This is a genomic window from Paenibacillus sp. J22R232, assembly GCF_056269165.1.
The window spans coordinates 402,715-460,385 of sequence record NZ_JBWDNK010000004.1; the positions used below are offsets into that span (position 1 = coordinate 402,715).

The 57,671-nt window shown below is 48.2% G+C and carries 60 protein-coding genes and 1 riboswitch (2 of these 61 only partly in view); of the genes, 58 read left to right on the forward strand and 2 right to left on the reverse strand.

Going from position 1 to position 57,671, the window contains the following annotated elements; genetic code table 11:
• The 24 genes from AC0YN3_RS15650 to prmC all read left to right on the forward strand — a co-directional run.
• Positions 1-227 carry the 3' end of a hypothetical protein gene (locus AC0YN3_RS15650; RefSeq protein ID WP_475775954.1) on the forward strand. Its footprint begins 337 nt before the window's first position, so 227 of the gene's 564 nt are visible here — the last part of the coding sequence; the start codon falls outside the window, past its left edge; its stop codon occupies positions 225-227.
• Positions 224-805, forward strand: coding sequence for a hypothetical protein (locus AC0YN3_RS15655; protein WP_475775955.1), 582 nt, complete (start codon positions 224-226; stop codon positions 803-805). Before AC0YN3_RS15650 ends, AC0YN3_RS15655 begins: the two co-directional genes overlap by 4 nt.
• Positions 806-809: 4 nt before the next feature.
• Positions 810-1,241 (forward strand): hypothetical protein, encoded by a 432-nt coding sequence (locus AC0YN3_RS15660; protein WP_475775956.1) that lies wholly within the window; start codon positions 810-812, stop codon positions 1,239-1,241.
• 9 nt (positions 1,242-1,250) lie between these two features.
• Positions 1,251-1,439 carry a hypothetical protein gene (locus AC0YN3_RS15665; protein WP_475775957.1) on the forward strand — a complete coding sequence of 63 codons (189 nt, stop codon included), beginning with the start codon at positions 1,251-1,253 and terminating at the stop codon, positions 1,437-1,439.
• Positions 1,440-1,480: 41 nt separating this feature from the next.
• The gene (locus tag AC0YN3_RS15670) at positions 1,481-2,266 is read left to right on the forward strand and encodes a hypothetical protein (RefSeq protein WP_475775958.1); all 786 of its coding nucleotides are present in this window, start codon (positions 1,481-1,483) and stop codon (positions 2,264-2,266) included.
• A 57-nt stretch (positions 2,267-2,323) separates the two neighbouring features.
• Positions 2,324-2,659: a hypothetical protein gene (locus AC0YN3_RS15675; RefSeq protein ID WP_475775959.1), complete on the forward strand. Its 336-nt coding sequence runs from the start codon at positions 2,324-2,326 to the stop codon at positions 2,657-2,659.
• A complete protein-coding gene (locus AC0YN3_RS15680) occupies positions 2,610-2,933 on the forward strand; it encodes a hypothetical protein (RefSeq protein ID WP_475775960.1) in 324 nt (107 codons plus the stop codon). The genes AC0YN3_RS15675 and AC0YN3_RS15680 overlap by 50 nt, the downstream gene beginning before the upstream one ends.
• 90 nt (positions 2,934-3,023) lie before the next feature.
• A complete protein-coding gene (locus AC0YN3_RS15685; RefSeq protein WP_475775961.1) occupies positions 3,024-7,790 on the forward strand; it encodes a phage tail tape measure protein in 4,767 nt (1,588 codons plus the stop codon).
• A complete protein-coding gene (locus tag AC0YN3_RS15690) occupies positions 7,787-8,341 on the forward strand; it encodes a phage tail domain-containing protein (RefSeq protein WP_475775962.1) in 555 nt (184 codons plus the stop codon). Before AC0YN3_RS15685 ends, AC0YN3_RS15690 begins: the two co-directional genes overlap by 4 nt.
• 13 nt (positions 8,342-8,354) lie before the next feature.
• A complete protein-coding gene (locus AC0YN3_RS15695) occupies positions 8,355-8,747 on the forward strand; it encodes a phage tail fiber protein (RefSeq protein WP_475775963.1) in 393 nt (130 codons plus the stop codon).
• 16 nt (positions 8,748-8,763) lie between these two features.
• A complete protein-coding gene (locus AC0YN3_RS15700; RefSeq protein WP_475775964.1) occupies positions 8,764-12,396 on the forward strand; it encodes a pyocin knob domain-containing protein in 3,633 nt (1,210 codons plus the stop codon).
• 11 nt (positions 12,397-12,407) lie between these two features.
• Positions 12,408-12,845: a hypothetical protein gene (locus AC0YN3_RS15705; protein WP_475775965.1), complete on the forward strand. Its 438-nt coding sequence runs from the start codon at positions 12,408-12,410 to the stop codon at positions 12,843-12,845.
• On the forward strand, positions 12,838-12,969 hold the full coding sequence (locus tag AC0YN3_RS15710) for an XkdX family protein (protein ID WP_475775966.1): 132 nt from the start codon (positions 12,838-12,840) through the stop codon (positions 12,967-12,969). The genes AC0YN3_RS15705 and AC0YN3_RS15710 overlap by 8 nt, the downstream gene beginning before the upstream one ends.
• A gap of 11 nt (positions 12,970-12,980) precedes the next feature.
• On the forward strand, positions 12,981-13,496 hold the full coding sequence (locus AC0YN3_RS15715) for a phage distal tail protein (protein WP_475775967.1): 516 nt from the start codon (positions 12,981-12,983) through the stop codon (positions 13,494-13,496).
• Between the two features lie 24 nt (positions 13,497-13,520).
• Complete coding sequence (locus AC0YN3_RS15720) at positions 13,521-15,596, forward strand: phage tail spike protein (protein ID WP_475775968.1); 2,076 nt, start codon at positions 13,521-13,523, stop codon at positions 15,594-15,596.
• Between the two features lie 58 nt (positions 15,597-15,654).
• Entirely contained in the window at positions 15,655-16,185 is a 531-nt protein-coding gene (locus AC0YN3_RS15725; RefSeq protein WP_475775969.1) for a hypothetical protein, read from the forward strand.
• Between the two features lie 60 nt (positions 16,186-16,245).
• Positions 16,246-16,455, forward strand: coding sequence for a hypothetical protein (locus AC0YN3_RS15730; RefSeq protein ID WP_475775970.1), 210 nt, complete (start codon positions 16,246-16,248; stop codon positions 16,453-16,455).
• Between the two features lie 51 nt (positions 16,456-16,506).
• Positions 16,507-16,989: a phage holin family protein gene (locus AC0YN3_RS15735; RefSeq protein WP_475775971.1), complete on the forward strand. Its 483-nt coding sequence runs from the start codon at positions 16,507-16,509 to the stop codon at positions 16,987-16,989.
• Positions 16,982-17,713 (forward strand): peptidoglycan recognition protein family protein, encoded by a 732-nt coding sequence (locus tag AC0YN3_RS15740; protein ID WP_475775972.1) that lies wholly within the window; start codon positions 16,982-16,984, stop codon positions 17,711-17,713. The genes AC0YN3_RS15735 and AC0YN3_RS15740 overlap by 8 nt, the downstream gene beginning before the upstream one ends.
• 587 nt (positions 17,714-18,300) lie before the next feature.
• On the forward strand, positions 18,301-18,519 hold the full coding sequence (locus tag AC0YN3_RS15745; protein ID WP_475775973.1) for a helix-turn-helix domain-containing protein: 219 nt from the start codon (positions 18,301-18,303) through the stop codon (positions 18,517-18,519).
• 570 nt (positions 18,520-19,089) lie between these two features.
• Positions 19,090-19,398, forward strand: a complete 309-nt coding sequence (locus AC0YN3_RS15750) for a YolD-like family protein (protein ID WP_475776091.1) — start codon at positions 19,090-19,092, stop codon at positions 19,396-19,398.
• A 74-nt stretch (positions 19,399-19,472) separates the two neighbouring features.
• Positions 19,473-20,573 carry a redox-regulated ATPase YchF gene (gene ychF, locus AC0YN3_RS15755; protein WP_475776092.1) on the forward strand — a complete coding sequence of 367 codons (1,101 nt, stop codon included), beginning with the start codon at positions 19,473-19,475 and terminating at the stop codon, positions 20,571-20,573.
• A 167-nt stretch (positions 20,574-20,740) separates the two neighbouring features.
• Complete coding sequence (gene prfA, locus AC0YN3_RS15760; RefSeq protein WP_475775974.1) at positions 20,741-21,811, forward strand: peptide chain release factor 1; 1,071 nt, start codon at positions 20,741-20,743, stop codon at positions 21,809-21,811.
• 148 nt (positions 21,812-21,959) lie between these two features.
• Complete coding sequence (gene prmC, locus AC0YN3_RS15765; protein ID WP_475776093.1) at positions 21,960-22,913, forward strand: peptide chain release factor N(5)-glutamine methyltransferase; 954 nt, start codon at positions 21,960-21,962, stop codon at positions 22,911-22,913.
• Between the two features lie 181 nt (positions 22,914-23,094).
• Here the strand turns inward: prmC and AC0YN3_RS15770 are convergent, their stop codons facing one another.
• Positions 23,095-23,532: a carboxymuconolactone decarboxylase family protein gene (locus tag AC0YN3_RS15770; RefSeq protein WP_475775975.1), complete on the reverse strand. Its 438-nt coding sequence runs from the start codon at positions 23,530-23,532 to the stop codon at positions 23,095-23,097.
• A gap of 111 nt (positions 23,533-23,643) precedes the next feature.
• Positions 23,644-24,552, reverse strand: a complete 909-nt coding sequence (locus AC0YN3_RS15775) for an RNA polymerase sigma-70 factor (RefSeq protein WP_475775976.1) — start codon at positions 24,550-24,552, stop codon at positions 23,644-23,646.
• Positions 24,553-24,795: 243 nt separating this feature from the next.
• On the opposite strand from AC0YN3_RS15775, the gene spoIIR reads away from it, so the two are divergent.
• The 34 genes from spoIIR to AC0YN3_RS15945 all read left to right on the forward strand — a co-directional run.
• Positions 24,796-25,563, forward strand: a complete 768-nt coding sequence (gene spoIIR / locus AC0YN3_RS15780) for a stage II sporulation protein R (protein WP_475775977.1) — start codon at positions 24,796-24,798, stop codon at positions 25,561-25,563.
• 123 nt (positions 25,564-25,686) lie between these two features.
• A complete protein-coding gene (locus AC0YN3_RS15785) occupies positions 25,687-26,748 on the forward strand; it encodes an L-threonylcarbamoyladenylate synthase (protein ID WP_475775978.1) in 1,062 nt (353 codons plus the stop codon).
• Between the two features lie 97 nt (positions 26,749-26,845).
• Positions 26,846-27,406, forward strand: a complete 561-nt coding sequence (locus AC0YN3_RS15790; RefSeq protein WP_246431905.1) for a manganese efflux pump MntP — start codon at positions 26,846-26,848, stop codon at positions 27,404-27,406.
• 42 nt (positions 27,407-27,448) lie between these two features.
• Complete coding sequence (locus AC0YN3_RS15795) at positions 27,449-28,027, forward strand: low molecular weight protein arginine phosphatase (protein WP_475775979.1); 579 nt, start codon at positions 27,449-27,451, stop codon at positions 28,025-28,027.
• Between the two features lie 71 nt (positions 28,028-28,098).
• Positions 28,099-28,180, forward strand: a riboswitch (ZMP/ZTP riboswitch).
• A 98-nt stretch (positions 28,181-28,278) separates the two neighbouring features.
• Positions 28,279-28,737, forward strand: coding sequence for a ribose 5-phosphate isomerase B (rpiB, locus tag AC0YN3_RS15800; protein ID WP_183568207.1), 459 nt, complete (start codon positions 28,279-28,281; stop codon positions 28,735-28,737).
• 15 nt (positions 28,738-28,752) lie between these two features.
• Positions 28,753-29,358, forward strand: a complete 606-nt coding sequence (locus AC0YN3_RS15805) for a TIGR01440 family protein (protein WP_475775980.1) — start codon at positions 28,753-28,755, stop codon at positions 29,356-29,358.
• 76 nt (positions 29,359-29,434) lie between these two features.
• Positions 29,435-30,682, forward strand: coding sequence for a serine hydroxymethyltransferase (locus AC0YN3_RS15810; RefSeq protein ID WP_475775981.1), 1,248 nt, complete (start codon positions 29,435-29,437; stop codon positions 30,680-30,682).
• Between the two features lie 757 nt (positions 30,683-31,439).
• Positions 31,440-33,113 (forward strand): peptide ABC transporter substrate-binding protein, encoded by a 1,674-nt coding sequence (locus AC0YN3_RS15815; protein WP_475775982.1) that lies wholly within the window; start codon positions 31,440-31,442, stop codon positions 33,111-33,113.
• A gap of 124 nt (positions 33,114-33,237) precedes the next feature.
• On the forward strand, positions 33,238-34,173 hold the full coding sequence (locus AC0YN3_RS15820; RefSeq protein WP_475775983.1) for an ABC transporter permease: 936 nt from the start codon (positions 33,238-33,240) through the stop codon (positions 34,171-34,173).
• Between the two features lie 3 nt (positions 34,174-34,176).
• Positions 34,177-35,121: an ABC transporter permease gene (locus tag AC0YN3_RS15825; RefSeq protein ID WP_475775984.1), complete on the forward strand. Its 945-nt coding sequence runs from the start codon at positions 34,177-34,179 to the stop codon at positions 35,119-35,121.
• A gap of 32 nt (positions 35,122-35,153) precedes the next feature.
• The gene (locus AC0YN3_RS15830; RefSeq protein ID WP_475775985.1) at positions 35,154-36,155 is read left to right on the forward strand and encodes an ABC transporter ATP-binding protein; all 1,002 of its coding nucleotides are present in this window, start codon (positions 35,154-35,156) and stop codon (positions 36,153-36,155) included.
• Complete coding sequence (locus AC0YN3_RS15835) at positions 36,152-37,114, forward strand: ABC transporter ATP-binding protein (protein ID WP_475775986.1); 963 nt, start codon at positions 36,152-36,154, stop codon at positions 37,112-37,114. The genes AC0YN3_RS15830 and AC0YN3_RS15835 overlap by 4 nt, the downstream gene beginning before the upstream one ends.
• A gap of 400 nt (positions 37,115-37,514) precedes the next feature.
• Complete coding sequence (locus AC0YN3_RS15840; RefSeq protein WP_475775987.1) at positions 37,515-38,603, forward strand: glycine-rich domain-containing protein; 1,089 nt, start codon at positions 37,515-37,517, stop codon at positions 38,601-38,603.
• Between the two features lie 184 nt (positions 38,604-38,787).
• Entirely contained in the window at positions 38,788-39,417 is a 630-nt protein-coding gene (gene upp / locus AC0YN3_RS15845) for a uracil phosphoribosyltransferase (RefSeq protein WP_183568231.1), read from the forward strand.
• A 38-nt stretch (positions 39,418-39,455) separates the two neighbouring features.
• A complete protein-coding gene (gene wecB / locus AC0YN3_RS15850) occupies positions 39,456-40,604 on the forward strand; it encodes a non-hydrolyzing UDP-N-acetylglucosamine 2-epimerase (protein ID WP_475775988.1) in 1,149 nt (382 codons plus the stop codon).
• 190 nt (positions 40,605-40,794) lie between these two features.
• Complete coding sequence (locus AC0YN3_RS15855) at positions 40,795-41,028, forward strand: AtpZ/AtpI family protein (protein ID WP_183568234.1); 234 nt, start codon at positions 40,795-40,797, stop codon at positions 41,026-41,028.
• Positions 41,021-41,389, forward strand: coding sequence for an ATP synthase subunit I (locus AC0YN3_RS15860; RefSeq protein WP_475775989.1), 369 nt, complete (start codon positions 41,021-41,023; stop codon positions 41,387-41,389). The genes AC0YN3_RS15855 and AC0YN3_RS15860 overlap by 8 nt, the downstream gene beginning before the upstream one ends.
• Positions 41,390-41,411: 22 nt before the next feature.
• Entirely contained in the window at positions 41,412-42,170 is a 759-nt protein-coding gene (gene atpB, locus AC0YN3_RS15865; protein WP_475775990.1) for a F0F1 ATP synthase subunit A, read from the forward strand.
• 86 nt (positions 42,171-42,256) lie between these two features.
• Positions 42,257-42,472, forward strand: coding sequence for a F0F1 ATP synthase subunit C (atpE, locus tag AC0YN3_RS15870; protein ID WP_053373757.1), 216 nt, complete (start codon positions 42,257-42,259; stop codon positions 42,470-42,472).
• An 85-nt stretch (positions 42,473-42,557) separates the two neighbouring features.
• On the forward strand, positions 42,558-43,040 hold the full coding sequence (gene atpF, locus AC0YN3_RS15875; RefSeq protein WP_475775991.1) for a F0F1 ATP synthase subunit B: 483 nt from the start codon (positions 42,558-42,560) through the stop codon (positions 43,038-43,040).
• On the forward strand, positions 43,037-43,576 hold the full coding sequence (locus AC0YN3_RS15880) for a F0F1 ATP synthase subunit delta (protein ID WP_475775992.1): 540 nt from the start codon (positions 43,037-43,039) through the stop codon (positions 43,574-43,576). Before atpF ends, AC0YN3_RS15880 begins: the two co-directional genes overlap by 4 nt.
• A gap of 25 nt (positions 43,577-43,601) precedes the next feature.
• A complete protein-coding gene (atpA, locus tag AC0YN3_RS15885) occupies positions 43,602-45,116 on the forward strand; it encodes a F0F1 ATP synthase subunit alpha (RefSeq protein WP_183568249.1) in 1,515 nt (504 codons plus the stop codon).
• A 109-nt stretch (positions 45,117-45,225) separates the two neighbouring features.
• Entirely contained in the window at positions 45,226-46,086 is an 861-nt protein-coding gene (gene atpG / locus AC0YN3_RS15890; protein ID WP_183568252.1) for an ATP synthase F1 subunit gamma, read from the forward strand.
• 78 nt (positions 46,087-46,164) lie between these two features.
• Complete coding sequence (atpD, locus tag AC0YN3_RS15895) at positions 46,165-47,571, forward strand: F0F1 ATP synthase subunit beta (RefSeq protein ID WP_183568255.1); 1,407 nt, start codon at positions 46,165-46,167, stop codon at positions 47,569-47,571.
• Positions 47,572-47,592: 21 nt separating this feature from the next.
• Entirely contained in the window at positions 47,593-47,994 is a 402-nt protein-coding gene (locus AC0YN3_RS15900; protein ID WP_183568258.1) for a F0F1 ATP synthase subunit epsilon, read from the forward strand.
• Positions 47,995-48,250: 256 nt separating this feature from the next.
• Positions 48,251-50,473 (forward strand): methyl-accepting chemotaxis protein, encoded by a 2,223-nt coding sequence (locus AC0YN3_RS15905; protein WP_475775993.1) that lies wholly within the window; start codon positions 48,251-48,253, stop codon positions 50,471-50,473.
• A 174-nt stretch (positions 50,474-50,647) separates the two neighbouring features.
• Positions 50,648-52,261 (forward strand): spore germination protein, encoded by a 1,614-nt coding sequence (locus AC0YN3_RS15910; RefSeq protein WP_475775994.1) that lies wholly within the window; start codon positions 50,648-50,650, stop codon positions 52,259-52,261.
• On the forward strand, positions 52,258-53,508 hold the full coding sequence (locus tag AC0YN3_RS15915) for a Ger(x)C family spore germination protein (protein WP_475775995.1): 1,251 nt from the start codon (positions 52,258-52,260) through the stop codon (positions 53,506-53,508). The genes AC0YN3_RS15910 and AC0YN3_RS15915 overlap by 4 nt, the downstream gene beginning before the upstream one ends.
• 9 nt (positions 53,509-53,517) lie before the next feature.
• Entirely contained in the window at positions 53,518-53,760 is a 243-nt protein-coding gene (locus AC0YN3_RS15920; RefSeq protein WP_475775996.1) for a hypothetical protein, read from the forward strand.
• Between the two features lie 5 nt (positions 53,761-53,765).
• The gene (locus tag AC0YN3_RS15925) at positions 53,766-54,989 is read left to right on the forward strand and encodes a GerAB/ArcD/ProY family transporter (protein WP_475775997.1); all 1,224 of its coding nucleotides are present in this window, start codon (positions 53,766-53,768) and stop codon (positions 54,987-54,989) included.
• 98 nt (positions 54,990-55,087) lie between these two features.
• Positions 55,088-55,459: an NADH-quinone oxidoreductase subunit A gene (locus AC0YN3_RS15930; RefSeq protein WP_183568270.1), complete on the forward strand. Its 372-nt coding sequence runs from the start codon at positions 55,088-55,090 to the stop codon at positions 55,457-55,459.
• Positions 55,444-55,962 (forward strand): NuoB/complex I 20 kDa subunit family protein, encoded by a 519-nt coding sequence (locus tag AC0YN3_RS15935; RefSeq protein WP_169084508.1) that lies wholly within the window; start codon positions 55,444-55,446, stop codon positions 55,960-55,962. The genes AC0YN3_RS15930 and AC0YN3_RS15935 overlap by 16 nt, the downstream gene beginning before the upstream one ends.
• Positions 55,959-56,597, forward strand: a complete 639-nt coding sequence (locus tag AC0YN3_RS15940) for an NADH-quinone oxidoreductase subunit C (protein WP_475775998.1) — start codon at positions 55,959-55,961, stop codon at positions 56,595-56,597. The genes AC0YN3_RS15935 and AC0YN3_RS15940 overlap by 4 nt, the downstream gene beginning before the upstream one ends.
• Positions 56,598-56,603: 6 nt before the next feature.
• Positions 56,604-57,671, forward strand: partial view of an NADH-quinone oxidoreductase subunit D gene (locus AC0YN3_RS15945; protein WP_475775999.1) — the 5' portion only. 33 nt of this gene lie beyond the right edge of the window; 1,068 of the gene's 1,101 nt are visible here — the first part of the coding sequence; the start codon lies at positions 56,604-56,606; the stop codon falls past the right edge of the window.

Below are 57,671 nucleotides of genomic sequence, written 5' to 3' on the forward strand. Positions count from 1 at the left end.
AGTGCTTCGCACAATATGTGACGGCTGCCTTGAGACAGGACGAGCCGGGGCTGCTTGAAACAACAAAGTATGTACTTGTCATGCAAACGAGCGTGGATATTGAACGACCACAAAACAACACACCGGATAGGATATTGCTAGACGGTAGGCCCTATCGAGTGGACGTGGTTGACGGAACGAAATATCCGAATCTCTTACATGTCCAGCTGTCGGAGGATACACGATGATAAATGGCATCAGAGGTTACAATCACGCTGCAGCTGAGCGGGATTTGCGAAACGAGCTCTTGTCGGAGATCATCAAGCTTGCAGATCTAGTTACGGAGACAGCCAAAGGAAACATTCGCTATTATCCTGAAGTGCGTAATCATGTTAGGCAGCAGTTGGAAGTTCTTGCATCCGATATGTACAGCATGGAGATTACAGCCGATTACTGGCAAGCGTGGTTAGAGCAGTTTGGTAAGGGCTCGTTAATGGCGGGGCCATCACAAAACCCCGGACTTACAAAATATATGAATTCGGAGCTATGGAATGATTTGCGCTCTCGGTCAAGCAAGGCGGTTGCCGGTCGTGGTGAGGGGCGATACAAATCGATTGACGGCACGATGAAATTTTCCGAAGGCGGCATGGCGGGCGTTGATTTGGAGGAATTGGCGCAGCGTGGTGAGATTGATAAGAAGTTCGGCCCCACGCCGCCGACCTTCTTCTTGCGCATTGCATTGCAAGCAAACCGCCAGCGGATACTCCAAGGGTTACAACGCATCATGACTGACTTCCCTTATCATAAATACTTTATAACGAGGTGAGGATTTGAGCCAAAAGCTAATCGATGCAGTTGCAAACGTCTTGATACAAGACAGTTCATTCATGGAGCTGCTCGCATTAACGCCATCCTCTCCCGATGAGAGTATTGTGGAGCGGATTGTCAAAGGCGTTGAGCCAGAGAAGGTTCTGACAGGTGATAGCGTGCCGATGATACTCCTTTACATCATGCCGGGACGCTTCAGCAAGAATCATCTAGTCTATGAGGGTAAGTTCTGTTTAGATATATTTGCACCGAGCAGCGCGGACGCGCGGCAGATAGCAGAACGAGCTTTCGATTTATTCCATGATGAAAATGTAAGGCAACCGGCACTAAATACCTTTCGATGCACATTGGCTTATGATACGGACATGGCTACTGGCATTACAGGCGTAAAAGGATACAAAGCCATATACGATGTGGATTATATTCGAAATTGAGGTGAAGGGATGTCAAACACGAATCCAGATAGTGAAGAATCTTCTGAATTTGAGAAGCTTGTGAAAGAAAAAGTATTGCTGGCCACAAAGCTCGGCATTATGGGGCGGGACGCGGTACCAAAGAAAAATTACGAACAAACAAAAGAAAATCAGCGCATCAAAGAAATCGATGCACGTCTATGGGAACTTGTAAAATAATCTTACAGGTTCCTTTTTCTATTTGAAGGAGGACATTTATCATGGCTGAACCGTTAGTTTTTGATGGCGTAGGAAGAGTTTGGACGCGGGGCATGGACGGCTCGCTTAAATGGATTGACGAGAAAGTGAATAGCGTCATGTTTGCACCGCAATTTGCATGGACGAAAGTGTTCGGCGGGGAATCCGGCTTGCCGTTTCACCTCACGGCACAGGATTTGCAAGATACGCTTTCTATCGAAGTACCGCGCTATTCTCCGTTGATTGCGGAATTGTCACAAGGCGCTGAAACGGTCGAGGGTTCGGTGACGTTTGACGAAAATGAAGAAGGTATTCTAACTGCATCCGGTTACACGATCAAGGCACTCGCAAAGTTCGAAGGTACGTTCGTTGCGGAGAGCGATGAGGTGTACCTGAAGTCGCCTGAGGGAAAACTAACACTGCTAACTAGGGTTGCTGCCACACCAACAGCAACACAGTATGCGATTACTGCTGCTGGCGTCATCACCTCGGATACATCGAATCATAATAAAAACATCGTGGTCATCTATAAATGGAGCACGGCGCAAGGAACGAAAAGCAACTTCACAGGCACGCGTAAGCCTAAGCCATTCAAGTTCATTCATCGTTTCGAACTCATTAACGATCGCACTGGCCATCCGGTTCAATGCCAGCTTACGGTTTACAAGTGCATCGGCGGCGGTACGCTTAATGTTGGAGCAACACGAAAAACACCAACAACGAGCACCATTGCACTTGAGGTTCTGGAAGCAGAGATTACACCGGATAATCCGGAAGGGATCGCAGCTGAAATTATTTTCTCAAATTAACCAAACGAATCCCCTGCTGATTTCAGCGGGGGATATCTTGTTACAGGGGGCGTAATCATGCAAGAAGAAACAATTAACCAAACCTTAAATATCGGATCTGAAATCACATTAGCAGAAGGGCTAGTGAAGCACTGTAAAATCGGTACGATTGGGCTCATTCGTCAAGTTCGGCAAGCAATGAAAGGTGTAAGCTACCGTTTCTCGCAATCAATAGGCCGTGAGAAATGGGAATCTACCGATGGTACCAAAGATATTGATTGGCCCGCCGTCGAAGCTGCCTATCGCGAGATGTTCAGCCTAGTGCTTGTCGAAGGATTGACGGATGAGGAATACGAGCAAGTAAATGATGAGGGCATTAAGGAGTTGGAAGACCTCATGGAGCGATTTCTTTAAGGAGTCGTTCCCTCCAGACCCCGATGCGGAAGACGATCCGGATGAGGAAGAAGCGGAAAAAGATGAAACGGACTGGATGCAATTATGGGCTTTGTGCATAAGCAATGGCATATCGGATGCGGAATGGGTGAATATGACCATCCCGAAGATTCGCTCCTTAATGAAAGAAAAGGACCGAAAGAAAGAATTTGAAGTTATTTTGCATGGTGGCAAGATTGAAGGAAAGCCAAAGAAAGCAAAGTATCTTTCGGATTTAGGCATATTCAACAAATAAGCTAAGGGATGAGTTCCTTAGCTCGAATGAGCACGCTATCGTTTAGTGTGCTCATTCGAGCTAAACGGAAAGCGAAAGGATGGTGAGAGAATGGAAGCATTGAACAAAGACGTTGTTGGCGCCAGGCTTAATTTAGACATCACGAAAATGACACCAGCGTTTAAAGTAATCGACGGCGGCGCAAGAAAGAACACGGAATCATTTAAGGTATTGAACACGGAGCTGGCGCAAACCGAAAAAAGCTATGCATCTATGGCAAAGGCTGCTGATAAGGTAGCCATGAGCGCGGATGAGCGCCGCAAGAAAATCTTAGCGGAGTCGAATGCGCTTGTCGCGCAGCGTAAGGCACAAACCGAATTACTGCAAGCGAAGACAGCGGCACTCAATAAAACGAATCAAATTGTCGAGGAAAAGCTTAAAGCGCAGCAGGCGATTGTGAAAAGACGCAATGATGCTATTGAGCAGCAGGAACAGCAGCATCAAAAACGCATGCAGGCTTTGCAAAATCGAGTTACATCAACGGGCTCAACCGCTGCTAGAGCATCAGGGACGGATGACGCCACAAGGGAACGCGTGCTGCAAGCAGAGCACCGCATGCGACGGCAGCTTGGAATTGAGGAGCAACAGACTGTACAGCGGTTGTCAAGGGAACGCGAACGTACACTGCAATATGAACAGCGCGTGCGTCGGGAAATCGCTAGACAAGAAGTGCAACAAGCGGAGCAGCTCAGGCGACTAAATAGCCAAGGGGTGTTGAATCGATCGTCGCAATATGTGTTATCGGAAGCGATGTATTCAGCAGTTATCCGTGGGGCTCGTGAAGCAATTAGCGTCTTGAAGGATTTTGAGTACGAGCTCGTTAACGTGAAGCGGGTAATGGGTGATACCGCTGACGTGGTTTTTGTAAAGGAATCCATGATCGAATCTGCAAAGGAATATGGGTATGCCCTTAATGAAGCTGCCAGCGTTTATACGCTTATCGCACAAAGTGGTTTTAATGAGCGCGAAACGGAAGCTTTAGCAACGACTGCTCTCATGGCAAAGAATGTTGAGCAATCCTTCCAGAGCGCTGCTCAAGCGCAGGAGTTGATGACCGGGGCGGTACTCAACTATGGATTAGCGGCCGAGGACTCGGCAAGATTGCTGGATCGTATCAATGAAGTATCGAACAACTACCCGACAACCTCTAAAAAGATACTTGAGGGTATGAACCGGGTAGGTGCTGCTGCTAAAAATGCAAAGGTACCGCTTAATGAATTAATTGGTTACCTTACCGTACTTAATCAAGCAGGCTTTAGCGGCGCGAATGCTGGTAATGCGATCAAGTCATTTATTTCATTTTCAAGCCGCGATATCGCGATCGATAAACTTGAAAAATATGTTGGCCTAATTAAGAAGGCAAACGGCGAAATGATGCCGTTCAGTGAAATCCTAAGCCGGGTAGCAGGCAAGTGGGATGGGTTAGCGGATGCGCAGCGTCATGAAATCACACAAGCCATTGCCCGTGGAGATCAAGCATCTAAGTTCATCGCACTGATGGATAATTACGGTAAGGTGCTGGAAGTCGCCGAAACGGCTGAAAACTCTTTCGGTTCTGCTCAAAGGGAAAACGCGCTCGCGATGGAGACGCTAGAGAAGAAATCGCAGCAGCTTAAAGCAACCTGGGATCAACTTATCATTTCTATCGGTGACAGCGGCTTGTTGTCTGCATTGAAAGGCATCGTGGATACAACCAAATTGTTGGTTGACGGGTTCAATTCCATTCCAGATCCTATACGCAACACGCTGACCTCCGTTATGTTGCTCGGAGCTGGTATTATGACCTTAAATACAGGCATGCGCCTCCTCACGGGACAATCTATTGTTTCGCTGGTCACAGGGATTGCGACTAGCGCGAGAGCGATGCTCGGCATGTCCGCGGCAACAAATATAGCAACTGCATCATTGAACGCCTTTAGAATGGCGCCTATCATGGCGCAAATTGCGCTCGTTACAACGTTAATAGGTGCGGCTACGTTAGCATGGAGCGGGTATACTGGTGCTCAGAATCAGGCCGTGGACAGCACGAAGCAAGCAGAGCGGGACGCGTATGCCTTATCTGAAAAGTATAAAGAGCTTAAAGCCGTTATTGATGACACCACCCGTTCAGACAAAGAAATAACGACAGCGAAAGCGGAGCTGACGAGCGTCATTGAACGGATGAGTAAGGTCATGCCGGATATGATTTCGAAATGGGACGAGAACGGGAAAGCCATTGAACTGAATTTGGAGAAAGTGAAATCCTTTGGTAAGGAGTACGCTGAGGCGCTTCGTATGGTGGAAGCCGAGGAATTAAGGAAATCCACTAATGCCAGAGATCGATTGAAAACAGACTTGGATGTTCTTGTCGCTTATATGGATGCGCAAAAGAGTGGAAATAAGGAGTTAGCAAGCTCTTTAGCCGGTCAGGTCGCGGACATCACGGGTAAAATCATCAACGGTAATAAAATTAGTCCCGCAATAGCGAAAGAAATTGTCGAGTTGAGCGAACAAATCGGCGTGCTTGATGAAAAAATCAAGAACGGTCAGCAGTCGCTTGATGTTTTGGATGGCAAGCTAAGTAACACTGCTGATGCAACGGATGATTTTAGGTTAGCCATGACGGAATCGGCTAACGAGACGGAGGCAAGCGAAGATGCCATTGTTGATGTTGGGGATGCACTAGATAACCTGCAGAAGGAAATCGATAACGTCAGAGGCAGTGTCGCGGACTTAAATCAACTATCTGCTGATTTAGCTAAAGGACAGTCATTGAACGCTGAAGCAGCGGAGGAGCTAATTAATCAGTATCCACAGCTAGCTGATAGTATTTACAAGACAGCAGACGGATGGGCATTTGAAGAAGGCGCCGTAAAATCACTTCGGCAATCGAAATTAGAGTTGCTGGAGACGTCCAGGTTCACGCAGGCGGGAATTACTGCATCGATGTACGCGGAGCTTGAGAAGCGGCTTGAGTACTATGGTTTAGAGTTAGATTCGATTGGGAGCCTAGCTGAAGCGCAATCTGTCATGGATCAAATGACAAAAGGAATCGGTGTTCATTCGCTTTATGTGCCGGAAAGCGTCAATCATTTAGCAAAGATCGTATCAATCCGTGAAAGATTCAGCAAACTGAATGCCGATCCTAGCTATGGCGTACAGTCTGAAAAAGTGAAAGACAGCAGCAAAAAAGAAGAAGATCCACTTGCAAAGGCATTTGCCGCTTCGCAAAAGTGGATTGAGCATCAAAAAGCGATGGGAAGGCTCTCAACTAAAGAGGAGTTGTCGGCTTGGGAGCGGGTACAATCGCAATACGTGAAGGGTTCTGAACAACGTATGGCTGCCGATGAGAAAGTATACGCGCTCAAAAAGCAGTTGATTGAAGATGCAAAGAAGTTAGAGCAAGATGCTTTTAATGCGTCAACGAATTGGATCTCACATCAAAAGGGAATCCGCGATGTCTCGGCTAAAGAGGAACTGTTATGGCTGGAGCGATTGCAAGGGAAGTATAAAGTAGGTTCGGAGATTCGTAGGAGTCTGGACGAGCAGGTCTTTGCTGCTAGGAAAGCGGCCATGCGCGAGACCATGACATTATCCGAATCCTTTATATCGCATGAGAAAGCTATGGGCCGTATGTCGCTGGAGGAAGAGTTGAAAGCGTGGGAACGCATGCAGGCGCGATACCTAAAGGGTACGGAAGAACGAAGACGCGCTGATGAGCAGGTATATGCGCTCAAGAAGCAACTGATTGAAAAAGAGACCACAGATACGACAAAGCTTGTTGCAGTCCAGCAGAAGGCGCTTGATAAAGCCAAAAACGATACGATTAAACGTATTAACGATGAAAAGGATGCTTTCATTGCAGCTCAGGACGCTAAGATCAAAGCGATCGATGTTCTAATCGCGGCAATGCGTGAGCAGAACGCGGACGACGACTATGAAAAACAATTAGCTGAGAAACGAGCAAGGTTAGCCCTTCTTCAATCGGCGGTGGGTCCTGAAGGAATCAAAGAGCGCCAGGAGCTCATAAAAGAAATAGAGAAAATGGAGCTTGACCATAGTCGAGAGCTTACGATTCGCAGCCTAGAGGCTGAAAAGAAGAAGCTGGAGGAAGAGAAAGAGCTTAAAGTTTCCGCTTATGAAGATCAGATCAAAACATTGGAATTGCATTATGATGCACTGACTCAAGCGTTTAATGATTTTTCGGATGAAGCGGTAAAGCAGGCTGATACACTGAAGCAAATACAAGTGCTTAAAGAATCCGAGAAGAATGCAGAGATCCTGGCGCAGCTTGATGCATTTATTCTCGCTTATCAATCCAAAATGAGTAAGATAAACGGCTTATCGATGACGCAAGAAGAGCGGGACTTGCAAGAATATAACAACAATAAGGACTTGTGGGATGCTGCAAAGGCGAGTGGAGATAAAAGCAAGATGGCAAGCCTTGCGGCCCGTAACAACGAGATCCGAGATCAATATAACATCAAGCAGGATACGGGTAAGATTCAGCACTTTTCCGAGGGCGGGAAAGTAAAGGGTGTACGTGGTCAGGCAGTCCCTGTTATTGCTCATGCTGAAGAACTGATTTTAAACGATCGGCAGCAAGGTAACCTCTTTAAATTACTGAACTATGCTATTCCTAATTTATCCTTTAAAATGCCAAGCTTCAGCATGCCGATGGCATCCGGTTCGTCGGAATCTATCGTTAATAACAATCAATACATCGTATCTCATACGGGAGATGTTAATATTGACGATTCATCTACAGCTAAAACGTATTGGTCGGAGCGAGATAACGTAGTGCGGCGGTTCCAGTCACGAGGAGGGAAATCAAGATGATTGAAGCTTACATCGACGGTATCCCATGGTCATCGCTTGGCATCGGTATAAAGAGAAGAGACATACCTCCGCTGCCGGAGACAAGAGATTATACCGTGCAAATCGCGGGCAGAGATGGTGAAGTTGATTTTGGTTCCGAATACGGGCCAAGAGTGATTAGTCATGAATGCGTCTTAATGGCTAACGATCCTACAACGGATTACCAAGCGAAAGTCAGAGAGATTGCTCGCGTATTTGATGCAAAACGCGGCGATCGCACCATTACGTACAGTGATTTGCCTGGTAAAAGGTACCGCGCACGCTATGCGGGTACGCTGTCTATAGAAAAGATCATTTTTGACGGCATGTTTCAGCTACCGCTCAAAATGCATAACCCCTTTTCGGAGAGTGATCAAGAAAAGATAGAGGAGCTTGTGCTGACACAATCGCCTCAAACCATAACTATTGAATCGGACGGCGATCTTAGCGCTAGTCCGATTTTTGTTTTGACGAACATGGGCAGCAACACGATAAACGGAATCATGATTAAAAACGAATACAAACTCGAATAGGAGATGGGAAGACATGGCCATATCAAATTATCAAGCGGCTCGAAATCTGAATGCGTTGCGTGGCATTAGCTTTACCCCACCGGCCGCAATCTATTTAGCGCTGTATACTTCGAGTCCCACAGCAGCAAATACAGGGTCAGAGGTAGCTGGTGGAGCCTATGCAAGGCAAATCATTACGCTATCCGCAGCTGCTTTAGACGGGGGGAAGATGGCCGTTAAATTAACCGCAGATGCTCCCTTTCCTGTAGCAACAGCCAATTGGGGATTGGTCACGCATGTTGGTGTGGTAGATGCTCTTACAGGTGGGAATCTTCTGCATTTTGCTGAGATCGATGCAAGAACAATTCAAACGAATGATCGCTTCATTGCAGAGGCAAACAAAATATTGATTCGGTACGCGCAATAGAAAGGGGGAGCAACACATGACGAACCTACTACCTATGTATCCAGGTATAGCAAACAGCTATCAAACGGAGCTGTCAGCTGGTATCAATGCTACGGTTACAACCATTCCATTACAAAGCGTAGCGGCAACCATTCTTCCTGACGCGCCGAACATTGCGGTTATAGGGACCGACGAGACTGCTGAGACAATTCTTTATACTGGTAAGTCTGGTAATACTCTAACGGGAGTTACACGAGGATATAACGGGACGACAGCGAGGAGCTGGACTTCAGGAGCAAAGGTTGCTCGAATGTTTACGGCGGCAGATTGGGATTCTGCAAGGCAAAACATCGATACGTTAAACACGATGCTATCCGAAGCTGCATCTATTCAAGCCGTATTAAAGCGAGGACTTAACTTACTTAATACATCCCAAGCAACACAAGCAGAGTTTAATGTGCAAGGCCGTACGCTTGTTAATTTATTAGGTAAAATAGGAAACTTCGAATTTGATAACAATGGAGATGGGGTGGCCAATGGCTTTGAAGCAACTCTAAATGGTGCCACAGCTTCGCTAGAAACGACAAACGTTAAATATGGTAATAAAGCACAGAAGATTACAGCAAACATTAGTGACACAAGCACGATAAGAGAAATTAAAAGTGTCAACCTATCTTTCGATGCAAATAAATATTACCTTGCGCTGGTTGATGTAGTTACAGACGGATCACAAGCGGTACTGTTAATGAACAATGGGAGCGCAAACTTAGGTAACGTCATTACAACCACTAACAAAACCATTTATAAAAAGTGGCAACAAGTAACGGCATCAGCGGTAGGAAATCTTAAGCTTATGAATTTCAATAGTATAGGTGTGGCAGGCTGGGTACAATTCGACGGCGTGCGAATTTACGAAGTAACAGCATCGGATTATGCCAAGATTGATATTGATCCAGAATATACAGGTGAAAAGCTCGCAGATAAGTATTCTTACGTTGATAGCGTACAGCACTTGCAAGGCACGACTATTCGAAAGAGTAGTAAGAATCTTTTCTCACCACTTATGAAATGGAATCTAAATGCTTTGGCTTCGGTAGTATCACCTTATGAATTAACGATGACCGCGACAGGTACAGGACAGCGAAATACAATCACTGTCCCTACGATAACAGGGCAGTCCTATGTATTCTCGGCTAGCTTAGGGGCAGATGCAAATCATAGAATTAAAGCTTGGGACGGCATCGGAACGACCGGTATTCAATTGTTTAGCAGTGCCGTGGGAGAAAAGGTATTTACGGCTCAGAGTGGCTATACAACTTTCGCTTTAGAACCGCAAGCAGCCGGATCATTCACATTTAAAGATATCATGCTTGAAGTGGGCACAGTGAAAACTGCGTTCGAGCCACAAATGGATGATTACGTCAATTTTCCATCCCTCGTAGCTAATATGGAACGGACAATCGTAGATGCATACGATAGCGTTACGGGAAATATCTTCAGACGTTGGAAAACCGGCGTTTTACTTGACGGATCATATCCATGGACAGCGTCAGGAACAGGAACAGGTTTTAAAGCAATTGGACTTGCCTCTTCAGGGGGATATTTTGGGGATCGACTCCGAGGGGTTTCGAATGTTCCATATTGCAGGTTGTTTGATGGCAGAATCGTTCGTTTAGGTGGTACATCAAGTACTGGCGATGTTATCAGCATAAGCTGGTGGCATCATCTGACGGGAAACGATTTCTACATCTCTTTATTTAATGCGGATACGGGTTGGGTCGATGCAGTTAGTCCATCAGTTAACACAATAAAAGCGGCGATGAATGGCTGGAAAGCAACAGCAAACAACGGAACAGCATATACCAGTTGGATTTCGATTTTGACAGGAGCTGCGCCTGCTACCAACACGGAAGCTTACTGCGCTGCAAATAAGGCTCCAGGTTGGACGGCTTGGGCTACGATGGATTATATGCTAGCTCAAGGATTCGAGGAGCCTTATATCGGTGATAACGGAGCCATCGCTTTACAAGCTGGTGGGAACCAGTTGGAACTGATTGATGGCGTTGTCGTGCGAGAAAAGATAATGCCTGCATTTGCAATCGGAGCAAATCCGTTAAGGTATTACATTAATGAAATGGGCGTAATTGGCTCAGCTACAGACAGCCCGCTAAAGTATAAAACAAATAATATTTTTAAAATTTATAGAAATGGTATTGAGGATAAGAAATGGGTGTTGTCCTCTAATTCGTCTAATGGAAACGGAAATCAAATAGCGGAATGTATGTCAACGGATTACGATCCTACCGCTGAGTACACCGTAACCTATCAAGTATTGGACAAGTACCTCTATTCATCAAACGTGATAGATACGACAGTCACGTACCAATCCACACTAGGTGGCGCTGTGTCTAAAAATATACAAGACATTGCAGATCTCAAAATACAAAACGGCGTGCAGGATTGGAAGCTTCTGCTGGATGAGGCATATGCCTTGAACACCCGTTATGATCTTAACGCACATATCGGATCTCGCGGAACAGCTCACGGTGTAGCAACTATAACGGAAGCTGGCTTTTTGGATGCTCCAGATAAAGTGAAACTTGATGGAATTGCCGCCGGTGCGGGTGGAACAAATAGCGCAACAGATACCGTAATTGGCAACCGCACTATTGATGATACTGTAGTTGCTGCCGCCGCTGCCGATACACCAACTCGTTTGTGGAGTAAATTGGCTAATATGATCAAAAGGATTACTGGAACAGCAAACTGGTATACACCACCTTCAAAAACCATATCAACGATTATTACTGATTTGGATTTAAAAGCACCGCTTGCATCACCTGCTCTTACAGGCACGCCAACAGTACCAACGGCTGCAACGTCAACGAGTACAACGCAAGCTGCCTCAACCGGATTTGTGAAGAACAATATCAATACACAGACGATGGCGGACGCGACGAGCGCCAATACGCTCACAACAAACGGGAAATATTACATTTTCAATGGTGCGAATGCCCCTCTCACCGGAGTGGGTTTTTATTATGATGTACACCGTTATGATGCGTCTAATATGTTTCAAATTGCCTATCAACTCAATACAGAGGCGGTATTCTCTCGCAGGATGGTATCGGGGGCGTGGAGCGCGTGGCATTCCGTTTCGGGTACCACGACGTCGCTTTCCGGCACGGATTTGAACACGTTAAAAACTAATGGGAAGTATTACGTTTGGACGGGTACGAATCTTCCAGCGGGGAGTAACGGATGGTACATTGATGTGTTTAATGACGGTCAGGATATCAAGACGTATCTCACGCAAACGGCGTATCCAATTTCGGCGGGAACGGGATATGTCTCGACGCGGACATGTGTTAATGGCGTATGGGGCGCATGGATCTCACTTGCTACCGGCCCTGTATTCGGAACATATACGGGAAATGGTGCATCGCCGCGCGTTATTTCATTACCATTTACACCGTCTGCTGTCATGTTAATGAAGTCAAACAACGGGGGCACCATCAGTTATTCATCAAATGATAGTGGACTAGCCGTTACGGGAAGCTCCGTACGTAATGTCACTGAGGTTACGATTGAAATAGTAACGAACGGTGTTTCACTTACGATCCAAGCTAATATTAGCGGACACATATATAATTACATCGCGTTTAGATAAGGAGGGGTGAAATGAGCGGAACAGAAGAATTGGAACCAACGGAAACAGAGCAGTCGCAGGCCGAACCGCCGAAACTGGTGTTGAAGAGGCTGCTGCTGTTTGATGACGGCATAAATACCTACGAGGTAGGTGACTGGCTTTATGAAGGGTCGTATCCTAATTCAGAAATACCTTATTACATCGTGGATGATGGAACCGAGGCAGGTGCGGAGCTTTACCACAAAATACGAGAGTTACACCCGTATTTTACACTTACTGTCGTTGATGGCGAGCTGCAAGACGTTGTGCAACGTGATAAGACACCTGCGGAAATTGAACAGGAAAATGCACCACCTCCGAAGACAGCGGAACAATTACGAATCGATCAATTGGAAGAACAGTTAGCTGCCCAACAAGCTGTAATTGATGCACTAGTACTTGATGCGCTAGGAGGTGGTGTCGGTGTTTGAAACAATTAAACGGCTGTGGGATGCTCAGAAAATGGATGAGGCGACGCTCCGAAGGGCGGTATCGGTTAAAGGCTGGATTACTCCGGAGCAGTTTAAAGAAATATCTGGCGGCGAATATGAGTAGGAGGAAGCCATATGTTTGGAGGATCATTTAACCGCCTTCCTTTCAACCGCTCGATATCAATTAACGTTTATGGACGCTCGGTTATGGAAGCATCGACTGAAATGTCGGTAAGTATGTTACGAGAGGTAAAAGCAAATACCACTATGGAGACGCTATCCCAAATGGAGGCGTCTTTTTTAAGGGCCATTACTGGAGCAGTTGAATTAAATACAATTACAGAAATGGAGTCTTCCTTCATTCGCCGCATGCTTAGTGGTGGTGCGCTTATGTCTGCAATGTCTGAAATGGTTGCGGCGGGCAGTCGTTACCATGTGGAATACATCGAGATCGCCGGAGCCTTTGCGCCAGGTGATCGGATAGTGATTGATGTCCAAAAGCTAAAAGTGACGAAAAACGGAGTCATTACTGGTTATAACGGTGACTTTTTTGAATTACATCCAGAAAAGAATAACCTCACCTTTACAGACCCTGCAATCGGCCGTTCAGTACAAATGAGGTTAACATTCAGGGATAAATATCTATATTGAGGTGATGGCTTGAAGAGACTAGCCTTGTATGACAAAAACCTTAACCACTTAGGTGCTGTAGCGGATGCTACAGAGATTGAGCGGCGCCGGCGTATCAACAGTGACTATGAATTATCTTTTCTATTGCCTATGTCGAGCGAGGATTACAACATAATCCCCATAAAAGGGCATATCAAAGATAACCGGGGTCAGTATTATGTGATTAACGATCGAGCGCGGAAGCGGGAAGGCGTTAAGCGCATGGTAGAGTACGTTTGTACTCACGTTATGTTCAAGCTGGCTGACTTCAAATTCCCTTATTCATCATACATCGATGAAGCATTTGGCGTTAATATCACAACGCTCCTTACGTCGATATCAGCCGCGACAAGCGGGAAGTTTAGTTTCACTGTTGATGATGCTTTTGACCTGAAGGATATCAAGGATTTCGGTAGAGGGGATTGCCTGCAAGCTCTGAATAAAGTGATCAATGCTTATGGTTGTGAGATCGAGCCGGACAACTTTGTCATTCATATCAAAAAACAGATCGGTATGAATCGCGGATATGAAGCTAGGATGAAGAAAAATATCATCAACATCAACTTCAAAGACAGCGCCAGCACGCTTGTAACGCGATTGTTTTCTGAAATGAAGGACGGGCGTACATTTATCGGAATGGCCGCGTCCAATCTAACAAGCGAGGAATACGCTCTGTTAAACGCGGTACCGGGTGCGATTGTAGGAGGAATAGTTAAGGTTAACTACTTGATTTCTCCTTATGTCTCTTATTGGTCCAACACAACCAACACGTACTATGATGGGGAGTATATTAATCAGGAGATCGAGGACCCGATTGAGTTGCTCAAGGCGGCACGTCGAAACCTTCGAGAACGTGAGGTACCAGCTATTGATGTACCGGTTAGCCTGGCAGATCTTCACCGAATTGATTACGAAGAGCCTGAAGTGTTTCTTGGCGACACGATAAAGATTACCGATACCGAAATGCAAGTGAATGGCATAACCGCGAGGGTGACCGAATTAAGGGAACCGCTATTCAATCCAGCGAAACAACCGAATATGGTGTTGGCAAATTACCTTCTGCGGGATTATGACGATATTCTAGCGGATCTAAACGAGTCAAAGCAGATCGTGGATAACATCATTAGTGGCGGTAAGGTAAGAACGGCAGCATTCGAAACCTTTGCAGCTCAAGCGGTATATGATATTAACAATAGCAAATCAGAAGTCATTTATGATGAGCGAGGAATTGTACTTCGGAGTAAATTGATTCCGAATGACCAAGTTGTCATATCTTCTAAGGGGTTGTACGTTACCCGTGACGGCGGTCAGTCTGCGGATGCGGCGATAACCGCAGCAGGAATTATGGCGCCGAAGGTCATAGGAACGCTAGGTAATTTCGTGGAAATTGAAATCGGAATTGGAAACAATGTCTTCAAAGCAAATCAAAGCGGTATCCATTTAGGTCATCAAGTTTTCGGGAGTGCGCCGTTCAGGGTTAATATGGCCGGAGAGCTGCTTGCAAACAGAGCAACAATTGCAGGCGAGATTCACGCGACGAGTGGATCGTTCTCGGGAAACATTTCGGCTTATGGAACAATCACAGGCGGCACATTAACCGGGGCGAAAATACAAACAAAAGCAGCAGGCGTATACCCAAGAATTGAGATGGATTCAACTGGAAATGTGTTTGGTGTCTATCAGTCTACAACGAGCTACGCTAGGCTCATACCTTTAAGTATGTGGGCATCATCACCAGCGTTCGAAATAACAAACTTAGGAAGAGTTCTTGCGTTTGGTCATGGAATAGCCTCTCTTGGAGGCATGGCAATTCGTGCTGATAGTGATTTTGAAATTCAAGCAAGTGGAGGCATTTATTTAAGTTCACTTACAAATCTAACTAACTGGACTCAATTGAGAAGTATGGATGATGGAAATACGTTGAAGTGGGAACTGGATAGAAAGGCATCTTTGAATGATCTAAATAATTTTGCATTAAGAGACGAAGCGGCCTATAATCTTGCATTCGATTCAACAACCAGAAACCTTAAAATGTATAGCAGAACAGGAGAGATTTTAGCTACCGTAAACATCCCTAAGTAATCGGTGAATTGCTGAGTTATGTTATAATGCTGGTAAAGTTGCCCAAGGGGGATGGAATGTGAAGACGAAAACTTTATTAGTAGGTTTTGTTGTAGGAGCTATTGTTATGGCGAGTGGACAAGCGATGGCTGACGGAGTATCGAAAATAGGAAAAAAGATACAAGGTGAAGCGGTTGTATTGATGGGTAGTAAGGAACTGAGTAAAGCAATTATAGTCGATGGCAAAAGTTATGCGCCGGTCAAAGATATTGTTGAATCATATGGTTCTACCGCTATGTACCAGAAGGGTGTGATAACGATAACAACAAAGGGAGACGGATTAGGAACGCTCCAAACCAATAAACTTATATTAGAAACAAAAATTACGGATCTGAATCGGGTCATTAACAATTTTGAAACCGATCTTATTCCTAAACAAGAAAAAGTTGTTTCCGAAGCTACCACTGAGGACGGGAGAAAAATTCGTCAAGAAAGACTTGACATGTACAGAGCAACTCTAGCAGAAGCTAAATCGAATCTCATAGATGCACAGTCACAACTTGATGAGATAAACAGTCAAATCGAAATAAAAATGAACAACAACAGTTAAGATTGTTTCTATCCCTCGATATTAAATCGAGGGATATTTTATTTGAAGGAGATGTTTTAAATGGCAGAGATTAAGAAGAAACTCGAATTGACAGTTGATGTAGATAAGCCAATCGAAGAGATTAAGGAATGTATTATCGCGATTTCAATATTCCACGGTTCAAAGCAGCTGGATATTTTAAAGGAGATTGAGCTATGGCTCGGTAAATCAATCGAAGATGCAAAAACTAATCAACTAATAAGCGAACATCAAACCCAAGGGCCTGAGTAATCAGGTCCTTTTTATATACAAACAGAAGGATGACTGAGGGGATGGAACCTAATGTATAAGCAGTGGTTAACTGTTGATGTGACAGAGGGCAAGGCGATTGCGGCAGGAATTGGTGCATTAATTGCTCCATGGGTGTCGCTGGTTTACGGGGATGGTCGTTTAATCCCTATTATTTTGTTAATGGTTGTTATTGTAATGGATTGGGTAACCGGTATTGCGGCAGCGCGGAAGGATCAAACGTACTCGTCGCAGTACGGAATCCGAGAAGGATTACCTCGTACAATGTTTTTGTTTGTTATGCCTGCAATTGCCAATCTACTTGATGCGATGATGGCTATGCCTGGTCTATTTTTTTATGGGATTACACTCGGCATTATTTATCATACTTGGCAGTCGCTGACCGCAAATGCCTACCGGGCTGGTTGGGGAAGTTGGATTCCAAAGGCGGTCATGTCGCACATCGAGTCAGAGCTTAAAGCCAAGGTGGAACGAGCAAATAAACGCAGCGCTGAAGGAGAGGACAAGGTTGGTTAATTACACGATAGACCACATACCGATAGGGACGGCTAATAACCGCCGTCCAGCAGTGCAAATGGCCGCTACGTCGATAACGATCCACAACACGGGCAACCCTAGCAGCACGGCTAAAAATGAAAGAGCATGGTTAACAAACCCGTCAAACATCCGAACGGCATCTTATCATATTGTCGTAGATGAGCGCGTGGCTATCGAATGTCTGCCGTTATCTGAGCATGCTTGGCACTCAGGTGACGGAAACAGCAGCAAGAGTGGAAACCGTACCTCCATAGGAATTGAAATTTGTGAAAGCGGAAATTATGCGAAAACGTTAGAAAACGCGGCAGAGTTGGTAGCGAGTATGCTTAAGAAACGAGGATGGGGCGTTGATCGACTTAAGCGACATTATGATTGGTCGGCTAAGATATGTCCGCGACTAATGTATGATGCTGGAAAATGGTCTGGGTGGAAGGTATTTAAGCAAATGGTCGCCGCGAAATTGCAGCCAACAATAGAGGAGGATCAACCAATGACAGCAGCTGAGAGAAAGGCATTTGAAAGCCTAGAAAAAACAGTGCAAGAGCAAGGGAGACAGCTTGCGGAATTAAAACAGCTCGTACCAGCTCCGGCATGGTTTGGTAAGGAATTTAAAAACGTGGATCTAGGAAGTATCATCCACGATCCTAAATTTACTGTTGAAGGCTGGCGCACGCTGGCAGTGGCATTGAGAGCTGGAAAATAGAAAAGAGCCTACTAACCCCTTTGCGGTTGGTGGGCTCTTTTTCTATTTTCCCAAGCGCTTGGGAATTTGTTATTTGTCAAATTGCACATCCTAGTTTATAATCGCCAATCACTAATAGCAGACGTACGTTAGTTATGATTGAATTATTTTAACAGTGTGATTACAAGCGCATTCAGTACGATAACAAGGGCGACCACACTTATTATTACAGCGGCTAACAGTTTACCGTTCATCTTCATATTTCCAGCCCCTTTATGTTATGATAAGAAAAGAAGAAGCACCCCTTGTATTTCATCACCGTAGGTCGGGAGCCTTGCGGCTCCCTTCCGGTGTTGATTACCTTAACGAGGCGATGAGGGTGATGATCGAGCCTATCAGACTAATGATTGCTGTCATTAGTGCGATGTTCAAAGCTCGTTCATCTTTACGCTTCTTCTTTTTCTGTTTGGCCATCTTGTTTTCACCTCCTTATATTCTTATTATACATCGTTTAACGTTGAGTGTCAACGTTTAACGATAAATTAATTTTGTTTATTTGTTGATAATAAACGTTATAAGTTGTATATTGAGGTAGGGGGCGATTTGAAATGTTGAAATTGAAACTACGTGAGATTATGTTTGAAAAACGATGGAATGCTAAGCAACTCAGTGAAGCGACGGGAATACGTTGGAATAGCATTGACGATATGATGGAGAACCGAAGCAAGAGATGGAGCGTAGAGAATCTGGATAGCATTATGAGTGTATTGAAAATCGAAGACGTTTCTGAATTAATTGAATATGTAAAGGATAACTCCAGTGAATAATACTGGGGTTTTATTTTGTCTTGTAACAGAACATATGTTTGTATTAAAATAAGAACAAACATTCGTATAGGGGTGAGGGGCATGATTGAAAAGTATGTAGGCCAAACAGTGCAGATTATTTATAACGACCGTAATCGCAACATATCAATACGCACTATACAAGTCCGATCGGTACGGGACGGTCGAGTTAAAGCGTATTGTTATACAGCTAATGCCCCTCGCATATTTAACATGTCAAACATTATTGATGTGGAGTTGATAAAACAACATGCTTGAGGATACTACACGGAAAATTCTAACGGTCATATGGAATGTATATCGTGATGATCCAGCAAAGATTGATATCCCATATATTAGCCATAAATCCCGAAGGACTGAGGATCAAGTAAAGAGTTCAATAAATGAGCTAGTGAAAGAAGGATTTATCTTATGGGATCAGAAGGAGAACACGTTTAAAGTCCTCTACAACCGTGCAGAGGCTAAAGAGTTTCCTCGCCGTGGATGGACCTTATGAAGAAGGTAAATCGATTAGATCCACAGAGCAACAAAATGTGGTCCAGCAGCCGCATGATGTTGCCGGAACATGTCGTTGCAATTAACAAATATAATAAAGATTTGGAGGACTTGGATATGGCGAAAGCAAAGGGACCAAAGCGGCCGACGAGAGACGAGTTTGAATTGGAGGAGTTAGGTGAACGTCTAGTGGAAGCCCAGCAGGAAGAATTAGAAATACGACTTGTTGTATGGAACTGGGATCAACCTGTTAAGGGTAAAATAGTTAAGATGGACTCAAGAACAAAGATGGTTCATTTATATGATAATGGAGAAGAGGTAAAGGTACCTTTTCTGGATATAATGAAAGTAGGAAGCCCCGTCTAATAGACAGGGCTTTTATTGTTTGTGGGGTTCAGGTATAATTGCGAAAGATTATTTAGATGAAGGAGTTGTTTTATATGCCGCTCTCTTGCGGGATAGTAGGTCTTCCGAATGTCGGGAAATCGACATTGTTTAACGCAATTACACAAGCAGGGGCAGAATCTGCCAACTATCCTTTTTGTACCATAGATCCTAACGTTGGCGTTGTTGAAGTACCGGACGAGCGTCTCGATAAGCTGGTTGAGCTGGTTGTGCCTAAGAGCATCGTGCCAACGGCGTTTGAATTCGTTGACATCGCGGGCCTAGTGGCTGGAGCAAGCAAGGGCGAAGGTCTCGGCAACAAGTTTCTAGCCCATATTCGCGAAGTAGACGCGATCGTGCACGTGGTGCGCTGCTTCCAGGATGACAATATTACGCATGTATCAGGCAAAGTAGATCCGATTAGCGATATCCAAACGATTAATTTGGAGCTGATTCTGGCGGATATTGATTCCGTGGACAAGAAGATCGACCGCTCCCGCAAAAACCTCAAGGGCGGGGACAAGAAAGTCGCTCAAGAAATTGAGGTGCTTGAGCGCGTGAAAGAAGCGCTGTACAACGATATGCCGGCGCGCAGCGTCGAGCTTAGCGACGATGAGAAGCTGCTTATCCGCGATCTTCACCTGTTGACGATGAAGACGGTATTGTATGCCGCTAACGTGAGCGAAGAAGAGGTTTCCAATTCGGACGGCAATGAATATGTACAGAAGGTTCGCGAATTCGCTGCTGCCGAAGGCGCGGATGTCGTACCGATCAGCGCGAAGGTTGAAGCGGAGATCGCTGAGCTTGAAGGCGAAGACAAGGATATGTTCCTTGAAGAGCTTGGCATGTCGGAGTCGGGTCTTAACCGCTTGATCAGCTCTGCGTACAAGCTGCTTGGCTTGTATACGTACTTTACGGCCGGCGTGCAAGAGGTGCGTGCATGGACGATTCGCAGCGGGACGAAAGCACCGCAAGCGGCTGGCGTTATTCATACGGACTTCGAACGCGGATTCATTCGCGCCGAGGTTGTTTCCTTTACGGATCTAGCGGCTGCAGGCTCCATGGTAGCGGCACGCGAGAAGGGGCAAGTCCGCCTTGAGGGCAAAGAGTACGTTGTGCGCGACGGCGACGTTATTCATTTCCGTTTTAACGTTTAATCAATTTGGCAATAATATAGCCCTGCAGGTGCTGATCGGCACTTGTGGGGCTTTGTTGCAAATTTGGGCGCAATGAGCAGCTGTAAATCGAAACCAGCAGTCGATACTCCTGCGCCGATATGGTATAATGAACATTATCCTAATGGAATAAACAGAGGTGAATGATCGTGTTTGACCGTTTACAAGCACTCGCAGACCGGTATGAGAAGCTTAGTGAGCTATTGTGTGATCCGGATGTATCCAGTGATCCCAAACGGCTTAGAGAGCTTTCCAAGGAGCAGTCGGATTTACAAGAGGCGTATGATGCCTTTACGGAATATAAACAAGTTACCGAGCAGCTCGATGATGCCAAGCTTATGCAGGCAGAGAAGCTCGATGACGAAATGCGTGAAATGGTGAAGATGGAGATCGACGAATTAAGCAAGCGCCAAGCTGAGCTTGATGAGAAGATCCGTATCGTTTTGCTGCCGAAGGACCCGAATGACGACAAGAACGTAATCGTCGAGATTCGCGGCGCTGCTGGCGGTGACGAAGCTGCATTGTTTGCTTATGAGCTGTACCGCATGTACACGAAGTTTGCAGAAACGCAGGGCTGGCGCGTGGAGCTGATGGATTTCAGCGAGAATGACCTTGGCGGATTTAAAGAAGTTATCTTCATGATTACGGGCAAAGGCGCATACAGCAAGATGAAGTTCGAGAGCGGCGCGCATCGCGTGCAGCGTATTCCGGTAACGGAATCAGGCGGCCGTATTCATACTTCGACATCAACGGTAGCGGTTATGCCGGAGGTTGAAGATGTGGAGGTTGAGATTTTCGACAAGGATATTCGCGTCGATACGTTCTGCTCAAGCGGAGCAGGCGGACAGTCTGTTAATACGACTAAATCTGCGGTACGCGTATTGCATGTTCCTACAGGCATTATGGCGACTTGTCAGGATGGCAAATCACAGAATGAGAATAAGGCGAAAGCACTTGCCGTGCTTCGTGCTCGTATCTCTGACGTACGCCGTCAAGAGGAAGAAGCGAAATATGCAGGCGAGCGCAAGAGCAAAGTCGGAACGGGCGATCGCAGTGAACGCATCCGTACGTACAATTTCCCACAAAGCCGCGTAACGGACCACCGTATCGGGTTGACGCTGCATAAGTTGGATTCGGTTATGAATGGTGATCTGGCAGATGTTATTTCTTCCCTTACGATCGCAGAGCAAGCGGATATTATGGAACGTGAAATGGCTTAACTTATAAGGCGCTGGACCGAGGGTTGCTTCTCTAAGCAATCGGAGGTTCGGCGTTTTGTTAGGTTCGGGGCAATTGAATTGGCCGGTTGTTCGCATGAATGTGCGGCAATGGGACTGAATGCGAAAGGAAATGATGCGAATGATGGGCATGCCATCGAATGGGCCGTGGTTTAAAGAGCCTTTGACGCTGAGGCAGGCGAGCGTGCAAGCGACCTCCATTCTGCTGGCTGAGGGAGTCGAGGAGCCGCGCAACAATGCCGAGCTGCTGCTTATGCATCTGCTCGGGACCGATCGCGCGGCGCTGCTGCGCGACGGCGGTGATCCGTTCCCGGCTGAGAGGCTGGCCGAATGGGAGGAGCTGATCCGACGGAAAGCGGCAGGCGAGCCTGTCCAGTATATCATTGGCGAGCAGTGGTTCTACGGGCGGCCGTTTACGGTCACGCCGGCCGTGCTTATCCCGCGCCCGGAGACTGAGCTCCTGGTCGAGGCGGTGCTTGCGGCCGCCTCGCTGCTCTGGCCTGCTGACCCGGGCAGCGAGGGGAACTTCGTGCCGACGGTCGTAGACGTCGGCACGGGCAGCGGCGCCATCGCCGTGACGCTGGCTTCGCAGCGTCACGCTTGGCGCGTATGCGCGTCCGATCTATCGCCGGACGCGCTGGCAGTCGCCCGCACGAACGCGGTCCGCCATGAAGCGGCGGACCGGCTGACGCTCGTGCAGGGCGACCTGCTCATGCCCTTCATACCCGGGCATGAGCAGAGCGAACCCCGCAGCGCCGAGCTGCGCATCGACGTGCTCGTCTCCAATCCGCCGTACATACCTGCGGCGGATATGGAAGGGCTGCAGCGCGAGGTGCGCGACTATGAGCCGCATCTTGCGCTGGAAGGCGGCGCAGACGGGCTGACGCCCTACCGCCGTATGATCGAGCAGCTCCCGCGGCTGGCGCAAATGCCGCGGATCGTCGCGTTTGAGCTCGGCATGGGCCAGCCTCGCATCGTGGCCGAGATGCTGCGCGCGCTCGGCCGATGGGACGAGATCCGCATCATCAGCGACTACGCCGGCATTGAGCGCCACGTCATTGCGACGCAGTCGCAGCTTCGCTAGCCGCAGTAAAAAAAGGATGCCCCGAGCGCCGTTAGGCGATCAGGGCATCCTTTTTTGCTATCCGGCCTTGCTATCCGGCCTTGCTATCCGGCCTTGCTATCCGGCCTTGCTATCCGGCCTTGCTATCCGGCCTTGCTGTCCGGCCTTGCCAGCAGGCGGGCGGGCGATGCTGCCGCAAGCTTTATTCCGGCATCATATTCGTACTGATTGCGATCCGGTTCCAGGCGTTAATCGTCGTAATGGCCATAATGATTTCTCCAACCTGCTTGCTGTCGAAGTGGCGGGCGACTTCCTCATAAACAGCGTCAGGCACATGCTCTTTCGTGATCACGGTTACGGACTCCGTTAAAGCAAGGACAGCCCGTTCTTCATCGGTGAAAAAGCGCGTATCGCGCCAAGCGCTGAGTGCATAGATCCGCTGCTCGGTTTCGCCTAGCTCCCTAGCTTCTTTGGTATGCATATTGATGCAATAAGCGCAGCCGTTTATTTGCGAAGCGCGGATTTTGATGAGCTCCTTCAAGGTTTTACTGATGCTGGTCGTGCCCAAATATTTCTCAAGCCCGAACATGGCTTGGTATGCGGCGGGCAGCTCTTTGGCGATAACGGTTCTTTCAGTCATGGCATTCATTCTCCTCTATCATCCGATTTGTTGGCCGCTTGGCCGTGCTGCATGTCTTCGTCATCTAAGACAAAGCCTTGCACAAGTTTGTGACAGGAAGAGAAAAAATAATCAAAATAAAAACGAATCGATCCGTATATGCTTCAGCTTATCGGGATTGAGCATCACGAAAATCCGCTCGATCTGGTTGCCCTCCGCATTGATTTGAAAGCTGATTACGCTTCGAGGCTTGCCGTCGAGGGTAATGATGATGCCTGCTTGGCCATTCACAACAGCGAATCGGTGGCCGTCGCCTAGGAAGGTTTTGGGGATGACGCCTTGCAGAAAAGCGATTACGCGGGCTCTGCTGATTATCGTGTTAATAGCAGCACGTACCTTGCCGCCGCCATCGGAAACAAGCATGGCTTCCTCGGTCAGCATGGCGACCAGCTTATTGAAATCACCGGAAGCCGCAGCTTCCATGAAGGTTTCGACGAGGGGCTGGGCTTGATCCGTGTTTCCCGGAAGACGCTGGCGTTCTTGGTGAAGCCTCTCTTTGGCGCGGCTGAATATTTTCCGGCAGTTCGCCTCTGTCTTCTGCAAGCAAGCGGCGATCTCGTCATAGTCAAAGGCCAGCGATTCCCGCAGAATGAAGACGGCCCGCTCTACTGCGGTCAGCTTCTCCAGCATGACTAGCAGCGCGTAGGATATCGATTCGTGCCGGTCGTACAGCTCAGCGGGGTCCAGCATGGCTTGGCCGATATCTGGCTCGGGCAGCCATTCTCCGACATATACCTCGCGTCTCTTGCGCGCGGATTGGCTGAGGTTGATGGATCGGTTCGTAACCATCCTTACGAGATAGGCTTTTTCATTATTTATATCCAAAGTGTTTAGCTGGCTGTAATCGGCAAAAACATCCTGTACGAGATCTTCCGCTTCGCTAAACGAGCCGAGCATGCGGTAGGCGATGGAATGGAGCAGCGGTCGGTAAGCGGTATAAGCTTTATTGAAATCCATCTCGGCATCCTTTCTTGTTCCCATGTCGGTTTCATTTACTCCACTTCTATAGTACCGCATGAATGGTTTTTTTCAATACGCATGCATGCGTAGGACGGAGGCGCGCCGCGGCTTGGTGCAGCGTGCAAGCGGCAATGGAATCTAGCTTTGAAGAAAATGCTAGCTGCTAGGTTTATATATTACAAACGGGGGACATACTGACGGATAGATACGTTCCGGAACGCAAGCAGACGCACTGACGGGTGCGACGAGAGGAGCTTGTGTTGTATGTCCAACCATTTATCTATTCATTCTTATTCCAATGTCGAGGGACCCGCAGCTTCCAAATCGGTGGCGGCTAACAAATATTCATACCGTAAATCCTATGGTTTTATCGTATTTGCTATCATTCTATTAATTATGAGCTGGGAAGCCCAGCAAATGGACGCGGCGGTTGCGGGCGGCCAAATTCCGCAGGAAGCTATCCGTCTTCGCATATTAGCCAATTCCGATCGTCCGGCTGACCAAGTCGTCAAGCGCCTTGTACGTGATGAAATCGTGAAAGCAATGAGCGGCTGGGCAACAGGTCCTCAAACCATAGAGGAAGCTCGCCAGTCTATTCTTGACCATATGCCTGAAATCGAACGCATCACAGCTAATGTTTTGCAAAGCCGAGGCTTTGCATACGGCGCTTCAGCCGAGCTGGGCATCGTGCCCTTCCCAACTAAAATGTACGGCAATGAGGTTTATCCCGCTGGCGACTACGAAGCGCTCCGAATTACGCTTGGCGAGGGCGGCGGCCAAAACTGGTGGTGCGTGCTGTTCCCGCCGCTATGCTTCATTGATGCGGCGAGCGGTGAAGCTGCCGCGTCGGCGTCAGTAGAAGGTTCGGCTCAGACATCCACGCTCAAAGCGGACAGCGCGCCAGTATCGGCTGCGGCAGCGGTTGATATGGAGGAGGATGGGGCATCCGGCGGAGAAGCGCCTAAAGCGAAATTCTTTTTGCTTGAAATGATCCAGTCGCTTATTAATTGGATTAAATCCTTGTTCGCATAAGTAGCGGCAGCGGTGCCTTGTTAGCTAAGGCACCGCTGCCGTTTCTGCTTGTTTTCGGATGCATGTGCTATAATAACGGAAGCATGATTCATTTAAATTATGAGCAAGGATTGAAGGATAAAGATGATAACGACGAATGTGTGGAGCGTGGAGCGGCTCCCTGACGAAAAGCTCGGATCCCAGCTTGCGGCAGCCGCCGCGCAAATAAGGGACGGCGGTCTTGTCGCTTTTCCGACGGAGACGGTATACGGGCTAGGAGCGGATGCAAGAAGCTCCTCTGCGGTAGGCCGCATATTCAGCGCAAAGGGGCGTCCCTCGGATAACCCGTTAATTGTGCATATCGCAAACCGGCAGCAGCTGGACGAGCTCGTGCTTCCGTACCCGAAGCTTGCTTCGGCTTTGATGGACAGCTTCTGGCCGGGACCGCTGACGATCGTGCTGCCGGCACGACCCGGTGTGCTGTCGCCGCTCGTTACCGCCGGACTGGCTTCGGTAGGCATCCGCATCCCGGACCATAGGGCCGCTCTAGCGCTGCTCGAGCTGGCTGGCTGCCCGGTTGCGGCGCCAAGCGCGAATCGCTCCGGAAGGCCAAGTCCGACGTTGGCACGGCATGTACTGGAGGACTTGGATGGGCGCATTGATGGGCTTGTGGATGATGGAGCTACAGGTGTCGGCTTGGAATCAACCGTCGTCGAGCTGGTCGGTGAACAAATGATCCGCATATTGCGCCCAGGCGGCATAACGCTGGAGGCGCTGCGGATAGCAGCGCCGCATGCAACCATCGACAGCGCAACGCTGGAGGAACCGGAGTCTGCGCCCCGCTCGCCCGGAATGAAGTATACGCATTATGCGCCGCAGGGCGAGCTGATCCTTGTCCAAGGTGAGCCGGATGCGGTGACTACGTATATCCGTCGGCAGGTGGAGCAGGCTGCCGGCAGCGGCGAGACGACCGGCGTTCTGGCATTCGAGGAGCGATTGCGCGATTACAAGGCTGACCGCGTATTATCTTTAGGCAGCCAAGCAGAGCTAGCAACGGCGGCCCATCGCCTGTATGCGGCGCTCCGCGCTTTCGACGAAGGCGGCGTGCAGCGCATATGGTCGGAGAGCAGCGGCGAACAAGGAATTGGAGCCGCCCTGATGAACCGGCTGGCAAAGGCTGCAGGTAACCGAGTCGTTCGCGTATAATCCGGATTTGGAATAGGAAATGCTCAAATTAGTATGTTTGTCCTCATGCCCGCATATGTTTGGTATAGAAAACAGGCGGACATGGGGGAGATAGACTTTGGTTGAGGCACAATTGCAAGCTGGTCAGCTGCTGACACTGCTCATTATTGCATTAGCGCTTGGGCTAGACGCTTTTTCGCTCGGACTGGGAATTGGTCTGAAGGGGATTCGGCTGCGTGATATCGTGAAGCTGGGCGTGGTTATTGCGCTGTTCCATGTTATAATGCCGCTTGCCGGCATATACACAGGACAATATGTAGGTGTTCTGCTTGGATCTGTAGCCACTACCGCGGCTGGCATATTGCTGGTGCTGCTGGGCGGGCATATGATATACAGCTCACTGCGGGGAGATGCGGTACAATCCTTCGATCACAAATCGTTGTGGGGATTGCTGGTGCTCTCGCTAAGCGTCAGCATCGATTCGTTTTCTGTCGGTATTACGCTAGGCATGTTCGCGGCCAATATGTGGACGACCGTACTGATGATCGGCGTGCTTGGCGGGCTTATGTCCGTATGCGGGCTATTGCTCGGCCGCAAGGTCAGCGGGAACCTTGGGGAATATGGCGAGGCGATAGGCGGCGGCATCTTGTTTGTTTTCGGCATTTTATTTATATTCTAATGGCAAGGCAGCTTGAATTGAGGGTGAAAAGGAGTTGGCAGTGTGAAACGTATATTGTTTGTTTGTACCGGCAATACGTGCCGCTCTCCGATGGCGGAGGCTATGCTGCGCCGAATGGCTGCTCTGAGAGGCATTACGGTGGCTGTTCGCTCAGCGGGCATATCGACGATAGACGGGTTGCCCGTGTCGGCGCATGCGGTAGAAACGCTGAGACAGCGGGATATCGACCATAAAAGCACGTCACTCGCTCTTACAGGCGAGGCAGTCGGCTGGGCCGACATTATTTTGACCATGACGTCCAACCACAAGCGGGGCTTGCTGCAATGGTATCCCGAAGCGGTTGATAAGACCTATACGCTGAAGGAGTATGCGAATCGCGATGCGCAGGTGCTTGCCGATATCGAAGAGCTGGAGCGGCTGTATTCGGAGATGCATATGAAGCAGGCGTTAGGCCAGCAGCTTACCTCGCGGGAGAGAAACCGGCTGCTTGAGCTGGAGCGCAAAATTCCAAGCTTCGACATCGTCGATCCGTTTGGCGGCTCGTTATCCATCTATAACAGCAGTGCGAACGAAATCGAAGATGCGCTCGTGAAGCTTCTGGACAAGCTTTCCAAAAGATAATTCCGCGGATGCAACCCGTATTATAGATTGATTTTTGCAGCCGTATCGGCTATTATGAAAAGACAATATACGGTTTCCGATGTAACTGGCGACGGAAGTGGGCTAACCACGGTGGAGCATCGGAATATACGGCCGGTCGCCTGGGCAAAGAGCAGCATGCTAATTAGCATGTCTTGCTCTTTTTTCGTCTTTTTCTGCAAAAATAGGTATACTAGCACTGTAATGTTTCATTCCGAAGGAGGTCTTTTACGTTGAAAATTGCTATTGGTGCCGATCATGCGGGCTATCGGTTGAAGGATGAGGTTGTCCCTTTTCTTCAGTCGCTTGGCCATGAAATTGAAGATGTCGGATGTAGCTGCGACCAATCGGTTGATTACCCGGACTATGCATTACCCGTATGTGACCTAGTTACGAGCGGCAAAGCGGAGCGCGGTATACTGATTTGCGGAACGGGAATCGGCATGTCCATTGCGGCCAACAAAGTACGCGGCATCCGCTGCGCGCTTGTCAATGACATGTTCTCGGCCAAAGCAACCCGGGAGCATAACGATACGAACGTATTGGCGCTTGGCGAACGCGTTATCGGCCCTGGCGTTGCGCTCGAGATTATTCGGATATGGCTGGATACACCGTTCTCGAACGGTGAGCGCCATGTCGGAAGAGTGAACAAAGTGATGGAAATCGAAAAACAGATTATCAGCCAGTCCTAATTGGGGGCCATTGCGATGAGCATACAAGAACATGCACGGCTTGAAGTCATTGCCAAGCAGGTAGAAACGATTGTGCGCGAGCTGGCGGCCGCAGGGAATCTTGGAATGAGTCAGCTGCTGGTTATCGGTGTAAGTACTAGTGAAGTGCTCGGCGAGCGGATTGGCACTTCAGGCACGGTCGAGACAGCTGCGCAAATATTTGCGGGCGTTGAAGCTGCAAGAGCTGAGCTTGGTTTCATTCCGGTGTACCAGTGCTGCGAGCACTTGAACCGTGCGGTCGTCATCGACCGTGCTGCTGCTGACCGATACGGCTTGGAGATTGTCGGGGCGGTACCGGTGCCGAAAGCTGGCGGATCTATGGCGGCATACGCCTACCGCAGTTTACAGGAGCCGTGCCTTGTCGAAACCGTACAAGCACATGCGGGCATCGATATTGGAGATACATTTATCGGGATGCATTTGAAGCGGGTAGCCGTTCCTGTCCGTCCGTCCATTCGGAGCATCGGGGAAGCCCATGTGACGATGGCGGTTACGCGGCCCAAGCTGATCGGGGGCTCGCGGGCTGTGTATGAGCGTGCTGATGCCTTAACGGCTGAGCAATCTGCCGGCACATGTGATTAACGGGCATGTGCCGAGCGTGAACTTATTGAATAAACCATTTTAAATAGAGCTGTCTAATTTGAGGAGGATTACCGAAATGGAAAATTTGCGCAAACAAGATCCGGAAGTATTGAAAGCACTAGGCCTTGAGCTTACTCGTCAACGTGATAACATCGAGCTTATCGCTTCTGAGAACATTGTAAGTGAAGCGGTTTTGGAAGCGATGGGAAGCGTGCTAACGAATAAATATGCGGAAGGCTACCCAAGCAAGCGTTTCTACGGCGGCTGCGAGCATGTGGATATCGTGGAAGATATTGCGCGCAACCGTGCCAAAGAATTGTTCGGTGCTGAGCATGCGAACGTTCAGCCTCACTCCGGCGCCCAAGCAAACATGGCGGTTTACCTTGCAGCCTTGCAGCCTGGCGACACGGTTCTCGGCATGAACCTCGCTCACGGCGGACATTTGACGCACGGCAGCCCGGTTAACGCATCCGGCTTGCTTTACAACTTCGTAGCATACGGCGTGCAAGAAGATTCCTTCACGATCGATTACGAAGAAGTTCGCAAGCTTGCTTTCAAACACCGTCCTCGCTTGATCGTAGCAGGCGCCAGCGCATACCCGCGCACGATTGATTTCGAAAAGCTTGGTAAAATTGCCAATGACGTAGGCGCGTTGTTCATGGTCGATATGGCACATATTGCCGGCTTGGTCGCTGCAGGTCTTCACCCGAGCCCAGTACCTCATGCGCATTTCGTTACGACGACTACGCACAAGACGCTTCGCGGACCGCGCGGCGGTATGATTCTTTGCCGTCAGCCTTGGGCAGCGGCTATCGACAAAGCTGTTTTCCCTGGTTCGCAAGGCGGTCCTTTGATGCATATCATCGCAGCCAAAGCCGTTGCGTTCGGCGAGGCGCTTAAGCCGGAATTCAAGCAATACGCAACACAAGTTGTCAAAAACGCAAAAGTGCTTTCTGAGGAGCTCGTTGCAAAAGGCTTCAACATTGTTTCTGGCGGAACAGACAACCACTTGATGCTGCTTGACACCCGCAGCCTGAACATTACGGGTAAAGTTGCTGAGCATGTACTTGATGAAGTGGGCATTACGGTTAACAAAAACGCGATCCCGTTTGATCCGACAAGCCCGTTCGTTACTTCAGGCATTCGCATCGGTACGCCGGCAGCGACGGCTCGCGGCATGGAAGAGAGCGCAATGAAAGTGATCGCAGAAGTTATCGCCCTTGTGCTTAACAGCCCGGAAGATCAAGAGGTTCTAGCGAAAGCCCGCGGCTTGGTCCGTGATCTGACTGCTCAATATCCGCTATATCCTGGTATGACTTACTAAAATAAATATAATCATAAAACAAGCGCCGTTTCGGGAAACCGTAAACGGCGCTTGTTTTTTTGGAAATATAAGACGTAATATATTCACGCGATAAAGTATTCTTCTATTTCTAGGAGAGGCGGATACCCTTCTCTTACAGAGGGCGGGGCGAAGCCGGTGCTTATTGTGTTCGAATATAGCAGGCATGGCGTTTATTAGCATTATAGTACATGCTGATTTGTGACTGAAATATGAATTAAGTATGAATTATTATAATAAATATAATTAACATAATACCCCATTTATGGTTATTGAAAAACGGATTTTTGAGTACTCATGCACGATTACCATCTTGTTTATAAGATATACTTTCCAGCAATAGGGCAATAAATGCGGATCAGAAAATGAAGTGAAAGTATTGCTGCGTTAAAGCTACCTAACAGTAATGTAAACGCGTGTTAAAGCTTAATCGTATTAATGCTGACGCGTATTAGCACGAGTTAGTGTTAATGCAAGAATACATTAATGTAATAAAGCAAATGTGAAAAACATGCTTGCTTCGGTGATTAAATAATTCAGTTAGGGTATAATAGAAACGGTCGTTGGAAAGTTTTGAATTCAATATTCGTATTGACAATTATTAAATTTAAGTTGTATATTTTATAACGTTGATTAATATTATTTTAATGTTAGTTTATGTGACATGAATCACATTTAGTCATCTTCAACCTTTTAAGGATGGTTTTAACAAAAATAATATAAATGGGAGTTGATGTAAGTGAAAGGGAATTTCAAAAAGCCAGCGCAACTCATGTTGGTGTTAATGGTTGCATTCAGTATGTTGTTGTCTGCTTGTACAAGTAACAACAAACCGGAATCGTCGAACAATGGCGGTACCAACAATGGAGGAGAAACAAAAACTCCGCAAGAGTTTCGTTTTACTCTTGGAAGTGAACCGCCAAGTTTGGATCCCGCTTTAATGACGGATGCCCAATCAAGTATCGTTGCGGCAGGTTTGTATGAGGGTCTTACTCGTTTGAACACAAAAGGTGAGCCCGAGAACGCAATTGCTAAAGAAATTACGGCTTCCGAAGACGGCAAAACTTACACCATCAAACTTCGCGACGATGTGAAGTGGAGCAATGGCGAAGCCGTTACTGCACATGACTTCGAATATTCTTGGAAACGTGCTTTGGCTCCAGAAACAGCTTCTGAATATGCATACATGCTTTATTACCTCGAGAACGGTGAGAAATACAACACAGGTAAAGGTGCAGTTGATGAAGTGGGCGTTAAAGCTACTGACGATTACACATTAGAAGTGAAATTGTACACGCCTGCACCATATTTCCCTAGCCTTCTTGCTCACTATACTTACTTGCCAGTTAACAAAAGTGCAGTTGACGGCAAGCCTGAGTGGGCATCAGAACAAGCGACAATTGTATCGAACGGTCCTTTCCTATTGAAGGAATGGAAGCACGAGGACAAGCTTGTATTGACGAAGAACCCAGACTACTACAACGCATCCGCTATTAACTTTGATACAGTAACGGTTACATTGATTAATGATGAGAACACAGTATACAACCTGTTTGATACAGATAAAATCGACTGGATCGGCGCGCAAGCGGGTTCCGTCCCACTTGACAGAACACAACAGCTGGTTAAAGATGGCAAAGCGGAAATTACATCGATTGCCTCATCTTACTATTACTTGTTCAATACGACGAAAGCTCCGTTTAACAACGCAAAAGTACGTAAAGCATTCGCTATGTCTGTAGATCGTCAATCGTTGATTGACAATGTTGCTAAAGCGAATCAACAACCAGCATACGGTTTGGTACCGCCAAGTATTACGGTTGACGGCAAGTCTTTCCGTGAAATGTACCCAGATACGGATTTCTTTAAAGAAGACGTTACAGAAGCTAAGAAGCTCCTTGAAGAAGGTCTTGCTGAAAGCGGTCTGAAGGCAATGCCTGAAATTACGCTCCTCTATAATACAAGCGAGGGTCACAAAGCGATCGCTGAGGCTATCGTTGACATGTGGCGTAATAGTCTTGGCGTAGAAGTTAAGCTGGCCAACCAGGAATGGGCTACATTCCTTGAGACGAGAGATGCAGGACAGTTCGATATCGCTCGTGCTGGTTGGGGCGCGGACATCAACCATCCGGTTAACTACACTTACGATTTGATTCATCCGAATTCTGGTAACAATGATGGCAAATACAACAACCCTAAAGTTGGGGAACTTCTGGACAACTCTCTGGTAGCTGAAACACCTGAGAAAAGTGTAGAGATGATGGCTGAAGCTGAAAAAATTGCAATGGCAGAAGATATGGCTGTATTGCCATTGTATTACTACACAACGGTTACCATGTTGAAAGACGGATTTAAAAACGTAGCACCTGACTACTCAGGAAATATTAGCTGGGTATTTGGCGGTAAAGAGTAGATCACTCCTGATTGTCAATTTCATATGCAACTAACTTAGAGCAACCTATTTTAGAAGGGTATATATAGTCTCTCTATATATACCCTTTTGAAATTAATTAATGATCGAGAGAGTGGGTGATCACTTGGTCCGCTACATTTTAAGCAAATTTATATTTATGTTGTTGTCGCTTTTTTTGCTAATTACCGCCACTTTTGTCTTAATGAACGCTGTTCCTGGTAGTCCATTACAGTCTGAGAAGGCGACAAGCGAACAAGTTCAGAAAAATTTGGAAGCGTATTATGGATTGGATAAACCGCTTATCGTCCAGTACGGAACTTATTTGAAAAACCTCGTCAAGGGCGATTTGGGTATTTCCATGAAGAAAAAGTTTCAATCCGTCGACAAAATGATCGCACAATCATTCGGCTACTCGCTAAGGTTGGGTATTGCTGCGATTGTTACGTCATTAGTCGTTGGCAGCTTACTGGGTATTTTGGCTGCTATGTATCACCGCAAGTTTATGGATAACTTCGCAATGATCCTTGCTGTAATCGGTCTCGCAATCCCGAGTTTGATTTTGGCGCCGCTACTGCAATATTTATTTGCAGTTAAGATAAGGATATTTGAAGTAGCCGGGTTGAACGGCCCGATGGATTATGTTTTACCGACCATCGCTTTGGCGGCTGGTCCTATTGCTTTTATCGCAAGGCTACTAAGATCTACGATGATTGAAGTGTTGAGTGCGGATTTCATTAAAACTGCCAAATCCAAAGGACTTTCCGGATACGTGATCGTGATGAGGCATGCGCTGCGTAACTCCATGCTGCCAGTCGTTACGTATTTGGGTTACCTCACTGCCGGGATTATTACCGGATCTGTGGTAATTGAGAAAATTTTCGGAATTCCGGGAATCGGAAAGTACTTTGTTCAAAGTGTAACGGATAGAGATTATCCTCTTATTATGGGGATTACGATTTTTTATGCTGTGCTTTTAATGGTTACACGATTCTTAGCTGATATCGCATATGTGTTTGTTGATCCGCGCATGCGGGTGTCCGGAGGAAAGGTGGCGAAATAGTACATGTCGAAACGAGTAGACATCGAATCCGTTGCTAATCTGGCTCCGGAACAGTTCGAGAAGATTAAGCATAACAAAGGCATGGCGGATGAGGTTGGACGTAAGAGCTTAACTGCGTGGCAGGACATTAAGATAAGAATGTTAGGTAGTAAGCTGGCTATGACGGGCTTTTGGATCATTATTGTCATAATGCTGTGCGCTATTTTTGTACCCATTATATCGCCTAACGATCATTTTACAAATGATCTGGCGAATACGAACCAGCCGCCGTCTGCGGCGCATTGGTTCGGTACCGATGATCTAGGACGCGATCTGTTAGAGAGAACGTGGAAGGGTGCTCAGATTTCCTTGTTCGTAGGATTGATGGCGGCGCTTATTGACTTGATTATCGGGATCATCTACGGCGGCATCATGGGTTACTACGGCGGCAAAGTGGATGAGGTTATGAACAGATTTGCCGAAATATTATATTCGATTCCTTATCTTCTAGTTGTTATCCTGCTGCTAGTTATTATGGAGCCAAGCTTAACGACCATTATCGTCGCGATGTCGATTACGGGCTGGATTAATATGGCTTGGATCGTGCGCGGTCAAATTATGCAGCTCAAGAATCAAGAGTATGCGTTAGCTTCCAAATCGCTTGGCGCTAATGCGATGCGTATTATTTTCCGTCATTTGATCCCGAATGCGATGGGTCCAATTCTAGTCACATTGACGTTAACTGTGCCAAGCGCGATCTTCACAGAAGCGTTCCTCAGCTTCCTTGGTCTAGGCGTGCAATCGCCGGTTGCATCATGGGGAACGATGATAGATGATGGAATCAGCGCTATGACGATTTATCCTTGGAGATTGCTGTTCCCAGCATTCTTGCTAAGCTTAACGATATTTGCCTTTAATGTATTCGGCGACGGCCTGCGGGATGCGTTCGATCCGAAGTTGAAAAAATAAAACCCGTTTAACGGTGAGGAGGTCACGGCTAGATGAAGACCTTGCTGGAAGTGAAAGATTTAAGTGTATCCTTCGACGTATATGGTGGTGAAGTTCAAGCCGTCCGCAACGTAAGCTTCAATGTGAATAAAGGGGAGGCAGTCGCGATTGTCGGCGAATCCGGCTCCGGGAAGAGTGTAACGGCTCAATCGATCATGAGACTAATTCCTTCACCTCCAAGCAGAATTAAGAACGGTTCTGTCCTGTTCGAAGGAGAGGAGCTGCTGTCTCTCTCGGAGAATGAAATGCAAAAGGTGCGCGGAAATAAAATCGGAATGATCTTTCAAGATCCGATGACTTCCTTGAATCCTACGATGATGGTCGGGGATCAAATCATGGAGGGTCTAATCAAGCACCAGAATCTAAATAAGGAAAAAGCAAGAGCGCGTGCAATTGAAATGCTTCAGCTAGTTGGTATTCCAAATCCGGAATCAAGAATCAAACAGTACCCCCATCAATTCTCAGGCGGTATGCGTCAACGGGTAATGATTGCGATTGCGCTGGCATGTAATCCATCCTTGCTGATCGCGGATGAGCCTACGACGGCGCTGGACGTGACGATCCAAGCACAAATCATGCGCGTCATGAAGGACCTGCAGGAGAAGATGGGCACATCCATTGTTTTGATTACGCATGATCTGGGCGTTGTGGCCGACGTCTGCGACCGCGTCATTGTGATGTACGCTGGCCGCGTTGTTGAAACAGGCACGAAATGGGAGATATTCCATAACCCTCAACATCCTTATACGAGAGGACTTCTACGTTCCTTGCCGCGTCTGGACCAGAGGAAGGATGAACCTCTTATACCGATTCCCGGTACACCGCCAGATTTGATTAAACCGCCTGTCGGCTGCAGCTTCTGTGCACGGTGCGACGAAGCTATGAAGGTATGTGTAGACAACGATCCTGAACTGCATGCCGTTAAAGGAAGCGATTCACATGCGTCTGCCTGCTGGATGCTGCATCCTTACGCGAAAAGAGAGGTGCCGGTATGAGCTCTCCACTAGTTCAAGTCAATGATCTGCGCAAGTTTTTCAACTTGGGTAAGGGCAATATTTTAAAAGCGGTCAATGAGATCAGCTTCAGCATTGGACGCGGTGAGACTGTTGGTGTCGTAGGCGAATCTGGCTGCGGCAAGTCAACTGCAGGAAGAACGATCATGCGCTTGTATGAACCGACAAGCGGCGGCGTAACGTTCGACGGTAAAGATATTTATAAACTGCGCGGCTCGGAACTGAAGGCACTTCGCCGCAATATGCAGATGATCTTCCAGGATCCGTATGCGTCTCTAAATCCGCGTATGACGGTTACTGATATTATCGGGGAAGCGCTTGACATTCATAATTTGGCGGGCAGCCGAGCTGAGCGGAAGCGCAAGGTGGAAGGCCTGCTTGACTTGGTCAACTTGAATCCTGAGCATGCGACGCGTTATCCGCATGAGTTCTCCGGCGGCCAACGCCAGCGTATCGGCATAGCGCGTGCGCTGGCTGTTGATCCGAAGTTCATCATTGCCGATGAGCCGATCTCTGCCTTGGACGTATCGATTCAAGCACAGGTGGTTAACCTTATGCAGGATTTGCAGCGCAAAATGGGCCTTACTTACTTGTTCATCGCGCATGACTTGTCGATGGTTAAGCATATCAGCGACCGCGTTGCGGTGATGTACCTAGGTAAAATCGTAGAACTTGCCGAGAGCAGCGAGCTTTACGATAGTCCTGCGCATCCGTATACTAGGGCGCTTTTATCTGCTATTCCAATTCCGGACCCGGAAGTGGAAGCAAATCGCGAGCGTATCGTTTTAACGGGCGATTTGCCAAGTCCGATCAATCCGCCTAGCGGCTGCCAATTCCACACGCGCTGTCCGATTGCGACAAGCAAGTGCAAGGTGGACGAGCCGGCTTTGCTTGAAATAAGAAAAGGACATTTTGCCGCTTGTCATTATGCGTCAGTATAAGCTATACACATGTTAATAGTGGATTTTTGAATACTGGATTGCAAAATAAAGAGGTTAAAGCAGTGCGATTGTACTGTTTTAACCTCTTTTTTGAGTTATACACAGTTATGTCAACAGGTTGTGGATAAATGTGGACAAGTTGGGGATATAGTTGTGCATAGTTTTTCTAAATAAGAAGCAAATGAAGGCATTATACCTTTTATATGAAATTCGTGGCTGCCCTTCAGCATATATTTAATATTAATGGGAATGTTTTGCATCAGTTTAATGGGTTTAATGACGGACTGGGCAGGCGCATTTGTTGGTTGTAAGGTTTTTTGGCTTTCATGTGAGTGTTATCAGCTTGAGGGGAATTAAATGTGTTAATATATGGGTACGACAAAATGCTTAGGAGGCTGAAATGGCTCAATTTGCCGTGATCGTATTTATTGCAATAGCCCTATTCCTTCTTATACGCGTAATCGTGAGAGCGAATATTTCTATGAGGCGGGTCCAATCATCCCGCGGAGGCAGAGCCTCCATCGGTAGAACGAACGTCTTCGCACCTTGGCCAAGCGCCGAGCCGCCTGACGCTCTAGGCGTACCTTACGGCCATCCTGCGAGAACGGCTGCAGAGCGTCTGGAAAGCTCGCTGACCTTGTTTTTCGAAAGTCGCGTGAAGGATCGTGTGTTAAAGGAATTTCCGAGAATGTCAGATAAAGAATGGGCATGGACGTGGTTCGAGCTTAAGCGCTACTTCTTGATGTGCGGGATCATGCGAAATGTACCGATGTACAGCCGGCAAGTGGACGCGGTGTGGCACGAAATGCTTATGTTCACGAGGGAGTACGAGGAGTTCTGCACAGGCTTCTGCGGCGAGATGATCCATCACGCTCCGCATGCGCCGGGTGCTTCGCCGCAGCCCGGCGAGCGGGCGCTGTTCGATTGGCTGTATGGCGAGCTGTTTGCGCAAGCACCTGCAAGCGGCAGGCTGTGGGGAGCCTTTTACCGGACTCGGATGCCGGAACTAAAGCTCGATGAAATAAAGGAATTTAGCAAGGACACGCTCCGCACGCAGTGGTTTAATGCGAAGACGGGTTCGCGTTTTGCGGATTTGAGCAGTACGATGGATTATTTAATCGATCGCGCCAAGTCCGGCTTGAATGACGCAGGCAACGCCCGCAAGGAGCCAAGAAACGAAAGCAGCTACGGCTACGACCCTGTACTGGGAGCGACTGGCCTGCTCTCGGGCATGCTCATCTATCACTCGATGGCGAGCCCGAATGACTTTGCGCAGCAGATGGATCAGGCCCAGAACGAGGAGCAGCGCAAAGCAAACGGCAGCGGCGATTCGACTTACGCATGCAGCGGCTCCTCGGATGACGGCAGGGATCATTCCGGCGGGGATGACGGCGGCTCCGGAGGGGACTCGTCCTGCGGCAGCGGTGGAGACGGCGGCGGCGGCTCGTCTTGCGGCTCCTCCTGCGGTGGCGGCGGGTGCAGCAGTTAATTGCGAAGCAGCTTCTAATCCCAAGAGGCCGGCGCCTTTCCTATACAGAGGCGCGGGCCTCTATTTGCGCGTCTGCAAAACACAAGATGCAACGGCTTGTTTACAATGCTATAATATACGGGATTGTGTCAGGGCTTACATCGACTAGAACAATAACAACAATGTACGGGAGGAATACCGCTCCATGAGCAAATTAATCATTTGCGACCATCCGTTAATTCAGCATAAGCTGACTTTTATTCGGAATAAAGAGACGAATACAAAAGATTTTCGGGAACTGGTTGATGAAGTAGCCACATTAATGTCATACGAAATCACGAGAGAAATTCCGCTTGATACGATCAAAGTACAGACGCCGGTTGCTGAGACGGACGCCAAGGTCGTTTCGGGAAGAATGCTGGGACTCGTTCCTATTCTGCGTGCCGGACTCGGCATGGTAGACGGCATATTGAAGCTTATTCCGTCAGCGAAGGTAGGCCATATCGGTCTCGCCCGCGACCACGAGACGCTGCAGCCGAAGGAATATTACATTAATTTGCCGACCGACGCACCTAACCGTTTGCTCATCGTGATCGATCCGATGCTGGCAACGGGCGGCTCCGCGATTGCGGCGATCAACTCGCTAAAAAACCATAAGTGCGACCAAATTAAACTCATGTGCCTGATTGCTGCGCCTGAAGGCGTGAAAGCCGTGCAGGAAGCGCATCCGGATGTTGATATCTACATCGCCGCGCTGGATGATCATCTCAATGAAAAAGGCTACATTGTTCCTGGTCTTGGAGATGCCGGGGACCGCATGTTTGGAACAAATTAGTTCCAGATGTCATGAATTGATAATAGGAGTGAAAGATTTTGTCTAAACTGAAGGTAATGACCATATTCGGAACACGTCCGGAAGCCGTTAAGATGGCTCCGCTTGTACTCGAGCTGCAGAAGCGCGAGGATGAAATCGAATCGATCGTCTGCGTGACGGCCCAGCATCGCCAAATGCTGGATCAGGTTCTCGATTTTTTTGAAATTCATCCGAACTATGATTTGAACGTCATGAAGGAACGTCAGACGCTGACAGAGACGACGGTCCGTGTGCTGGAAGGCCTTGATCCCGTTCTTGCGCAAGCAAAGCCGGATATCGTACTCGTGCATGGCGATACGCAGACGACGTTTCTTGCGAGCTATGCGGCGTTCCTCAAGCAAATTCAAGTCGGTCACGTTGAGGCGGGGCTTCGCACTTGGAACAAATTGTCTCCATACCCGGAGGAAATGAATCGGCAGCTTGCCGGCGTGCTTTCTGATGTGCATTTTGCCCCGACAGAATGGTCGGCGAACAACCTGCGCAAGGAGAACAAGTCGGATGCTGCCATTTATGTGACTGGCAATACCGCTACAGATGTGTTCCAGTATACGGTGGATGAATCTTTCTCTCATCCTGTCATTGACTGGGCAAAAGGGAAACGGATGATTCTCATGACGGCTCATCGCCGGGAAGCGCTGGGCGAGCCTCATCGGAACATATTCCGTGCGGTCAAACGCATCGCTGACGAGCATGAGGACGTCGTGGTAGTCTATGCCGTGCATCCGAACCCAGCGGTTCGCGAGCCGGCCAATGAAATTCTTGGCGACCACCCGCGCATTCGCTTGATTGATCCGCTTGATGTTTTTGAATTCCATAACTTTTATCCGCATGCGCATATGATCATGACGGATTCGGGCGGTTTGCAGGAGGAGGCTCCATCTTTTGGCGTTCCCACGCTTGTGCTCCGTGATACGACAGAGCGTCCTGAGGGTATCGAGGCAGGAACGCTGGAGCTCGTCGGAACGGATGAAGAGCTCGTGTATGGTCGCGCCAAGGCGCTGTTGACCGACTCTCAGCTTTATGCGCGCATGAGCCAGTCGGCGAATCCATATGGCGATGGACATGCTTCAGAGCGGATTGTAGATGCGATTTTGCATCATTTTGGAAGGCTGAAGGAACGTCCGGTTTCGTTCACACAACGTTCATAGATTCGACTTGGGCAGCAGGCTGAACGCCGAATGTACAGCATACAGTAGTACTGTACGGTTTTCGGGGGTCACAATACCATATGTATCAAGGGTTTTGGTCGATCTGTTCACCAAAAGTTTGTAGTTAATTCAATTGACAAACGTGTTGCCGCTTGGATAAAATAAATGAGGATTGACAGGGGTATGAGCCATGAATAAAAAGAGCAGAAGGGACAATCCGCTGTATGCGGCTGGACTTGTCGGAGCACTCGGAGTGCAAGTCGCTGTATGTATCTTTTTAGGCTATTGGATCGGCTCATCGCTCGGGAGCCGCTTTGGCGATCCGAAGGGGTGGACGCTAGGTGGCATACTGGTCGGTCTGGCTGTCGGACTACTCTCAGCCATTCTGCTCGTTAAGAAGGTTATGGAGGACGCCGATGGATAAAATAATGAAGACAGCATTACGTACGCTTGTTTATGCAATGGCGGTATGCCTAATTGTATGGGCTTTCCTTCCGGAATGGCGTACGGTGTCTCTCGGCCTTCTTGTGGGCTTGGCAGCAAGTTCTATGAATGCGTTTTTACTGAGGCGCAGAGTCGAAATGGTCACCCTAGGAGCAGCAGGGGCTGGCCCGCGCAAGAGAGGTCTTGGTCTTGGAAACCGCATCGCCACAGTGCTGCTGGTTGCCATGATCGCCTATCGTTTTCCGGAGGGTCTGAACATGCCGGCCGCTTTAGCTGGCTGTATGGTCATGCCGTTTGTTCTATTGGTAGCAGCTTATATCCACAATAAACGACAATCTTAGCGGAAAGGGGTGAAAATTTTAGATGCATGAATTTCCGGTGATGCCACTGGGGCCGTTTAATATCGATATTTCGACCACGGTAGCAATTTTGGTTTCCGTCATAGTGACGTTCTTGATCGCGAAGCTGGCTGTTCGCAATCTTTCGGTGGACAACCCGTCGAAGATGCAGAACTTTTTGGAATGGGTTGTCGATTTCGTACAAAACTTTATTTCAAGCACGATGCCGGCAAACCGAGTCAAGCCCTTTATATCTCTAGGGATGACGCTCATTATGTTCATCTTCATCTCCAACCTGTTAGGCTTGCCTTTCGGTATCGTTACTGAAACCCACCATGCTCACGAGAACCTGGGGATTACTCAGGAACTGCTTGATGAAAAAGGTGGACATGTCGAGCTTGCGTGGTGGAAATCGCCGACTGCAGACATTTCTGTAACTGCTGGTTTAGCGCTTATCGTATTCGTAATCGTCCATTTCCTTGGTCTGAGGCTGAATCGTAAGCACTACTTGAAGCATTATTTCCATCCTTTTCCGGTTTTCTTCCCGGTCAACATCATTGAAACGATTTCGAAGCCGGTTACACTGGCGCTTCGGTTGTTCGCCAACATCTTTGCGGGTGAGGTGCTAATCGCAACCATCCTGATGCTTGGTTGGTATGGTACGCCGTTCCTTGCGGCATGGCAAGCATTCAGTCTTTTCGTCGGCGGTATTCAAGCCTTCTTGTTCACGATTCTTACGATGGTGTACATCTCGCAGGCAGCTATCCACGATGAGGAGCATTAATCATCGCTTTATGCCTCGGCTTGTTTCTAAGTACTGAGGTTGGCTATACAAACAAAAAACAACAATTTTCGAGGAGGATTTTAAAAATGGAATTATTAGCAGCAGCTTTGGCAGTAGGTTTGGGCGCAGTTGGCGCGGGTGTAGGTAACGGTATGATCGTTAGTAAAACAGTTGAAGGTATCGCTCGTCAGCCTGAACTTCAAGGTAAATTGCAAACAACAATGTTTATCGGTGTAGGTATCGTTGAAGTTGTGCCTATCATCGGCGTAGTTATCGGTTTCTTGGCTTTCTTCCAAGCATAATAACTGAAATTGGCGGGGAAGGCCTTAGCCCTCTTCGCCTTCGTTATGATTAAGACAATATTGTGTTGAGAAAGGAGCGGCATCTATGTCATGGCATTGGGAATCGACAGTAATCGCGATGGTTGCGTTTATTATTTTGTATTGGCTTCTAAGCAAGTATGCTTTTGGTCCATTGTTCGAAGTGATGGAGAAGCGCAGACAACTTGTTCTTGAGCAAATGAACACGGCTGAAAGCAGCCGGAAAGCGGCTGAGCAGCAAATGGAAGAGCAGAAGGTTGCACTCCAGCAGGCGCGCAAGGAAGCTTATGAAATTATTGAGCAATCCAGAACTACGAGCTCGAAGCAAGCGGAAGAGATCGTTCAAACAGCGAAATCGGAAGCATCCCGTCTGAAGGACGATGCTCTCAAAGATATCGAAAGCGAGAAAAACAAGGCTATTGCAGCGCTTCGCACAGAAGTTGGCGGCATTTCCGTGAAAATCGCGTCGAAAATTATTGAGAAGCAAGTGGACGAAAAATCGCAAGAACAATTGGTAGGTCAATACTTGAAAGAAGTTGGAAATAAATGAGCCGCGATGCGGTCGTAGCGAAGCGCTACGCTAAAGCATTGTTCGAGGTTGCCGAGAATCAGAAGGTCGTTTCTGAGGTGGAAGAGCAGCTTAAGCTGATCGTTCAGGCACTTGAGCAAGACGCAGACATTCAAAAATTCCTTTCTCTTCCTAGCATCGATCCAGATAAAAAGATTGCCGTGCTGAAAGCGGCATTCGGTGACCGTATATCCGCACTCGTGCTTAACACGGTGCAAATCTTGATTTCTCGCCGCCGTCAGGATTCGATTGCTGAGGTATATGCAGCATATACCAAAGTAGCTGGCGACGCGCTTGGCCAAGCCCATGCGACCGTATACTCCGCTCAAGCGCTGTCTGATGCAGAGCTTGCAGGCGTTGCGGCGCAGTTCGGACAAATAACCGGCAAAACGATTATTGCACAGCAAGTCGTTGAGCCATCCTTGCTCGGAGGCGTACAAGTACGCATCGGTGACCGTCTTTATGACGGAAGCTTGTCCGGCAAGCTGGAACGTTTACAAAAATCGTTTAAAATCTAATGCACTGTAGATAGGGGTGAACGAATTGAGTATCAGACCTGATGAAATCAGCACGCTGATTAAACAACAGATCGAACAATATAAATCCGAAATTCAAGTCGTAGACGTCGGCACCGTAATCAATGTCGGTGACGGTATCGCCCGCGTACACGGTTTGGAAAATGCGATGCAGGGCGAATTGCTCGAATTCTCCAACGGTGTTGTCGGTATGGCTTTGAACTTGGAAGAAAGCAACGTCGGTGTCGTTATCCTTGGACCATACACGGATATCCGTGAAGGCGATCAAGTAAAACGTACGGGACGCATCATGGAAGTACCTGTCGGCGATGAGCTTCTTGGCCGCGTCGTCAATCCACTTGGTCAGCCGCTTGACGGCAAAGGACCAATCAACACGACTCAATTCCGCGCGATTGAATCTCCGGCGCCGGGCGTTATCGACCGTAAATCGGTTCATGAGCCTATGCAAACGGGAATTAAAGCAATCGACGCGATGGTACCCGTAGGCCGCGGACAACGTGAGCTTATCATCGGTGACCGTCAAACAGGTAAAACAGCGATTGCGATCGATGCAATCATCAACCAAAAAGGCAACGGCGTAAAATGTATTTACGTTGCTGTAGGCCAAAAACAATCCACTGTTGCTAACGTTGTTGAAACGCTTCGCCGCCACGGCGCGCTTGAGTACACAATCGTTGTAACAGCGGGTGCTTCCGAGCCTGCTCCATTGCTATTCCTAGCTCCTTACGCGGGCTGCACAATGGGTGAGTACTTCATGTACAAAGGCGAGCACGTTCTCGTTATTTATGATGATCTATCGAAACAAGCAGCAGCTTACCGTGAGCTTTCACTCTTGCTTCGCCGTCCACCGGGTCGTGAAGCATACCCTGGTGACGTATTCTACTTGCACTCCCGTTTGCTTGAGCGTGCAGCTAAGCTTAGCGACGCTAGAGGCGGCGGTTCCATGACGGCACTGCCATTCATTGAGACGCAAGCATCCGACGTATCGGCTTACATTCCTACGAACGTAATCTCGATTACGGACGGTCAAATATTCTTAGAAGCAGATCTATTCTATTCCGGTCAACGTCCAGCGGTTAACGTTGGTATCTCCGTATCCCGTGTAGGTGGATCCGCTCAAATTAAAGCGATGAAGAAGGTTGCCGGTACGCTCCGTCTTGACCTTGCGGCTTACCGTGAGCTTCAAGCGTTCTCGCAATTCGGTTCCGACCTTGATAAATCAACGCTTGCCCGCCTTAACCGCGGTGCTCGCACAATGGAAATTCTCAAACAAGACGTTAACAAGCCGATGCCGGTTGAGAAGCAAGTTATTTCTATCTTCTCCGCGGTTAAAGGCCACTTGGATGAAATTCCAGTTGGCGATATCCTTCGCTTCGAGAAAGAGTTCCACGCGTACCTGGATTCGAACAGCCCTGAAATCGGCCAATCGATCCGTGACACGAAGGACATCGTTGCTGACAACGAGAAAGCTCTCGTTGACGCACTCAATAAATTCAAGAAAAGCTTTGCCGTAACGGCATAACAAATATATAGCCGATGCCCGTTCGCTTTAGTCCGGGCTTAGGCTGCTCTTACTCCACCAACACCAGGCTTTGGAGCAGGTCCAAAGCAACAAAGGCGGGTGAAACCAAATGGCAAAAGGTATGCGCGATATTAAACGCGAAATCAAGAGTAAACAAAACACGAAGCAGATCACCAAAGCGATGGAGATGGTTGCCGCTTCCAGGCTGAGAAGAGCTCAGGAGGCTGCGCAGGCAGCTCGTCCTTATGCTGAGAAGCTTAAGGAAGTTGTAGCAAGTATCGCTGCCGGCACCAAGGATGTGAAGCATCCGATGCTGGAGAACAGACCGGTCAAGAAAACGGGTTATCTCGTGATTACGTCCGATCGTGGTCTAGCAGGCGGTTACAATGCGAATATTCTTCGCAAAGTAACGCAAACCATTCGTGAGAATCATAAATCAAGCGATGAATACGTGCTGTTCGTGATTGGACGGAAAGGCCGTGATTATTTCCGTCGTCGCAACATGCCGATCGTTGAGGAAGTTATCGGCTTGCCGGACGCTCCGACTTTCGCTGATATTAAGTCGGTTGCTTATTCCGCAGTGAAAAACTTCTCAGAGGGCTCTTACGATGAGCTATACCTCTACTACAACGAATTCGTTAATGCAATTACGCAAATCCCGACAGCCGTTCGTTTGCTGCCTCTTGAAGAAGTGGGCGGGAATACGGCTGTAACATCGTACGAATACGAGCCATCACCGGAAGGCGTACTTGAAGTGCTGCTTCCTAAATACGCGGAAACGCTTATTTACAGTGCAGTTCTGGACGGCAAAGCGAGTGAGTTCGGCGCGCGTATGACAGCCATGGGAAGCGCAACGAAAAATGCATCGAAAATCATTAACCAATTGACGCTCACTTACAATAGAGCGCGTCAAGCTGCGATTACGCAGGAAATTTCTGAAATCGTTGCAGGGGCAAATGCCCAATCTTAATATAGGCTCTGCATGGGCCAGTCGCTTGCGATAAGCTGACCGGCATGCAGTAACAAGAAGGAACCAGGAGGGAAAACCATGAAAAAAGGACATGTTGTATCCGTCATGGGTCCGGTCGTAGACTTAGAGTTCGAACGCGGCAATTTGCCGGAAATTTTGAACGCTGTCAAAATCGAGCAAAAGGGCGAAGCAGGCGGCATTGATATTAACTTGACGCTTGAAGTTGCCGTTCACCTCGGTGACAATAAGGTACGTGCCGTAGCTATGAGTACGACAGACGGTCTTGTACGCGGTATGATCGCTGTGGATACTGGCGCAGCTATTACGATTCCCGTTGGCGCGCCAACACTTGGCCGTGTATTTAACGTACTTGGCCAACCAATCGATGAAGCTGGCGATGTGACTTCAAGCATCAATCTTCCGATTCACCGTCCGGCACCTGCTTTCGACGAATTGTCCACGCAAGCGGAAATTCTTGAAACAGGAATTAAAGTAATCGATCTTCTTGCACCATACGCAAAAGGCGGTAAAATCGGTCTTTTCGGCGGCGCGGGCGTTGGTAAAACGGTTACGATCCAAGAGCTTATCAATAACATCGCGCAAGAGCACGGCGGTATCTCCGTATTCGCAGGCGTAGGTGAGCGTACTCGTGAAGGTAATGACCTTTACCACGAGATGAAGGATTCCGGCGTACTAAGCAAAACAGCAATGGTATTCGGTCAAATGAATGAGCCGCCAGGCGCGCGTCAACGCGTTGCTTTGACTGGTTTGACAATGGCTGAGTATTTCCGTGACGAAGAAGGAAAAGACGTACTATTGTTCGTCGATAACATCTTCCGTTTCACGCAAGCAGGCTCCGAGGTTTCGGCCCTTCTAGGCCGTATGCCTTCCGCGGTAGGTTACCAGCCAACGCTGGCAACTGAAATGGGTCAACTGCAAGAGCGTATCACGTCTACGAAAAAAGGTTCGGTTACTTCGATCCAAGCGATCTATGTACCTGCCGATGACTATACGGATCCGGCTCCTGCTACGACGTTTGCCCACTTGGACGCAACGACGAACTTGGAGCGTAAAATCTCCGAGATGGGTATCTTCCCAGCGGTTGATCCACTTGCCTCGTCTTCGCGTATCCTTAGCCCGTCTGTACTGGGCGAAGAGCATTACAACGTTGCTCAAGGCGTTAAGAAAATCCTTCAACGCTACAAAGAGCTTCAAGATATTATCGCAATCCTTGGTATGGATGAGCTTAGCGAGGAAGATAAATTGACCGTGTCTCGCGCACGTAAAATTCAGCTTTTCCTATCTCAGCCGTTCCACGTTGCGGAGCCGTTTACAGGTACGAAAGGTAAATACGTTCCTGTCAAAGAATCCGTTCGCAGCTTTAAAGAAATTCTCGAGGGCAAACATGACGACCTTCCGGAAGAAGCTTTCCGATATGTTGGTGTGATTGAAGAAGCCGTGGAGAAAGCCAAAACGCTAGTATAGCGAAAGGCGGGAGGAATCCACATGAGTTCTTTTTTGGTAGAGATCGTAACACCAGAGCGTAAGGTGTATGCAGAGACAGCGAACATGGTTAGCGTAACAGGGGTGGAAGGCGAGCTTGGCATACTGCCAAACCACATTCCACTAGTAACGCCGCTTCGTATCGCTCCTGTTACCATCAAACGTGATAACAATAAGGTTGATGTTATAGCGGTTAACGGAGGCTTTATCGAGGTACGCAGGGATAAGATCGTTATTCTTGCTGAGAGCGCAGAGCTTGCGACCGACATTAACATTGAACGTGCTGAAGCCGCTAAACAGCGTGCCCAGCAGCGTCTTTCTGCTAAACAGGATCAGGTTGATTTCCGTCGTGCGGAGCTTGCTTTGCAGCGTGCAATGAACCGTCTGAACATTAAGCATAAATAGGCGTGCAAGACTAAAGCATCATTCACACCCTCATGGGCGTGAATGATGCTTTTTTTATTGGGTAAGGAAGTCCACGTATAGCCAAACTTGATGTTAGATTCTCTCTAATATTCGTGTTTTCGCGTAGAAATGATGTTATATATCCAAGAACAACGGTTATTTCGACAAAAACTCTAATATTTTGTATGAATTTCCCTATATTATATGTTAATATAGTTAACATTAGAAACGATAGAGTTAGCAGGGGGAGAGTCATATGTTTGACTGGTTAGGTATGAAGGTAGGATTTCCGCTCTGGGTATCTTGGCAATTGAACAAACAGCTGAAAACGGACGTCGAGCATAGCTTTGAAGGCATTGCCGAGACGCGAAAAGAGCTGCTCACCACATGGGCGGCCGATTATTGGACCCATTTGGACCGATTAAGCGAGCAAATGACAGCGGTGCTCAGTCAATCCGAGGAATCTACTACATCTACAGTACAGTCACAAATAGAAAGATTATTTGAACGAACATATGCTAGAGCAATTGACTTCACTGAGCTATTCTTCCTAGATGAAAAACATACGGTAGTCAGTTCGACCTATAACGCTCATATCGGTATTGCCTATCCGTTAGAAAGCTATCTACAGCAAGGGCTTGCCTACACCAAAGAAACGAGCATTCCGCGGAAATGCTTGTTCGGTCCGTTCAGTGATCCGATTACGTTAAAGCTGGGAGCGCGTTCGTCTTCGTTTCATGACAAGATGACCTTAATGTTTTTGGTGCCGATTGTATTAAACGGAAAAAATGCAGGTACTTTATGTGGTCGTGTTCCCAACGATGTGCTTGGTGACTTGATTCAAAGGGAATCCGGGCATGTGTATCCCGATTCCGGAGATAACTATTTATTTATGGCGAAGGCTGGTTTGAACACGCAGATTGCACCGGGCACGGCCCTTTCGCGGAGCCGTTTCGAGGATCGTACCTTTACCCACGGAGAAAACCTGAAGGACGGGGTAACGACCGACTGGGGCGTGGTCTCCATTAAAGAGCACACGGAGCTCGAGATTGTATTTACCGATCCGGCAACCGGACAGTTGCACCCGGGGGTAGCGAATACCATTCGCAACGGCAATAATCTATTTGTAGAGTTTCCGGGATATTCAGACTATAGGCATATCTCCGTTATTGGCAAAGGCGTGACTTTCCAGCTTCCATATTGTCCAGACCAATGGGGAATGATGTGCGAGGGCGATTTGGAAGAGGTCTACCGGATCCGAAGCGTTGGTTGGAGACAACGTAAGCTTCAGCTTATCTCGATTGCCAGCTTAAGCATAATGACAGCGCTGTTAATCGTATTCATTGCAGCAAGCGCTCCCGTATGGGTGACAGCTGCGGCAGCTGGTATTTTTAATCTTCTATTCGGCTTAATTTATAGCGGAGTGTTCCAGAAGAAAGAATCAGAGCGAGTCGTATCGCATTTGCGCCGAATCAATCGCTTTATCCGCATCAATGCGGAAGGAAAAGGCGACTTAACGCAGCGGCTGACGTTGAATGAATTCGATAATGACGAGTCGAAGGAATTAGCGAAATGGATTAATAATATGATCGACTCATTAGAGGGCATCATGCTGCAAGTGAGACTTGCTTCCTCCGACGTACTATCCAGCCAGCATGTGCTGAATGAATCGGCAGCAGTGACCTCGGCGTCAACCGAACGTGTAAGCGGGAAGGTAACGGACATGATCGGCAGCATCAGGCTGCAGCTTAAGGATATCGACATGGCCAAGGATGCGGCAGGCGACATGCGCACAACGTTGAACCAGCTCGAAGAACAAGCTGCGGAGCAGATAGCCGTTGCTAAATCCGAGGTTGACCGAATTGGCGAGAAGATGCATCATATCTCCCTCAAGGTGGGGGAGTCGAACCAAACGATTCATAAATTTATGGATACCGTCCAGGAGATTCAAGGCGTGCTGCATGTAATCGAAGAAATATCGGCGCAAACGAATCTGCTTGCCCTCAACGCTTCTATTGAAGCTGCAAGAGTTGGCGAGCAAGGACGAGGCTTCGCGGTGGTAGCTTCGGAAATCCGCAAGCTTGCCGATATGACCAAGAAATCGACGGAAGAAGTACATGTCATTACCCGCCATATTTATGACGAAGCCAAGCAGGCCTATGCATCTATGGACGAGGGAACAAGAGTGGTCGAGGAAGGCAACCAGCTCGTTGCCGCCGCAGCGAATACATTGTCGAATGCGCACGCTGAGGATTTGCGGAAAACGCAAGTCGTGGATGAGGTTGTTCAGCTGATGGAGAAGATCGCACTCGTCAGCAGAGAAAACCGCAAGGTTTCCTCCGATGTGGAGAGCAAGGTGCAGGAGCTTATTTGCGAAATGACAAATGTTCGGCAAACCTCGCAAAGCGTGGAGTCGATTACGACGCTTCTGCAGCAATTGGTCGGTCAATTTAAACTCACGGAATCAAGAATTCGATAGCTTGGAATCAATGAAAGCTGCATGCAGCCGTTTAGATACGGGGGCATGCGGCTTTTTGGCGTGTAGGCGGATAAGAGGATACGCTCAAAGGATTTGAATGCCCAATACATAATTATGCCATGGAATAGTTATCCTAAGACGGCATGCTATGAATGAACGGAAGGAGAGGGGCATATGTTCGGACCAGGCTCGCAAGGCAAAAGCAAAGCAGGGAAAAAGGCGACGAAAAGCTCGCCTCGTGCAGAGAAGCATGAGAAGGAGCAGCTTGATCCTTATGAGAACAAGCCTCTCTCGCTATCGATATCGGAAAATATGGAAAACATTAAAACGGAGCTGGGAGAAAGCCAAGATATTATCTTCCGCGAGCTGACTCTTGTGGATCGAAACCAAACAAAAGCACTCATCGTGTACGTGCAGGGCATGGTTGACGATGAACGATTGGATGAATTCATTATTCAGCCATTGCACAGAGAGCGGTTTCCGCTCGATGAGCTGGTAGAGCCTAAAGAACTGCTGGCAGTGATCAAGGCTAACATTTTATCCACTGGCATCGTGACGGATATTTGCGATTGGAAGCTTTTATTCCAGAAGCTGTTCATGGGCTACGGCATTTTATTCGTCGAGGGCTCGGATCAAGCCGTTGGCGCTAATGTCATTGGCGGAGCTAGAAGAGGCATTGAGGAACCAAAAACGGAGATGGCGATCCGCGGCCCAAGGGAGGGATTCACGGAATCCATTCGGACGAATACGTCCTTGCTTCGGAGGAAAATACGGAGCCCAAAGCTCTGGATGGAGCAGTGGACAATCGGGGATATTTCGCAAACACCGGTTAGCATTATGTACGTGAAAGGATTAGCTGACGAGAATGTACTTAAAGATTTGCGTGAGCGGCTGGAGTCGATACGCATCGACGGTATTTTGGAGTCCGGTTATATTGAAGAATTGATCGCCGATCAGAAATGGTCACCGTTCCCAACCATATTAAGCAATGAGCGTCCAGATGCGGTTGCCGGGAATTTGCTTGAGGGCAGAATTGCGATCTTGGTTGATGGGACACCGTTTGTTCTTGTTGTACCGGCCATATTAAATATGTTTTTTCAAGCATCCGAGGATTATTACCAGCGGTTCGATATTGCGACCTTTTTGAGAATGCTGCGATTTGTGTCATTTTTGATTGCACTGCTAATGCCGTCGGTATATGTCGCAATCGTAGGCTATCATCAGGAAATGATTCCGACACAGCTGCTGTTGAAGCTGGCCGCCCAAAGGGAAGGCGTACCGTTTCCGGCATATCTGGAAGCATTTATTATGGAATTTGTATTTGAAATCCTGCGAGAAGCAGTCGTTCGAATGCCTAGCGCCGCCGGGAACACGATCTCTATCGTAGGCGGTTTAGTTATCGGTCAATCCGTGGTGGAGGCGGGCATCGTCTCGCCTGCAGTCGTTATCGTCGTTTCTTTCACCGCGATTGCCAGCTTCGTCTCGCCTACTTACAGCTTGGGGATTGCAGCACGGCTATTGCGTTTTATTCTCCTGCTAGCAGCTTCCACATTGGGCTTTTACGGAATAGGACTTGTCGTGCTGCTGCTCATTTTGCATCTAAGCAATATTAGGTCATTCGGAATGCCGTATATTAAACCCTTTGCGCCATTCTTTCTTAAGGATATGAAGGATACGCTAGTTCGTGCGCCATTGTGGTTGATGCGGGAAAGGCCGCAGAAGCTCGGCAATCAGAATACGGTAAGGCAGGATATTGAGCCGGAGCTTAGAAAGGAGCCAGAACAATGAGCCGCACACAAGACCGCAAGCGTCCAAATAAGCTACGTATATTATGGCGCAAAGCTTGTCTTGTGTGGACTGCGTGTATGCTCATTATGTTAAGCGGCTGCTGGGACCTGCGGTATTTGGACAAGCTGGGCGTGGTGCTCGCGCTTGGAGTAGATGATGATCCGAGCGGCAAGCAGAAGCTGCAGTTGACCGTGCAGGTGGTTCTTCCCCAAAACGTCGCTGCCGAAAGCAAGGGCGGCTTAGGAGGCACGGCAGTAACCAGCTTTACCGAAACGGGAGATACGATATTTGAGGCCATTCGGAAAATGACGGCAAAAACATCGAGAAGGCTCTTTTTCTCGCATACACAGATGCTTGTAATCGGGGAGTCAATGGCGAGAAAGGGGATATTTCCGTTAGTTGACCTGATTGAAAGAAACCCGGATATACGAACCGATATATCCGTCATCATTACCCGGGGAATGAAGGCGGAGCAGTTGCTGCAGCTGACCACCCAACTGGAACCGATTCCCATTAACCAAATTCATGAAATGATTGAAGTGAATCAGGCTGCGTATGGGACCAATTTCGGAGTAAAGGTCAAGGAGCTGACGAGAATGAGAGGCGAAGGAAAACAGCAATCGGTTCTCCCCTCCATTCGGATCGAGGGTGATAAAGCGATCGGCCATTCGAATGAGAATGTGAATAGCATCCCGCCTGCTGCGATTCCTGTGCTGTCAACGATGGCTGTGTTTCGCGAAGGCAAATTGGTTGACTTTTTAAAGCCTAAGGAGTCAAGAGGGCTGTCATGGCTTCATCACAAAATCAAAAGCACGGTAGTTAAGCTGTCCTGTCCGGACTCCGAGGGTAAGCTGATCGTCGAGGTGCAGGATTCAGCAATCAAATATAAGGTCAAACGCGATGAAGAAGGGCTTCCTATCGTCAAGGTGAACGTCCGGATAACGGGAAGCATTCAAGAAATCATGTGCCCGAATGTCGATGTGGGTAATGAAAAGGTATTGAATGAGATTGGCACGATGACGAGTCTCGCCGTGAAGGATGAAATAGAAGAGACCATTAACAGGCTGCAGAAGAAGCTTCGCATCGATGCGCTTGGGTGGGGAAAGATCATCTATTTGCAGCAGCCGAGCATTTGGAAGCGAATGGGAAAGGATTGGGAAGCCCAATTTCCTTCTGTGAAAAGTGAAATTGAGTGCAATACGACCATACTTGGCTCGGGAATTCGTGGAGAATCTATTGTGAAGTGAGTGATCAGCATGCTGGAGCCAATCATTCTGGTGTTGTTCTCTATTGCTACGGGCACTATTATCTGGAGGCATAATGGGGAAAATGGACGTTTTCGCGAAAGAGGCTGGTCTTTGTTTGTATTAGCCGTTGGCGCTTTGTTTGGCTTGTCTGTGCTGCTGAATATGCCCATTCCAAATCCGACTGATTGGATCTCGGCTATACTGGCGCCCATCTATAAACCGATCTTAGCATGGATTGAGGAAGGAATGTAACGGATATGAGTAAATTTGCGGGGATGAACAATGCGGAAATTACGTCCGGGCAAGCAGCCAAAATATTGTTGTTGTTTGCTCTTGGCAGCGCCGCTTTAATATTGCCATCTGCTGTTACGGCAATCGCCAAGCAGGACGGCTGGCTGTCTATGTTGATAGCAGGTCCGTTTAATTATTTCATCTTGATCGTATATCTGGCATTGGCTGACCGTTTTCCGAATTTGTCTCTCGCGCAGTATGCCGAAAAAATCGTAGGGAAATGGGGCGGTAAAGCGCTCACGCTTATATATATTTTATTTTTTCTCCTATTAAGCGCGCTAGTGCTTCGCAACATTTCAGACTTTATGAGCCTTTCAGTCTTGCCGTTGACGCCGGAATGGTTCATCGACAGCACGTTTATGCTGGTCGTTATTTATGGCGTATTCCTCGGTATTGAGACGATCGCGCGAACGGGGGAGATTTTGTTTGGCTGGGGTATGCTGGTCATCGTCATTATCATCTTTTCGCTGTTCAACCAGTTCAGCTTTCAAAATTTCGAACCCGTATTATATGAAGGTATCCTTAGGCCGCTTAAAGGGGTATATCCGATATTAGGCTTTCCGATCGGAGAGTTTGTGTTCATTACTGCTATCCTTCCGTTAGTGCGGAAGCAGGACCGTAAAAAGCTAAGAAAATCGTTAAAAATATCAGCTTTGCTTATCACGCTATTGAGCGTTTTGATTACGGTGTTCCTAGTTGGGGTAATGGGAGTGGACGAGACGAGCCGCAGTCCGTTCGCTGTCTACGATATGGCGAAAAACATCAATATTGAAGAAATATTGGTTCGTGTCGAAATATTGGTTGCTATGGTGTGGATCGGAACCGTTTTTATGAAGCTCGCCTTATGCGTATACGTTTTGGCAGTGCTAACGGCTCAAATGCTGAATTTATCTACCTATCGAACGCTGATCGTTCCGTATGCGTTTATTATCGTTCCGCTCTCCTTAATCGCGTACCGCAACGTCGCGCATTCCAGAGTTTTTGCCATGGGCGTGTGGACGGTATACAGTCTCTTTCATGGCTTTCTCCTGCCCTTCTTGCTTCTTATGATAGCGGTGGTGAGGAAACAAAGGGACAGCGGCGACGGAAGCTTCCGGAAATTAAAGCCGCAGAAATCCCAGGATGCTCGGCAGTCCGACATGACAAATGAGAAGATCGGAACGCCCGACCAGGAGCCGGCAAAGGCGTAACTCCGTCATAGACGTCAGTGGAAGCATTTGTTATAATTGTGAGGAAAATTGACCAAGCGGCAACGGTCCGTACCTAACGAATTGACGGAGGCGATTGTGTGGAAAACTACGCCAATAACTATGTCGTCGTGGCTGTTTTTATCGTGCTTGGCATCTTGCTGCCAGTCGTTGCATTGACTGTAGGCAGACTGCTTCGGCCGAATAAGCCGAATGCGCTCAAGCAAACCACCTATGAAAGCGGCAATGAGCCCGTAGGTGAGGGACAGGTCCGTTTCAACATCCGCTATTACTTATTCGCTCTAATGTTTGTCATCTTTGATGTGGAAACCGTTTTCTTATACCCGTGGGCCGTTGCATATAATAAGCTCGGCTTATTTGTGCTAGTCGAAATGTTGATTTTTGCGGGAATGCTTCTGATTGGTCTTCTATATGCCTGGAAAAAGAAGGTGCTGAAATGGAATTCAGTTTAGAGTCAATTTCAATAGAGGAACGCAAAGAACTGGAACGCAATGTATTCATGGGAACCTTGGAGCAGCTGAAAGCATGGGCAAGAAGCAATTCGCTATGGCCTCTAACCTTCGGGCTGGCTTGCTGCGCAATTGAGATGATGGGAACTGGGGCGTCGCATTACGATTTGGATCGCTTCGGCGTCATGTTCCGCACTTCGCCTAGGCAGTCGGACGTCATGATCGTGGCAGGCACCGTGACCAAAAAGATGGGCCCTCTGCTTAGAAGATTGTACGACCAAATGCCTGAGCCCAAATGGGTGATAGCGATGGGCTCATGCGCGACGGCCGGTGGGCCTTATATTAAATCCTACTCGGTTATAAAAGGCGTGGATCAAATCGTTCCGGTGGACGTGTACATACCGGGCTGCCCGCCGAATCCTGCTGCGCTAATATACGGGATCAATAAGCTTCAGGAAAAAATCCGGTACGAGGCGAAAACCGGGAAGCGGGTGACCGGACGATGAGCGAGGAGCAAGGCAAGGACGGGGAAAAGCCCGTCGATGCGGGGCGGGAAGCGAAGCTGAAGGCTGCGGCAGAAGCGCGCGCTGCAAGGGCAGCCGCGAAGGAAAAAGCGGAAGCTGGGGCCGGGGAAGCGGCGCCAGAAGTGCCGAAGCCGCCTTCCCCAAGGCAGCCGGAGCTGGATGGGCTTGCTGCCTTGTTGAAGAGCGAGGTTGCGGAAGCCGCGGTTGAGGACGCATATTTGAATGAATTGAACGGCGATATGCCTGTCTTGATCATAAATAATAGCTATTGGCGTGAAGTATCGAGGCTGTTGAAGGAGCATGGCGAGCTGCAGTTCAATTACCTTCGCAATGTATCCGGGGTAGACTATGAGACGCATATGGAGGTTGTGTATCATCTGTTGTCCTTGGTTACCAAGCGAGAGGCAGCGGTCAAAATCAAGACTGAACGGGATGCAGCAGCCGTGTTCTCCGCGACGCCGGTATGGGCAACGGCCAATTGGAACGAGCGTGAAATCTATGACCTGCTTGGGATCGATTTCCCAGGCCATCCGGATATGCGGCGGATCATGATGCCTGACGATTGGGTAGGGCATCCGCTGCGCAAAGATTACGAACCGATAGACCCGGAGGTGTAGGCAGCCTTGATCCGAACAGAAGAACTGCTCCTAAACGTAGGACCCCAGCATCCGAGCACGCATGGGGTATTCCGTATTATCGTCAAGCTTGACGGTGAAGTGATAACGGAGGCGACGCCCGTAATGGGCTATTTGCACCGGGGTACGGAGAAGATTGCAGAAAACTTGAATTTTACGCAAATTATCCCTTATACGGACCGCATGGATTACGTCTCCGCCATGACGAATAATTATGTGCTCGTGCATGCGGTTGAGACGATGATGGGGCTCGAAGTGCCTCAGCGCGCGGAATATCTTAGGCTAGTCGTCATGGAGCTTCAGCGCGTAGCGAGCCATTTGGTATGGTGGGGAACCTATTTGCTTGATATCGGAGCAATGAGCCCATTTCTATATGCTTTCCGTGATCGGGAAATCATTATTGATCTATTCAACGAGCTATGCGGTGCCCGGCTGACGTATAACTATATGAGGGTCGGCGGGGTCAAGTGGGATGCGCCTCCTGGCTGGCTGGATAAAGTACGTGCCTTTATTCCGTATATGGAGAATAAGCTCCAGGAGTACGACAAGCTTGTAAGCGGAAACGAGATTTTTCTTGCGCGTATCAAAGGAGTCGGGGCATACGATGCCAAGACCGCCATAGATTATGGGCTTACAGGAGCTAATCTGCGTTGTACCGGCGTTGATTTCGATATTCGCAAGGCTGAGCCGTACAGCCTCTATTCCAAATTCGAGTTCGACGTACCGCTCGGCAAAACAGGAGACTGCCACGATCGTTACCGTTTGCGGCTGGAGGAGATTCGTCAAAGCTTGCGCATTCTAAAGCAGGCTATGGAACAGTTCCCAGTAGGCGGGGATACGATGGGGAAGGTTCCCCGCGTGCTTCGTCCGCCAGCGGGCGAGGTGTATGTGAGAATCGAGTCGCCGCGCGGCGAAATCGGTTGCCATATCGTTTCCAAAGGCAAAGCTGAGCCTTACCGGCTCAAGTTCAGGCGGCCCTCCTTCGTGAATTTGCAAATATTGCCGAAGCTGCTTGTAGGAGAGACCATGACGAACCTCATCACGATATTAGGCGGC

Excerpts from the sequence above, each read along its gene's own strand:
- AC0YN3_RS15695 (WP_475775963.1), top strand. The coding sequence starts at position 8,355 with ATGGCCATATCAAATTATCAAGCGGCTCGAAATCTGAATGCGTTGCGT.
- AC0YN3_RS15705 (WP_475775965.1), top strand. The coding sequence starts at position 12,408 with ATGAGCGGAACAGAAGAATTGGAACCAACGGAAACAGAGCAGTCGCAG.
- AC0YN3_RS15805 (WP_475775980.1), top strand. The coding sequence starts at position 28,753 with ATGAGCATACAAGAACATGCACGGCTTGAAGTCATTGCCAAGCAGGTA.
- AC0YN3_RS15925 (WP_475775997.1), top strand. The coding sequence starts at position 53,766 with ATGAGTAAATTTGCGGGGATGAACAATGCGGAAATTACGTCCGGGCAA.
- AC0YN3_RS15690 (WP_475775962.1), top strand. The coding sequence starts at position 7,787 with ATGATTGAAGCTTACATCGACGGTATCCCATGGTCATCGCTTGGCATC.
- AC0YN3_RS15730 (WP_475775970.1), top strand. The coding sequence starts at position 16,246 with ATGGCAGAGATTAAGAAGAAACTCGAATTGACAGTTGATGTAGATAAG.
- atpB (WP_475775990.1), top strand. The coding sequence starts at position 41,412 with ATGCATGAATTTCCGGTGATGCCACTGGGGCCGTTTAATATCGATATT.
- AC0YN3_RS15940 (WP_475775998.1), top strand. The coding sequence starts at position 55,959 with ATGAGCGAGGAGCAAGGCAAGGACGGGGAAAAGCCCGTCGATGCGGGG.
- AC0YN3_RS15685 (WP_475775961.1), top strand. The coding sequence starts at position 3,024 with ATGGAAGCATTGAACAAAGACGTTGTTGGCGCCAGGCTTAATTTAGAC.
- ychF (WP_475776092.1), top strand. The coding sequence starts at position 19,473 with ATGCCGCTCTCTTGCGGGATAGTAGGTCTTCCGAATGTCGGGAAATCG.
- AC0YN3_RS15910 (WP_475775994.1), top strand. The coding sequence starts at position 50,648 with ATGTTCGGACCAGGCTCGCAAGGCAAAAGCAAAGCAGGGAAAAAGGCG.
- AC0YN3_RS15655 (WP_475775955.1), top strand. The coding sequence starts at position 224 with ATGATAAATGGCATCAGAGGTTACAATCACGCTGCAGCTGAGCGGGAT.
- AC0YN3_RS15745 (WP_475775973.1), top strand. The coding sequence starts at position 18,301 with ATGTTGAAATTGAAACTACGTGAGATTATGTTTGAAAAACGATGGAAT.
- atpE (WP_053373757.1), top strand. The coding sequence starts at position 42,257 with ATGGAATTATTAGCAGCAGCTTTGGCAGTAGGTTTGGGCGCAGTTGGC.
- atpD (WP_183568255.1), top strand. The coding sequence starts at position 46,165 with ATGAAAAAAGGACATGTTGTATCCGTCATGGGTCCGGTCGTAGACTTA.
- AC0YN3_RS15855 (WP_183568234.1), top strand. The coding sequence starts at position 40,795 with ATGAATAAAAAGAGCAGAAGGGACAATCCGCTGTATGCGGCTGGACTT.
- prmC (WP_475776093.1), top strand. The coding sequence starts at position 21,960 with ATGCCATCGAATGGGCCGTGGTTTAAAGAGCCTTTGACGCTGAGGCAG.
- AC0YN3_RS15920 (WP_475775996.1), top strand. The coding sequence starts at position 53,518 with ATGCTGGAGCCAATCATTCTGGTGTTGTTCTCTATTGCTACGGGCACT.
- AC0YN3_RS15715 (WP_475775967.1), top strand. The coding sequence starts at position 12,981 with ATGTTTGGAGGATCATTTAACCGCCTTCCTTTCAACCGCTCGATATCA.
- AC0YN3_RS15860 (WP_475775989.1), top strand. The coding sequence starts at position 41,021 with ATGGATAAAATAATGAAGACAGCATTACGTACGCTTGTTTATGCAATG.
- AC0YN3_RS15880 (WP_475775992.1), top strand. The coding sequence starts at position 43,037 with ATGAGCCGCGATGCGGTCGTAGCGAAGCGCTACGCTAAAGCATTGTTC.
- AC0YN3_RS15835 (WP_475775986.1), top strand. The coding sequence starts at position 36,152 with ATGAGCTCTCCACTAGTTCAAGTCAATGATCTGCGCAAGTTTTTCAAC.
- AC0YN3_RS15735 (WP_475775971.1), top strand. The coding sequence starts at position 16,507 with ATGTATAAGCAGTGGTTAACTGTTGATGTGACAGAGGGCAAGGCGATT.
- AC0YN3_RS15785 (WP_475775978.1), top strand. The coding sequence starts at position 25,687 with ATGATAACGACGAATGTGTGGAGCGTGGAGCGGCTCCCTGACGAAAAG.
- AC0YN3_RS15935 (WP_169084508.1), top strand. The coding sequence starts at position 55,444 with ATGGAATTCAGTTTAGAGTCAATTTCAATAGAGGAACGCAAAGAACTG.
- AC0YN3_RS15775 (WP_475775976.1), bottom strand. The coding sequence starts at position 24,552 with ATGGGAACAAGAAAGGATGCCGAGATGGATTTCAATAAAGCTTATACC.
- AC0YN3_RS15680 (WP_475775960.1), top strand. The coding sequence starts at position 2,610 with ATGATGAGGGCATTAAGGAGTTGGAAGACCTCATGGAGCGATTTCTTT.
- AC0YN3_RS15830 (WP_475775985.1), top strand. The coding sequence starts at position 35,154 with ATGAAGACCTTGCTGGAAGTGAAAGATTTAAGTGTATCCTTCGACGTA.
- AC0YN3_RS15810 (WP_475775981.1), top strand. The coding sequence starts at position 29,435 with ATGGAAAATTTGCGCAAACAAGATCCGGAAGTATTGAAAGCACTAGGC.
- AC0YN3_RS15700 (WP_475775964.1), top strand. The coding sequence starts at position 8,764 with ATGACGAACCTACTACCTATGTATCCAGGTATAGCAAACAGCTATCAA.
- AC0YN3_RS15750 (WP_475776091.1), top strand. The coding sequence starts at position 19,090 with ATGTTGCCGGAACATGTCGTTGCAATTAACAAATATAATAAAGATTTG.
- AC0YN3_RS15840 (WP_475775987.1), top strand. The coding sequence starts at position 37,515 with ATGGCTCAATTTGCCGTGATCGTATTTATTGCAATAGCCCTATTCCTT.
- AC0YN3_RS15900 (WP_183568258.1), top strand. The coding sequence starts at position 47,593 with ATGAGTTCTTTTTTGGTAGAGATCGTAACACCAGAGCGTAAGGTGTAT.
- AC0YN3_RS15770 (WP_475775975.1), bottom strand. The coding sequence starts at position 23,532 with ATGACTGAAAGAACCGTTATCGCCAAAGAGCTGCCCGCCGCATACCAA.
- AC0YN3_RS15665 (WP_475775957.1), top strand. The coding sequence starts at position 1,251 with ATGTCAAACACGAATCCAGATAGTGAAGAATCTTCTGAATTTGAGAAG.
- AC0YN3_RS15675 (WP_475775959.1), top strand. The coding sequence starts at position 2,324 with ATGCAAGAAGAAACAATTAACCAAACCTTAAATATCGGATCTGAAATC.
- AC0YN3_RS15905 (WP_475775993.1), top strand. The coding sequence starts at position 48,251 with ATGTTTGACTGGTTAGGTATGAAGGTAGGATTTCCGCTCTGGGTATCT.
- upp (WP_183568231.1), top strand. The coding sequence starts at position 38,788 with ATGAGCAAATTAATCATTTGCGACCATCCGTTAATTCAGCATAAGCTG.
- AC0YN3_RS15825 (WP_475775984.1), top strand. The coding sequence starts at position 34,177 with ATGTCGAAACGAGTAGACATCGAATCCGTTGCTAATCTGGCTCCGGAA.
- spoIIR (WP_475775977.1), top strand. The coding sequence starts at position 24,796 with ATGTCCAACCATTTATCTATTCATTCTTATTCCAATGTCGAGGGACCC.
- AC0YN3_RS15915 (WP_475775995.1), top strand. The coding sequence starts at position 52,258 with ATGAGCCGCACACAAGACCGCAAGCGTCCAAATAAGCTACGTATATTA.
- atpG (WP_183568252.1), top strand. The coding sequence starts at position 45,226 with ATGGCAAAAGGTATGCGCGATATTAAACGCGAAATCAAGAGTAAACAA.
- AC0YN3_RS15670 (WP_475775958.1), top strand. The coding sequence starts at position 1,481 with ATGGCTGAACCGTTAGTTTTTGATGGCGTAGGAAGAGTTTGGACGCGG.
- atpF (WP_475775991.1), top strand. The coding sequence starts at position 42,558 with ATGTCATGGCATTGGGAATCGACAGTAATCGCGATGGTTGCGTTTATT.